Source organism: Halomonas heilongjiangensis, from assembly GCF_002879645.1.
Taxonomy (GTDB): Bacteria; Pseudomonadota; Gammaproteobacteria; order Pseudomonadales; family Halomonadaceae; genus Halomonas; species Halomonas heilongjiangensis.
Genome location: NZ_PNRE01000014.1, coordinates 1 through 56064 on the forward strand (window position 1 = coordinate 1; position 56064 = coordinate 56064).

Annotated in this window: 55 protein-coding genes (1 of these 55 only partly in view); 39 read left to right on the forward strand and 16 right to left on the reverse strand. The window is 67.1% G+C overall.

Annotated elements, in window-relative coordinates; genetic code table 11:
• From C1H66_RS01975 to sixA, 4 genes are all read left to right on the forward strand, one after another.
• On the forward strand, positions 1 to 387 hold a 387-nt coding region (locus C1H66_RS01975), incomplete at its 5' end, for a proton-translocating transhydrogenase family protein (protein WP_181423403.1).
• Positions 388 to 403: 16 nt separating this feature from the next.
• Positions 404 to 1846, forward strand: a complete 1443-nt coding sequence (locus C1H66_RS01980; protein ID WP_102626239.1) for an NAD(P)(+) transhydrogenase (Re/Si-specific) subunit beta — start codon at positions 404 to 406, stop codon at positions 1844 to 1846.
• Between the two features lie 114 nt (positions 1847 to 1960).
• Entirely contained in the window at positions 1961 to 3028 is a 1068-nt protein-coding gene (locus C1H66_RS01985; RefSeq protein WP_102626240.1) for an NAD(P)H-dependent glycerol-3-phosphate dehydrogenase, read from the forward strand.
• The gene (sixA, locus tag C1H66_RS01990) at positions 3021 to 3503 is read left to right on the forward strand and encodes a phosphohistidine phosphatase SixA (protein ID WP_102626241.1); all 483 of its coding nucleotides are present in this window, start codon (positions 3021 to 3023) and stop codon (positions 3501 to 3503) included. The genes C1H66_RS01985 and sixA overlap by 8 nt, the downstream gene beginning before the upstream one ends.
• On the opposite strand, the gene C1H66_RS01995 is transcribed toward sixA, so the two are convergent.
• On the reverse strand, positions 3500 to 4447 hold the full coding sequence (locus C1H66_RS01995; protein ID WP_102626242.1) for an AEC family transporter: 948 nt from the start codon (positions 4445 to 4447) through the stop codon (positions 3500 to 3502). The two genes, sixA and C1H66_RS01995, sit on opposite strands and share 4 nt — an antisense overlap.
• Before the next feature lie 390 nt (positions 4448 to 4837).
• Between C1H66_RS01995 and C1H66_RS02005 the strand changes: the two genes are divergently transcribed.
• From C1H66_RS02005 to C1H66_RS02085, 17 genes are all read left to right on the forward strand, one after another.
• A complete protein-coding gene (locus C1H66_RS02005) occupies positions 4838 to 5848 on the forward strand; it encodes a type 2 periplasmic-binding domain-containing protein (RefSeq protein WP_240618184.1) in 1011 nt (336 codons plus the stop codon).
• Between the two features lie 105 nt (positions 5849 to 5953).
• Positions 5954 to 6397, forward strand: a complete 444-nt coding sequence (locus C1H66_RS02010) for a tripartite tricarboxylate transporter (RefSeq protein WP_102626244.1) — start codon at positions 5954 to 5956, stop codon at positions 6395 to 6397.
• Positions 6295 to 7929, forward strand: coding sequence for a tripartite tricarboxylate transporter permease (locus C1H66_RS02015; RefSeq protein ID WP_240618185.1), 1635 nt, complete (start codon positions 6295 to 6297; stop codon positions 7927 to 7929). Before C1H66_RS02010 ends, C1H66_RS02015 begins: the two co-directional genes overlap by 103 nt.
• 32 nt (positions 7930 to 7961) lie before the next feature.
• On the forward strand, positions 7962 to 9524 hold the full coding sequence (gene garD, locus C1H66_RS02020) for a galactarate dehydratase (RefSeq protein ID WP_102626246.1): 1563 nt from the start codon (positions 7962 to 7964) through the stop codon (positions 9522 to 9524).
• A gap of 53 nt (positions 9525 to 9577) precedes the next feature.
• The gene (locus C1H66_RS02025) at positions 9578 to 10906 is read left to right on the forward strand and encodes an enolase C-terminal domain-like protein (protein WP_102626247.1); all 1329 of its coding nucleotides are present in this window, start codon (positions 9578 to 9580) and stop codon (positions 10904 to 10906) included.
• Positions 10907 to 11120: 214 nt separating this feature from the next.
• Positions 11121 to 12038, forward strand: a complete 918-nt coding sequence (gene kdgD, locus C1H66_RS02030) for a 5-dehydro-4-deoxyglucarate dehydratase (RefSeq protein WP_102626248.1) — start codon at positions 11121 to 11123, stop codon at positions 12036 to 12038.
• Positions 12039 to 12070: 32 nt separating this feature from the next.
• A complete protein-coding gene (locus C1H66_RS02035; protein WP_102626249.1) occupies positions 12071 to 13066 on the forward strand; it encodes a TRAP transporter substrate-binding protein in 996 nt (331 codons plus the stop codon).
• A 60-nt stretch (positions 13067 to 13126) separates the two neighbouring features.
• Positions 13127 to 13669, forward strand: coding sequence for a TRAP transporter small permease (locus C1H66_RS02040; protein ID WP_240618187.1), 543 nt, complete (start codon positions 13127 to 13129; stop codon positions 13667 to 13669).
• 2 nt (positions 13670 to 13671) lie between these two features.
• Positions 13672 to 14952 (forward strand): TRAP transporter large permease, encoded by a 1281-nt coding sequence (locus tag C1H66_RS02045; protein ID WP_102626251.1) that lies wholly within the window; start codon positions 13672 to 13674, stop codon positions 14950 to 14952.
• Between the two features lie 28 nt (positions 14953 to 14980).
• Positions 14981 to 16117 carry a mandelate racemase/muconate lactonizing enzyme family protein gene (locus tag C1H66_RS02050; RefSeq protein ID WP_102626252.1) on the forward strand — a complete coding sequence of 379 codons (1137 nt, stop codon included), beginning with the start codon at positions 14981 to 14983 and terminating at the stop codon, positions 16115 to 16117.
• Positions 16118 to 16121: 4 nt separating this feature from the next.
• On the forward strand, positions 16122 to 16997 hold the full coding sequence (locus C1H66_RS02055) for an amidohydrolase family protein (protein WP_102626253.1): 876 nt from the start codon (positions 16122 to 16124) through the stop codon (positions 16995 to 16997).
• 55 nt (positions 16998 to 17052) lie between these two features.
• A complete protein-coding gene (locus C1H66_RS02060) occupies positions 17053 to 17853 on the forward strand; it encodes an NAD-dependent epimerase/dehydratase family protein (protein WP_102626254.1) in 801 nt (266 codons plus the stop codon).
• Positions 17854 to 17962: 109 nt separating this feature from the next.
• The gene (locus C1H66_RS02065) at positions 17963 to 18700 is read left to right on the forward strand and encodes a FadR/GntR family transcriptional regulator (RefSeq protein WP_240618188.1); all 738 of its coding nucleotides are present in this window, start codon (positions 17963 to 17965) and stop codon (positions 18698 to 18700) included.
• Positions 18701 to 18724: 24 nt separating this feature from the next.
• Positions 18725 to 20293, forward strand: coding sequence for an aldehyde dehydrogenase (NADP(+)) (locus C1H66_RS02070; protein WP_102626256.1), 1569 nt, complete (start codon positions 18725 to 18727; stop codon positions 20291 to 20293).
• A 314-nt stretch (positions 20294 to 20607) separates the two neighbouring features.
• The gene (locus C1H66_RS02075; RefSeq protein WP_102626257.1) at positions 20608 to 21414 is read left to right on the forward strand and encodes an alpha/beta fold hydrolase; all 807 of its coding nucleotides are present in this window, start codon (positions 20608 to 20610) and stop codon (positions 21412 to 21414) included.
• 2 nt (positions 21415 to 21416) lie between these two features.
• Positions 21417 to 22304 (forward strand): alpha/beta fold hydrolase, encoded by an 888-nt coding sequence (locus C1H66_RS02080; RefSeq protein ID WP_102626258.1) that lies wholly within the window; start codon positions 21417 to 21419, stop codon positions 22302 to 22304.
• 4 nt (positions 22305 to 22308) lie between these two features.
• On the forward strand, positions 22309 to 23382 hold the full coding sequence (locus C1H66_RS02085; RefSeq protein WP_102626259.1) for a patatin-like phospholipase family protein: 1074 nt from the start codon (positions 22309 to 22311) through the stop codon (positions 23380 to 23382).
• An 11-nt stretch (positions 23383 to 23393) separates the two neighbouring features.
• Here C1H66_RS02085 and C1H66_RS02090 read toward each other — a convergent pair whose 3' ends face one another.
• The gene (locus C1H66_RS02090) at positions 23394 to 23969 is read right to left on the reverse strand and encodes a Smr/MutS family protein (RefSeq protein ID WP_102626260.1); all 576 of its coding nucleotides are present in this window, start codon (positions 23967 to 23969) and stop codon (positions 23394 to 23396) included.
• A 118-nt stretch (positions 23970 to 24087) separates the two neighbouring features.
• On the opposite strand from C1H66_RS02090, the gene prmB reads away from it, so the two are divergent.
• From prmB to phaC, 5 genes are all read left to right on the forward strand, one after another.
• Complete coding sequence (gene prmB / locus C1H66_RS02095) at positions 24088 to 25041, forward strand: 50S ribosomal protein L3 N(5)-glutamine methyltransferase (RefSeq protein WP_102626261.1); 954 nt, start codon at positions 24088 to 24090, stop codon at positions 25039 to 25041.
• A gap of 39 nt (positions 25042 to 25080) precedes the next feature.
• Positions 25081 to 26166, forward strand: a complete 1086-nt coding sequence (gene aroC, locus C1H66_RS02100; protein WP_102626262.1) for a chorismate synthase — start codon at positions 25081 to 25083, stop codon at positions 26164 to 26166.
• Between the two features lie 56 nt (positions 26167 to 26222).
• The gene (locus C1H66_RS02105; protein ID WP_102626263.1) at positions 26223 to 26627 is read left to right on the forward strand and encodes a DUF6489 family protein; all 405 of its coding nucleotides are present in this window, start codon (positions 26223 to 26225) and stop codon (positions 26625 to 26627) included.
• A 121-nt stretch (positions 26628 to 26748) separates the two neighbouring features.
• Positions 26749 to 27171: a phasin family protein gene (locus C1H66_RS02110; protein ID WP_102626264.1), complete on the forward strand. Its 423-nt coding sequence runs from the start codon at positions 26749 to 26751 to the stop codon at positions 27169 to 27171.
• A gap of 133 nt (positions 27172 to 27304) precedes the next feature.
• Positions 27305 to 29146: a class I poly(R)-hydroxyalkanoic acid synthase gene (gene phaC / locus C1H66_RS02115; protein WP_102626265.1), complete on the forward strand. Its 1842-nt coding sequence runs from the start codon at positions 27305 to 27307 to the stop codon at positions 29144 to 29146.
• A 126-nt stretch (positions 29147 to 29272) separates the two neighbouring features.
• Here the strand turns inward: phaC and lnt are convergent, their stop codons facing one another.
• The 5 genes from lnt to miaB form a co-directional block, all read right to left on the reverse strand.
• Positions 29273 to 30733, reverse strand: a complete 1461-nt coding sequence (gene lnt, locus C1H66_RS02120; protein WP_102626266.1) for an apolipoprotein N-acyltransferase — start codon at positions 30731 to 30733, stop codon at positions 29273 to 29275.
• Between the two features lie 31 nt (positions 30734 to 30764).
• A complete protein-coding gene (locus tag C1H66_RS02125) occupies positions 30765 to 31634 on the reverse strand; it encodes an HlyC/CorC family transporter (RefSeq protein WP_102626267.1) in 870 nt (289 codons plus the stop codon).
• Positions 31631 to 32143, reverse strand: coding sequence for an rRNA maturation RNase YbeY (gene ybeY / locus C1H66_RS02130; RefSeq protein ID WP_102626268.1), 513 nt, complete (start codon positions 32141 to 32143; stop codon positions 31631 to 31633). The genes C1H66_RS02125 and ybeY overlap by 4 nt, the downstream gene beginning before the upstream one ends.
• Positions 32140 to 33231, reverse strand: a complete 1092-nt coding sequence (locus tag C1H66_RS02135) for a PhoH family protein (protein WP_102626269.1) — start codon at positions 33229 to 33231, stop codon at positions 32140 to 32142. Before C1H66_RS02135 ends, ybeY begins: the two co-directional genes overlap by 4 nt.
• A gap of 87 nt (positions 33232 to 33318) precedes the next feature.
• Positions 33319 to 34662 (reverse strand): tRNA (N6-isopentenyl adenosine(37)-C2)-methylthiotransferase MiaB, encoded by a 1344-nt coding sequence (miaB, locus tag C1H66_RS02140; RefSeq protein WP_102626270.1) that lies wholly within the window; start codon positions 34660 to 34662, stop codon positions 33319 to 33321.
• A gap of 244 nt (positions 34663 to 34906) precedes the next feature.
• Here miaB and C1H66_RS02145 point away from each other — a divergent pair, with 244 nt between their 5' ends.
• From C1H66_RS02145 to C1H66_RS02155, 3 genes are all read left to right on the forward strand, one after another.
• Positions 34907 to 35236, forward strand: a complete 330-nt coding sequence (locus tag C1H66_RS02145) for a DUF1820 family protein (protein WP_102626271.1) — start codon at positions 34907 to 34909, stop codon at positions 35234 to 35236.
• A gap of 258 nt (positions 35237 to 35494) precedes the next feature.
• The gene (locus tag C1H66_RS02150; protein WP_102626272.1) at positions 35495 to 36118 is read left to right on the forward strand and encodes a TIGR04211 family SH3 domain-containing protein; all 624 of its coding nucleotides are present in this window, start codon (positions 35495 to 35497) and stop codon (positions 36116 to 36118) included.
• Between the two features lie 22 nt (positions 36119 to 36140).
• Positions 36141 to 36779 carry a class I SAM-dependent methyltransferase gene (locus C1H66_RS02155; protein ID WP_102626273.1) on the forward strand — a complete coding sequence of 213 codons (639 nt, stop codon included), beginning with the start codon at positions 36141 to 36143 and terminating at the stop codon, positions 36777 to 36779.
• 79 nt (positions 36780 to 36858) lie between these two features.
• On the opposite strand, the gene C1H66_RS02160 is transcribed toward C1H66_RS02155, so the two are convergent.
• Positions 36859 to 37449: a YajG family lipoprotein gene (locus tag C1H66_RS02160; protein ID WP_102626274.1), complete on the reverse strand. Its 591-nt coding sequence runs from the start codon at positions 37447 to 37449 to the stop codon at positions 36859 to 36861.
• 124 nt (positions 37450 to 37573) lie between these two features.
• On the opposite strand from C1H66_RS02160, the gene C1H66_RS02165 reads away from it, so the two are divergent.
• Positions 37574 to 38014 carry a GNAT family N-acetyltransferase gene (locus tag C1H66_RS02165; RefSeq protein ID WP_170064072.1) on the forward strand — a complete coding sequence of 147 codons (441 nt, stop codon included), beginning with the start codon at positions 37574 to 37576 and terminating at the stop codon, positions 38012 to 38014.
• Between the two features lie 62 nt (positions 38015 to 38076).
• Here the strand turns inward: C1H66_RS02165 and C1H66_RS02170 are convergent, their stop codons facing one another.
• The 4 genes from C1H66_RS02170 to cysP are packed head-to-tail and all read right to left on the reverse strand — an operon-like array spanning position 38077 to position 41898.
• Positions 38077 to 39192, reverse strand: a complete 1116-nt coding sequence (locus C1H66_RS02170) for a sulfate/molybdate ABC transporter ATP-binding protein (protein WP_102626276.1) — start codon at positions 39190 to 39192, stop codon at positions 38077 to 38079.
• Positions 39189 to 40034, reverse strand: a complete 846-nt coding sequence (gene cysW / locus C1H66_RS02175) for a sulfate ABC transporter permease subunit CysW (RefSeq protein ID WP_102626277.1) — start codon at positions 40032 to 40034, stop codon at positions 39189 to 39191. Before cysW ends, C1H66_RS02170 begins: the two co-directional genes overlap by 4 nt.
• The gene (gene cysT, locus C1H66_RS02180) at positions 40034 to 40891 is read right to left on the reverse strand and encodes a sulfate ABC transporter permease subunit CysT (protein ID WP_102626278.1); all 858 of its coding nucleotides are present in this window, start codon (positions 40889 to 40891) and stop codon (positions 40034 to 40036) included. The genes cysW and cysT overlap by 1 nt, the downstream gene beginning before the upstream one ends.
• The gene (cysP, locus tag C1H66_RS02185; RefSeq protein ID WP_102626279.1) at positions 40888 to 41898 is read right to left on the reverse strand and encodes a thiosulfate ABC transporter substrate-binding protein CysP; all 1011 of its coding nucleotides are present in this window, start codon (positions 41896 to 41898) and stop codon (positions 40888 to 40890) included. The genes cysT and cysP overlap by 4 nt, the downstream gene beginning before the upstream one ends.
• Positions 41899 to 42101: 203 nt before the next feature.
• Between cysP and rpe the strand changes: the two genes are divergently transcribed.
• Positions 42102 to 42803 (forward strand): ribulose-phosphate 3-epimerase, encoded by a 702-nt coding sequence (gene rpe, locus C1H66_RS02190; RefSeq protein ID WP_102626280.1) that lies wholly within the window; start codon positions 42102 to 42104, stop codon positions 42801 to 42803.
• Positions 42804 to 42811: 8 nt separating this feature from the next.
• Positions 42812 to 43105 (forward strand): GIY-YIG nuclease family protein, encoded by a 294-nt coding sequence (locus C1H66_RS02195; protein WP_240618189.1) that lies wholly within the window; start codon positions 42812 to 42814, stop codon positions 43103 to 43105.
• A gap of 81 nt (positions 43106 to 43186) precedes the next feature.
• On the opposite strand, the gene C1H66_RS02200 is transcribed toward C1H66_RS02195, so the two are convergent.
• Positions 43187 to 44485, reverse strand: a complete 1299-nt coding sequence (locus C1H66_RS02200) for an NAD(P)/FAD-dependent oxidoreductase (protein ID WP_102626281.1) — start codon at positions 44483 to 44485, stop codon at positions 43187 to 43189.
• A 105-nt stretch (positions 44486 to 44590) separates the two neighbouring features.
• Between C1H66_RS02200 and C1H66_RS02205 the strand changes: the two genes are divergently transcribed.
• The 5 genes from C1H66_RS02205 to trpC all read left to right on the forward strand — a co-directional run bounded on the left by C1H66_RS02205 (position 44591) and on the right by trpC (position 49563).
• Positions 44591 to 45256 carry a phosphoglycolate phosphatase gene (locus C1H66_RS02205; RefSeq protein ID WP_102626282.1) on the forward strand — a complete coding sequence of 222 codons (666 nt, stop codon included), beginning with the start codon at positions 44591 to 44593 and terminating at the stop codon, positions 45254 to 45256.
• A gap of 265 nt (positions 45257 to 45521) precedes the next feature.
• On the forward strand, positions 45522 to 47009 hold the full coding sequence (gene trpE, locus C1H66_RS02210) for an anthranilate synthase component I (protein WP_102626300.1): 1488 nt from the start codon (positions 45522 to 45524) through the stop codon (positions 47007 to 47009).
• 84 nt (positions 47010 to 47093) lie between these two features.
• Entirely contained in the window at positions 47094 to 47678 is a 585-nt protein-coding gene (locus C1H66_RS02215; protein ID WP_102626283.1) for an anthranilate synthase component II, read from the forward strand.
• A 28-nt stretch (positions 47679 to 47706) separates the two neighbouring features.
• Positions 47707 to 48726: an anthranilate phosphoribosyltransferase gene (gene trpD, locus C1H66_RS02220; RefSeq protein WP_102626284.1), complete on the forward strand. Its 1020-nt coding sequence runs from the start codon at positions 47707 to 47709 to the stop codon at positions 48724 to 48726.
• A gap of 36 nt (positions 48727 to 48762) precedes the next feature.
• Positions 48763 to 49563 (forward strand): indole-3-glycerol phosphate synthase TrpC, encoded by an 801-nt coding sequence (gene trpC / locus C1H66_RS02225; RefSeq protein WP_102626301.1) that lies wholly within the window; start codon positions 48763 to 48765, stop codon positions 49561 to 49563.
• Between the two features lie 69 nt (positions 49564 to 49632).
• Here trpC and C1H66_RS23495 read toward each other — a convergent pair whose 3' ends face one another.
• Both C1H66_RS23495 and C1H66_RS02235 read right to left on the reverse strand, forming a co-directional pair.
• Positions 49633 to 49686 (reverse strand): hypothetical protein, encoded by a 54-nt coding sequence (locus C1H66_RS23495; protein ID WP_370741192.1) that lies wholly within the window; start codon positions 49684 to 49686, stop codon positions 49633 to 49635.
• A 217-nt stretch (positions 49687 to 49903) separates the two neighbouring features.
• Positions 49904 to 53167 carry an FAD-binding and (Fe-S)-binding domain-containing protein gene (locus C1H66_RS02235; protein WP_102626285.1) on the reverse strand — a complete coding sequence of 1088 codons (3264 nt, stop codon included), beginning with the start codon at positions 53165 to 53167 and terminating at the stop codon, positions 49904 to 49906.
• Positions 53168 to 53525: 358 nt separating this feature from the next.
• Between C1H66_RS02235 and serS the strand changes: the two genes are divergently transcribed.
• The gene (serS, locus tag C1H66_RS02240; RefSeq protein ID WP_102626286.1) at positions 53526 to 54803 is read left to right on the forward strand and encodes a serine--tRNA ligase; all 1278 of its coding nucleotides are present in this window, start codon (positions 53526 to 53528) and stop codon (positions 54801 to 54803) included.
• Positions 54804 to 54903: 100 nt separating this feature from the next.
• Here serS and C1H66_RS02245 read toward each other — a convergent pair whose 3' ends face one another.
• The gene (locus C1H66_RS02245; protein ID WP_102626287.1) at positions 54904 to 55680 is read right to left on the reverse strand and encodes an SIMPL domain-containing protein; all 777 of its coding nucleotides are present in this window, start codon (positions 55678 to 55680) and stop codon (positions 54904 to 54906) included.
• A gap of 197 nt (positions 55681 to 55877) precedes the next feature.
• Between C1H66_RS02245 and C1H66_RS02250 the strand changes: the two genes are divergently transcribed.
• Positions 55878 to 56064, forward strand: partial view of an AI-2E family transporter gene (locus tag C1H66_RS02250; RefSeq protein WP_102626288.1) — the 5' end (the start) only. Its footprint extends 920 nt past the window's final position; 187 of the gene's 1107 nt are visible here — the first part of the coding sequence; its start codon is at positions 55878 to 55880; the stop codon falls past the right edge of the window.

Here is a 56064-nt window from a genome sequence, read left to right on the forward strand (position 1 = left end):
CCGGAGGAGAAGAAGGCCGCCGAGCACGCTGCCTTCCTGGCCCAGACCAAGCGGCAGGTGACCCTGCTGGGCGTGGGGGGAGCGCTGATGCTGGTGCTGGGCCAGGTGGCGCCGGCGTCCTTCCTGCAGCACTTCATCGTCTTCGCGCTGGCCTGCTTCGTCGGCTTCCAGGTGATCTGGGGCGTCAGTCACTCGTTGCACACACCGCTGATGGCGGTGACCAACGCGATCTCGGGCATCATCATCCTCGGCGCCATCCTGCAGATCGGCTCGGGTAGCTGGATCGTGGGGGTACTGGCGGCGATCTCGGTGCTGATCGCGACCATCAATATCGTGGGTGGCTTCCTGGTGACACGCCGGATGCTGGCCATGTTCCAGAAATCCTGAGCGGCGGAGACAAGATATGTTGGGGCAAGGATTCGTTTCTGCCGCGTCGATCGCGGCGAGTGTACTGTTCATCCTCTCGCTGGGGGGGTTGAGCAATCAGGAGAAGGCCAAGCGCGCGGTCTGGTACGGCATCGTCGGCATGGCCGTGGCGGTGTTCTTCACCGCCTTCGGGCCGGGGATCGGCGGCTACTGGTGGATGATCCCGATGATGATCATCGGTGCGGTGGCCGGCTGGCACGTGGCCAAGCGCGTCGCCATGACCGAGATGCCGCAGCTGGTCGCGGCGCTGCACTCCTTCGTCGGTCTGGCCGCGGTCTTCGTGGCCTGGAACGCCGACCTCGAGCGGCGGCGGGTGCTGGCCGCCCAGGCGCTGGAGGCCGGACAGCAGGAGTTTTCGGCCTTTGCCGCCCTGGTGGCCACCAAGGCTCCCGATGAACTGATGTTCCTCCAGCTCGAGGTGGTGTTCGCCATCTTCATCGGCGCGGTGACCTTCACTGGTTCGGTGATCGCCTTCGGCAAGCTGGCCGGCAAGGTCGACGGGAAGTCCCGCCAACTGCCCGGCGGGCACATGCTCAATGCCGGGGCGGCCGTGCTCTGTCTGGTGCTGGCCATCGCCTATGTCTCGGGGGCCGGTTTCTGGACCCTGCTGGTGCTGGCGGCACTGTCGTTCTTCATCGGCTGGCACCTGATCATGGGCATCGGCGGGGCCGACATGCCGGTGGTGGTGTCGATGCTCAACAGCTATTCGGGCTGGGCGGCGGCGGCCATCGGTTTCACCCTGTCCAACGACCTGCTGATCGTCACCGGTGCCCTGGTGGGCTCCTCGGGCGCGATTCTCTCCTACATCATGTGCAAGGCGATGAACCGCAACTTCGTCAGCGTCATCCTGGGGGGCTTCGGGGCCGTTCAGGGGGTCTCTGCCGAGATCGAGGGCGAGCAGGTGGCGATCGACGCCGGTGGCGTGGCCGCGGCGCTCAACGATGCCGACAGCGTGATCATCGTGCCGGGCTATGGCATGGCGGTGGCCCAGGCGCAGAATGCGGTGAGCGAGCTGGTCCGCAAGCTGCGTAGTGCCGGCAAGGAGGTGCGCTTCGGCATCCATCCGGTGGCCGGTCGCCTGCCCGGACACATGAACGTGCTGCTGGCCGAAGCCAGGGTGCCCTACGATATCGTGCTGGAGATGGACGAGATCAACGACGACTTTCCCGAGACCGACGTGGTGATCGTCATCGGCTCCAACGATATCGTCAATCCCGCCGCCGAAGAGGATCCTGGCAGCCCCATCGCCGGCATGCCGGTGTTGAAGGTGTGGGAGGCCAAGCAGGTGTTCGTCAGCAAGCGCGGTCAGGGCACCGGCTACTCCGGCATCGAGAATCCGCTGTTCTTCAAGGAGAACACCCGGATGTTCTATGGCGATGCCAGGGCGAGCGTCGACTCCCTGCTGCACCTGATCGACTGAGGCGTTCCGCCCGGGCCGCAGCGCCGGCCCGGGTACGGCTTCACCACGACACGCCCCTCGACGGGGCGTTTTTCGTTACAATTCATCCTCCAACCTCCACCTTCAGGGGCGACCATGTCAGACGAACCCATGCAAGTGGCGGTGCTCGGCGGCGGCAGCTTCGGCACCGCCCTGGCCAGCATCGCCGCCGACAACGGGGCCAGGGTGCGGCAGTGGCTGCGCGACCCGGCGCTGGCGGCTCAGATCAATCGTGAGCACTGCAACGGCCGTTACCTGCCCGATTACGCCATGAATCCCGGCGTAGTGGCCTCCACCGAGATGGCCGAGGTGCTCGAGGGTGCCCAACTGGTGCTGGTGGCGATTCCCTCCAAGGCCTTCCGCGAAGTGGTGCGCCAGGCGCGGCCCTGGCTGCATGCCGCCCAGATCCTGGTCAGCACCACCAAGGGGATCCAGGAGGAGGGGTTCAAGCTGATGAGCCAGATCCTCGAGGAGGAAACCGGCTTTCCGCACATCGGGGTGATCTCGGGGCCCAACCTGGCCTCGGAGATCGCCCAGAAGCAGCTCACCGCCACGGTGATCGCCAGCGATGACCCGGATACCCGCACCTGGGTGCAGACGGCGCTGGGTTGCGACTACTTCCGGGTCTACGCCAGCAACGACCGCTACGGCGTGGAGCTGGGCGGGGCGCTCAAGAACATCTATGCCATCGCTGCCGGCATGGCGGCGGCGCTGGGCATGGGCGAGAACACCCGCAGCATGCTGATGACCCGGGCGCTGGCCGAGATGAGCCGTTTCGCCGTGGATCAGGGCGCCAACCCGATGACCTTCCTCGGGCTCGCCGGGGTCGGCGACCTGATCGTCACCTGTTCGTCGAGCCTGTCGCGCAACTATCGGGTGGGCCAGGCCCTGGGCGAGGGCAGGACCCTGGACGAGGCCGTCGAGGCGCTGGGTCAGGTGGCGGAAGGGGTCAACACCGTGCGCCTGGTACGCGACAAGGCCCGCCAGGATGGCGTCTACATGCCGCTCGCCGAGGGGCTCTACCAGGTGCTGTTCGAGGGCGTGCCGGCCCGCGAGATGGCCCGCATGCTGATGCTCGGCGAGCAGAGCAGCGACGTCGAGTTCATCCTCTCCCGCGAGGACGTGCAACAGGCCCATCGGGACTCCGGGGGGCAGGATGGCTGAGCGACTGCTGATCATGCGCCACGGCGAGGCGGCACCGGGCCATCCGGATCCGGAGCGCGTCCTCACCGAGCGGGGGCGGTGCGAGGCCGCCCGCATGGGGGACTGGTTGGCCGGCCGCGGGGATCTTGCGGTCGCACGCCTGCGCCTGCTGGCGAGCCCCTATGCGCGGGCCCGGCAGACCGCGGAGCGGGTCGCCGCATCGCTGGGGTGCGAGGTCGAGATCCTGCCGATCCTCACCCCCGACGACTCTCCTGCGGCGGTGGTCGACTGGCTGCTCGAACACGAGGGTGACGGCCCGATGCTGCTGGTCGGTCATATGCCGTTGGTGGGCGCCCTCACGGGGCTGCTGGTGGAAGGGCGGGCCGATCGAGGGCGCGGCTTTCCCACCGCTGGCCTGGCCGAGCTCACGGCCGAGGTCTGGGCGGCGGGTTGCGCCAGGCTCGAGCGCTTCACCGCGCCGGCCGACCTCGCCTAGATCAACCCGGCGGCCTTCAGGCCGAAGGCCCCCAGGGTGATGGTCACGCTGGCCATCAGGGTGCTCAGGGCAATGATGTTGGCGGTGAGGGTCGCATTGCCGCCCATGGCCTTGGCCATCACGAAGGCGGCCGCCGCCGTGGGGCTGGCGAAGAACAGGAAGAGCACCCCGAGTTCGCGCCCCTCGAAGCCGACCAGCCAGGCCGCGCCAGTGGCCAGCGCCGGCAGGGCGACCATCTTCATCAGGCTGGTCTCGAAGGCCAGCCCTCCCGACACCTTCACCGAGCGCAGCGACAGGGTGGCGCCCACGCAGATCAGCGCCAGCGGCAGCGTGAGGGAGGCGAAGTAGCCGGCGGACGTCACCAGCCAGATCGGCAGCTCCACCTCCAGGGCGGCGACCGGCACGGCCGCCACCACCGCCAGGATCAGCGGGTTGCGCACGATATGCGTAAAGATGCTGCGCCAGTTCGCGCTGCGTCCCGGCTGATGGCTGGCCAGCGCCACCACCGAGAAGGCGTTGTAGGTGAGGATCACCACCCCCAGCAGCAATCCTCCTGTCGAGAGCCCCGCCTCGCCATACATGCCGGCCGCCAGCGCCAGGCCGACGATGCCGCAGTTGCCGCGGAAGGCGCCCTGGATGCAACTGCCCCGATCGGCGTAGGGCACTCTCAGGACGGCCCAGCCCCAGCTCGCCAGGAAGCTGCACAGGGTGGCCAGGGCGAAGAAGGCCAGCAGGGCCGGGTTGAGGGTGGCATCCAGATCGGCGCGGATGATGCTGAGGAAGATCAGCACCGGCATGGTGCCCCGGAACACCAGTTGCGAGGCGGTCGTCACGAAGGCGTAATCGATCCAGGCCAGGCGCCTGAGCAGGTAGCCGATGAACACCATGACGAAGACCGGCAGGGTGACATTCAGGCTGGCGAGCAGCAGGGCGCCGAGGCTCATGGGGGGCTCCATGTCGAGGTGAGCAGGCGCCATGATACCCCTTAGCCGGCGAAGCGTCTCCGCACTGGCGGCCTGTCGTGCAACTTTGGTCGTAATTGATGATTCGCCCCTTGCCCGGGGTCTCGGAGATGACTAGGTTGTTAGTTGTATGATGTATGACAAATAAAGGCTGTCGAGATTCCATGTGATGGCCGGGGCGATTCGACGCCGAGGTCATCTGCCGCCCGGCGGGCAACGTACGTGCGCCCCTGACCATGCCCACTTCCGAGGAGCGCCAGCAACTCGAAAAGTTGGTAGGTATCGCCAGGCAACGATAAACCCACAATGACGCTGATGAGGTGATGTATGACGATATCCAAGAAGACATTCATAGGTCTGGGGTCGGTGGCCATGATGGCATCGCTGACCTTCGGCGCTGGCATTGCCCAGGCGCAGGATGGTCAGCTGCGTGGCAACATCCGGGTCGTCATCGGCTCCACGTCCACCGGCGGTGACACTTACCAGAACTCCAGCATCGTGGTGGACAAGCTGGCCGAGCACCTCGACCTCAACATGAAGGTCGATGCCGTCGGTGCGAGTTCCGCCTTCCGTACCCTGGATCGAGACTCCCGCGGCAACACCCTGATGATCTTCCATGACCAGTCCTATCTGGGCCACCTGTATGGTGTTCAGGGCTATAGCGACATCTTCGAGGAGTATACCGTCGGGCCGACAGTGGCCATCAATCCTGGCAATGCCTATCTGGTGCCCAAGAACTCGCCGTACGAGACCCTCGACGACATCATCGCGGCGGCAGGCAACGGTGAGACCGTGCGGGTGGCGATCCAGCCGGGCGGCGTCTCCGAGATCGGCTTCAGTGCCCTGAAGAACGCCATTGCCATCGAGCACCCGGGCATGGAAGACAATCTGGTTGCCGTCAATACCGGATCCCAGGCGGACAAGAACCAGCAGCTCTTCGATGGCCAGGCCGACGTGATCAATGGCACCGTGCAGGCCAACGAGCAGTTCACCCGGCTACCCGAGGACGACCAGAAGGCCATGCGCTTCGTCTGGTTGACCGCGCGCCAGGATACCATCGAGCAGGCTCCGGAAGAGGGCCTGGGCCAGACCAGCCGCGAGCAGCTGTTGGAGTACGTCGAGCCCAATGTGCACGTCACCATGGGGGACGACGAGACCTTTACCTTCGATAAGGAGTTCTTCTTCCTCTACAACAAGGATATGGACCCCGGCATTGTCGCGCAGATCGACGAGGCACTGGCGGAGATCTATGCCGAGGGCGAGATCCAGGAGGTCCAGAAGAACGCCTTCTTCATTCCCAACTTCAAGCCGTCCGGGGAAGCCTCGGAATACCTCTACGAAAAGATGTCTCGCTATGAAGAGATCATCGAAAGCATCAAATAGGCAATTCGGACACCGGTGGCTCAATGCCGCCGGTGTATTCGCCGGTAATGATCCGCTGCTTGGGAAACGATGGGCAAGGCATCCTTTTCTTATTTCGGAGTCGCCATGGAATCAAGTCTGTCTAATCTGTTAAGTATTTCGATTGATTTCGGGACCTCCCACCTATTCTTCCCGACGATCATCCACTGGATCATGGCGGTGCTATTCGCCATCATCCTGGCGACGAAATTGGTCCCTTTCATGGCTGCCGTCAAACGGGGGGAGCGTGCCTTACCCATCGTGGGCGAGCCCATGGATGGCCTGCGTTTCTTCGGTACCCTCGCCCTGCTCGTGGTGTATTTCTACCTGATGGCCGTGGTGGGAGATATGTTCCCGTATACGGGCTATGGCTTTCTGTTCGTCTCGATACCCTTTGTCTTTCTGATGTCGATGATGTACCTGCATGAGTGGACGAAGAAGGCCGTGGTCATCGTGTTGATCAATGCCATTACTGCACCCAGCCTGGCCTGGTTCATCCTGGCCAAGCTGTTCAATATCACCTTGCCGTGACCGAAGTGAGTGCCACCATGGAATTCCTGTCACTTCTCGATATCACCTTCTTTCTTCTCGCCGGTTTTGGCGCCCTGATCGGCATCATCTTCGGCGCGATTCCGGGCATGACCGCCACCATGGCAGTGGCGGTCTGCCTGCCATTGACCTACGCCCTTGGGCTCAACCATGGTCTGGCTCTACTGCTGGGCCTCTATGTGGGCGGTATCTCGGGCGGTATGGTACCGGCAGTCCTGCTCAACATCCCCGGCACGCCATCCTCCATCACCACCACCTTCGATGGCTATCCCATGGCGCAGAAGGGAGAGGGGGAGAAGGCCCTGCGGGTCTGCGTCATCGCTTCGCTGGTCGGGGGCTTGATCAGTGCCGCCGTGCTCTTCCTGTTTGCTCCCCTGTTGGCGGACTTCTCGATCAAGTTCTCCTACGTGGAGAAGTTCCTGATCATTCTGCTGGCCTTGACCGTGATCGCCTCTCTGTCCAGCAACATGCTGATCGGCATCTTCAGTGGAGTGATAGGCATCTGGCTGAGCCTGATTGGCGACTACAGTATCTCCGATGGCGGCAACGGCAAGACGCGATTGATGTTCGACTTCATGGAGCCCTTCCTGTTCGAAGGCTTCTCGCTGCTCCCGGTTTTGATCGGCATTTTCGGTATCTCGACCATCCTGCTCGAGGCGGAAAAGGGCGTGAAGAGCGGTTTGACGAACGAGCGCGTCAGGATCGGCAAAGGTGTGAGTGCGAACTTTTCTCTGTCGATTTTCAAGGGCCGTCTGACCAACCTGGTGCGATCTTCCTTTATCGGTACCTTCGTTGGCATGCTGCCCGGTGTTGGAGGCAGTGCCGCCTCCGTACTGGCCTATACCCAGGAGAAGAACCTGGCGAAGGACTCCTCGCAGATGGGCAAGGGTGCCCCCCAGGGCCTCATCGCCTCTGAGTCGGCCAACAATGCCCTGACCGGCGGTGCCCTGATTCCACTGCTCTCCCTGGGAATCCCGGGCGACTCCACCACCGCCGTGCTGATCGGTGCCTTCACTCTCCAGGGTATTCAGGTTGGACCGCTGTTCATTCCCGAGAACACCGAGACCTGGTACGTCATGATGACGGCGCTGGTGTTTGCCAACTTCGTGATGTTCTTCCTGATGTTCTATGCCATCAAGTACATCGCCAAGGTGGTGCTGGTGCCTAAGCATATCCTCTTCCCGATCATCGTGATGATGTGCGTGGTGGGTGCCTACGCCATCAACTACGGCATCATGTTCGATGTCTGGACGCTGCTGATCTTTGGCATCCTGGGCTACCTGATCCAGAAGGTGGGCCTGGAGGTCGCACCCCTGATCATCGGCTTCATCCTGGGAAGCCAGGCAGAAATCTACTTCGTCAAGAGCCTCGAGTCGGCTGGAACCCTGTCGATTTTCTTTACCAAGAGCCCCATCGCGGGGGTGCTGTGGTTGCTGATCCTGGCCTCGGTGATGTTCTCACTCATGATGAGCCTCAAGAGTCGCGCCAAGCGTCGCCAGGAACTGCTCGGCTGAGCATCGCTGCAGGCATAACGAAGAGGAAGCCAATGAGCCCTTTCGAAGGCAAGATCATCCAGGTCCATCCCGACGACAACGTTGCTATCGTGGTCGGTGCGGCGGGCCTCGCCGAGGGCCAGGCACTGGGCGATGGCCTGGTCGCGACTGGCCGGATACCCCAGGGGCACAAGCTGGCCCTCACGGCTATCGCCGTCGATGACCCCATCATCCGCTACGGCGAGGTCATCGGCACTGCCGTGGCTGCCATTGCCCGGGGCGAGCACGTCGACGAAGCCAAGGTGCGGCTGCCCCAGGCGCCGACCCTGGGCGACCTACCGCTTGCCACTCGGCCGGCCCCGGTTCTCGAACCGCTCGAGGGCTATACCTTCGAGGGGTTCCGCAATCCGGATGGCAGCGTGGGCACCAGGAACGTGTTGGGCATCACTACCAGCGTGCAGTGCGTAGCCGGTACGGTGGATTACGTGGTGGGGCGTATCAAGCGTGAGCTGCTGCCTCGTTATCCCAACGTCGACGACGTGGTGGGGCTCAACCACAGCTATGGTTGCGGGGTCGCCATCAATGCGCCTGCCGCCATCGTGCCGATTCGTACGCTCAAGAACATCGCCTTGAACCCCAACTTCGGCAATGAGGTGATGGTCATCGGCCTGGGCTGCGAGAAGCTGCAACCCTCTACCCTGCTCGACGACCGCCCCGTCAGGATCTACGAGAACACCGAGGCGGCGGACCCCGAGGCCAATGTGCTGAGCCTGCAGGACGCTTCCTTCCAGGGCTTCGGCGAGATGGTCGAGGGCATCATGGCCATGGCCGAACGCCACCTCGAGCGCCTGAATCGCCGACGCCGCGAGACCTGCCCGGCGTCCGAGCTGAGGGTGGGCATGCAGTGTGGCGGCAGTGACGCCTTCTCTGGGGTCACCGCTAACCCTGCCGTGGGCTTTGCCACCGATCTGATCGTACGCGCCGGTGGCAGCGTGATGTTCTCCGAGGTCACCGAGGTGCGCGATGCCATCCACCTGCTGACGCCTCGTGCCATCGATGAGGAAGTGGGGAGGGCGCTCATCGAACAGATGGCGTGGTACGACGACTATCTCTCTCAGGGGCAGGCCGATCGCAGCGCGAACCCTTCCCCCGGCAACAAGAAAGGGGGCCTCTCCAACGTCGTCGAGAAGGCGCTGGGATCGGTCGTCAAGTCCGGCAGCTCACCCATCGTGGACGTCATCGGCCCCGGTGAACGACTGCGCCGCAAGGGACTGACCTTCGCCGCCACGCCGGCGAGTGATTTCATCTGCGGCACCCTGCAACTGGCGGCCGGCATGAATCTGCAGGTGTTCACCACCGGCCGTGGCACCCCCTATGGCCTGTCGATGGTGCCGGTGCTCAAGGTCTCCACCAATTCGCAGCTGGGGCGGCGCTGGCACGACATCATCGACCTGGATGCGGGGCGCATCGCCACCGGTGACGCCAGCATCGAGGAGGTGGGCTGGGAGCTGTTCCAGCTGATCCTCGACGTGGCGAGCGGGCGTCAGCAGGCTGCGGCCGACCGGCTCGGCATTCACAACGATCTGGTGCTGTTCAATCCGGCACCCGTGACCTGAGGCCAACCATGACCTCTCCCGATTGGCCCGATTATCCAAGAGGCAAGAGACAGATGTTTCCGAAGATCAAGAGCATGCGTGTGGTTCCCGTGGCCGGCTACGATGGCTTCCTGCTCAACCTCAGCGGTGGCCACGCGCCCTGGTTCGTTCGCTGCGTGGTCATTCTGGAAGACGATGCCGGCAATCAGGGGGTTGGGGAGATTCCCTCCAGTGGCGGTATCCTCAAGGGGCTGGAGCAGTGTCGCGCGCTGGTGGAAGGCTCGCGGATCAACGATATCAAGCAAACGCTGAATCAAGTCCGTCTGTTGCTGGCACAGAACGGCCGCGAGGAGCGTGGCCGCCAGACCTTCGACCTGCGTGTGGCGGTGCACGTCATCACCGGCATCGAATCGGCGCTGTACGACCTCTATGGCCAGGCCCTGCAGATGCCGGTGGCCGACCTGCTCGGCCAGTACGGTCGCCAGCGTGACGAGGTCGAGGCCCTGGGTTACCTGTTCCTGCTCGGTGATCCGGCCAAGACCGATCTGCCCTATCACCAGGCGGACGATCCGCAGGACGCCTGGGACGAGGTGCGCTACCGGGAGGCGCTGACCCCTGAGGCCGTGGCCAACCTGGCCAAGGCGGCCTATGAACGCTATGGCTTCAGGGACTTCAAGCTCAAGGGCGGCGTGCTGCGTGGCGAAGAGGAAGCGGACTGCATCCGGGCGCTGCACGATGCCTTCCCGCAGGCGCGCCTGACGCTCGACCCCAACGGCGCCTGGAAACTCGACGAGGCGGTGCGAGTACTGGAGCCGATCAAGCACTTGCTCAGCTATGCCGAAGATCCCTGCGGCCAGGAGGAGAGCTACTCGGGCCGCGAAACCATGGCCGAGTTCAAGAAGCGCACCGGCCTGCCCACCGCGACCAACATGATCGCCACGGACTTCAAGCAGCTGCAGTACGCCGTGCAGCTCAATGCCGTGGACATTCCGCTGGCGGACTGCCACTTCTGGACCATGCAGGGTGCGGTGATGGTGGGCGAGCTGTGCAACGAGTGGGGCATGACCTGGGGCTCCCACAGCAACAACCACTTCGATATCTCGCTGGCGATGATGACCCACGTGGCCGCGGCCTGCCCGGGCGAGATCACCGCCATCGACACCCACTGGATCTGGCAGGACGGCCAGCGCATCACCAAGAACCCGTTCCCGATTCGCGACGGCAAGCTCAAGGTACCTACGACACCGGGCCTGGGCGTCGCGCTGGACGAGGAGAAGCTGATGGAGGCCCATCGCCTCTATAAAAGCCTCGACGTGACCCAGCGCAATGACGCCATGGCCATGCAGTACCTCATTCCCGGCTGGGAATTCGATCCCAAGCGGCCGGCGCTGGTGCGTTCGTGATGCACTCGTCGCAGGGCCGGCGGGGGGCCCGTCCCTGGCCGAGCTGTCCCTCGAGCGAGGCTGAAGGGAACCGTCCGACTTTGGTCTGAAGTGCGGCATTCCTGCTTGCTCGCCAGTCAGTGGGTGACTAGTTTGTGTGTTGTATGATGTATGACTTTAAGGTCGTCCTGGCACTGCCAGAAGGACCGTCCCGACAAGGCATGAGGATGAGAGAGTGAAGTTTTCCAGAGAAGCCGTGGTTAACGCCCTGAGTGATGGCCTGCTGTCATTCCCCATCACCGATTTCGACACCGAGGGGCGTTTCGACGCCGAGAGCTATCGCCGGCGGCTGGAGTGGTTCATCGGCCATGAGATCTCCGCCGTCTTCGTGGCCGGCGGGACCGGCGAGTTCTTCAGCCTGACCCTCGACGAGTACCGAGAGATCGTGCGCATCGCCGTGGAGACGGTGGACGGCAGACTACCGGTGATCGCCAGCGCCGGATTGAGCGTAGAGGATGGCAAGGCCTTCGCTCGTGCCGCGGAGGAGGCGGGTGCCGATGGCATCCTGCTGATGCCGCCCTACCTGACCGAGTGCCCCCAGGACGGCCTGGTCGAGTATGCCCGGCAGATCTGTGATTCGACCGCGCTCGGCGTTATCTACTACAACCGCGCCAACGGAATCCTCGATGCCGGGTCGGTCCAGGAGCTGGCGGACCAGTGCCCGAACCTGATCGGGCTGAAGGATGGCAAGGGCGACATCCAGGCGCTGAACAAGATCGTCAAGACGGTCGGCGATCGCCTGGTCTATGTCGGTGGCGTGCCCACCGCGGAGATCTTCGCCGAGGCCTATCTCTCCATCGGGGTCAACACTTACTCCTCGGCGGTGTTCAACTTCGTTCCCGACATGGCCGTCAAGTTCTACCAGGAACTGCGCAAGGGCAACCGCGAGGTCGTCAAGCAGATCACCCACGACTTCTTCATTCCCTTCGTGGATCTCAGGGACCGGAAGGCGGGCTATGCCGTCAGCCTGATCAAGGCGGGGGCCGAGATCATCGGCCGTCCGGCGGGCAGCGTTCGCGCGCCCCTGACCATGCCCACTTCCGAGGAGCGCCAGCGGCTCGAGACGCTGGTGGGTATCGCCAAGCAACAATGAGTCAGCCTCACCAACCCGAAAAGGAAACTATCATGAAAACAACAATGTTCCTGAAGAAGACGGCCTGTACCGTGACCGTATCCGCTGCGCTGGTCGTCATGTCGCTGCCCGCCCAGGCGAACAACTGGCGGGGCTGGAACATCCATCCTCCCGGCTATCCCAATACCGTGGCGCTGGAGGCCTTTGCCGAGGGGGTCGCCGACAGGACCGAAGGGCGTGTGAAGCCGCAGGTCTATAACAATGCCGTGCTGGGGGATCAGCCCGATGCCATCGAGCAGACGCGAAACGGGGCCCTCGATTTCGCCAACTTCAACATGGGCCCCATGGGCCCGATCGTCAACGAGACCAATGTGCTCTCCCTGCCGTTCATCTTCAGCAGTATCGAGCACATGCATGACGTCATGGACGGCGAGATCGGTCAGCGGTTTGCCGATGCGCTGGCCGAGAAGGATCTGATTGCCCTCTCCTGGTTCGACTCCGGCGCTCGCAGCCTCTACAACACCAAGCGCCCCATTCAAACGCCTGCAGACGTTCAGGGGTTGAAGGTCCGGGTCATGAACAACGACCTCTACGTCGACATGATCGAGGCCCTGGGCGGCAATGCCACGCCGATGGCCTACGGGGAGGTCTATCAGTCGCTCCGCACGGGGGTCCTCGATGGGGCCGAGAACAACTATCCCTCCTTCGAGTCCAGCAATCATTACGAGGCCGCCGAGTACTACTCCCTGACCGAGCATCTCATCATTCCGGAGTGTCTCTGCATCGCCAGGGCCAGCTGGGAAGCGCTATCTCCCGAGGATCAGGAGATCGTGCGCGAAGAGGCGATCCGGGCATCACAGATGCAGCGCGACCTCTGGGTGGAAGGCTCCCGGAAGAGCCGTGAGATCGTGCTGGAAGCCGGCGTGGAGATCAATGAGGTCGAGGACAAGGCCGCCTTCCAGGAGTTGATGGCCCCGGTTTATGCCGGGTTCGTCGAACGCAATCCCGACCTGGAAGAGCTCGTCGACGCTATCCGTAACTCGAACTGACCGCCGAGGTCGGACACCCTCCGGTGACTCGGGTCACCGGAGGGCAAGGAGGAGTGCGCCGTGAGAGCTCAACTGGATTCATCCGAGGCTACCGTGATCTCGCCCCGACTGCACAGGATGCTGAGTCGATTGCTGGATGGCATCGCCAGTCTCTGTCTGCTGGTCGCCGGAGTCCTGCTCGTCTTCCTGATCGCCAGTTTCGGGTGGCTGGTATTCGGTCGCTATGTATTGAACGACACCCCCACCTGGGTCGAGCAGTCCTCGCTGTTGATCGTGGTCTACATCACCTGCCTGGGGGCGGCGGCCGGCGTGAGGGGGAATGCCCATCTCAGCATCGACTTCATCCGCGAGAGTCTGCCCGGGCCCTTGAAGACGACGGCGCGCTACGTGGCCGATCTCTTCGTGCTCATCTTCGGTGGCTTCATGGCCCATGAGGGCTGGGGGCTGGTGATGTCGAACCTGCAGCGCGCCATTCCCATGATCGGATTGACGGAAAGCTGGCGCGCCGTACCGCTCGTGATCTGTGGTGTCCTGATCGCCCTGTTCGCCTTCGCCAACATCCTGGCGAGGATCCTGGATCTCCATCATCAAGAGGACGCCTGAGCATGGGCCTCGTCATTCTATTCGGGCTATTCTTCCTCGGCCTGCTGGCCGGGGCGCCGGTGGCCTTCGCCGTCGGCCTGGCCGCGGTAGTCACCTTTCTCTACGAGGGCCTGCCGCTGTTCGTCGCCTTTCAGCGCATGCTGTCCGGGATCTCGGTGTTCTCCCTGCTGGCGATTCCCTTCTTCATCTTCGCCGGCGAACTGATGCTGCATGGCGGGATCTCCACCCGTCTGGTGCGCTTGGCCTCGGCGGCGGTGGGCAGGCTGCGAGGTGGCCTGGGCATCGTCAATGTCACCTCCTCGATGCTCTTCGGTGGCATCTCTGGCTCGGCGGTCGCCGATACCTCGGCGCTCGGCTCGATTCTCGTGCCGGTCATGAAGGAGAAGGGCTACGATGCCGACTATGCGGTGAATGTCACCGTGACCTCCTCCGTGGCCGGCGTGGTCATCCCGCCCAGCCACAACATGATCCTCTATGCGGTCGCCGCCGGAGGCGGGATCTCGGTCACCCAGCTGTTCATGGCGGGGATCGTGCCGGGCATCCTGATGTGCCTGACGCTGGCCGTGGCGGCCTACGTGGTGGCCGTGCGCCGCGGCTATCAGGGCGAGCCCTTCCCGGGCTGGGGCGTGCTGGTGATCAGCCTGGCCGCCGCGCTGCCCGGCCTGTTCACGGCGGTGATCATCGTCGGCGGCGTGCTGTCCGGGATCCTCACCGTCACCGAGTCCGGGGCCTTCGGGGCCATCTATGCCATCGTCGTCACGGCCCTGGTCTATCGTGAGCTGCGCTGGGCGTCCTTCAAGGCGGCCGTGCTCCAGTCGGTGAAGACGACGGCGATGGTGATGATCCTGGTGGGCTGCGCCTCGGCCTTCTCGTATCTGCTGGCGCTCTACAACGTGCCGGCGATGCTCACGGAGATGCTCCTGGCGCTGTCCGACAACCCCATCGTCATCTTCCTGCTGCTCAACCTGCTGCTGCTGGGGCTCGGCATGATCATGGACATGGCCGCGCTCATCCTGATCTGCACGCCCATCTTCCTGCCGGTGGCGATGCAGTTCGGCATGGATCCGGTCCACTTCGGCATCATCATGATGATGAACCTGGGGCTGGGACTCTGTACGCCGCCCGTGGGCGCCTGCCTGTTCGTCGGCTGCGTGGTGGGGAAGATCAAGATCGAACAGGCGGTACGCACCATCTGGCCCTTCTATCTTGCCCTCTTCGTGGCGCTGATGCTGGTGACCTATGTGCCCGCCGTGTCGATGACGCTACCCAACCTCTTCCGATAATGACGGCTGCCAACAGGACCGAAATGCGATGAAGATTGCTGAGGTACACACCCATATCCTCGACCACCCCCTGGATACCGCCTTCGAGAGTGCCTCGATGCACTTCTCCCGGCGCCAGCACTGCCTGGTGGAGATCGTCTGCGACGACGGCACCACCGGCTGGGGCGAATGCCTGGGCCCCGCCAGGCCCAATGCCGCCGTCGTCGAGGCCTATGCGGCGGCGCTGGTGGGGCAGGATCCCCTGGAGACCGAGAAGCTCTGGCTGGCGCTCTACAACCGCCTGCGGGACCAGGGGCAGCGAGGCCTGACCGTGACCGCCCTGAGTGGCATCGACATCGCCCTGTGGGACATCAAGGGCAAGCATTTCGGGGTGCCGGTCTCGACCCTGCTGGGGGGGCGCTTCCGGGAGAGCGTGCGGGCCTACGCCACCGGTTCCTTCCGCCGGGAAGGCGTCGACCGGGTCGAGGACATCGCCCGGGAAGTGGCGAGGTATCGCCGCGAGGGCTTCCATGCCGTCAAGATCAAGATCGGCTTCGATGTCGCGGAGGACCTGCGCGTCATCGAGGCGGTGCGCGAGTCGATCGGCCCCGACCTGCGCCTGATGATCGATGCCAACCACGGCTACGACACTCTGGAGGCGGTGGAGGTGGGCCGGCGTGCGGCGCAATTCGGCGTCGACTGGTTCGAGGAGCCGGTGCTGCCCGAGAATGTCTCGGCCTATCGCGCGGTGCGCGCCGACCAGCCCATCCCGGTGGCCGGCGGGGAGACATGGCACGGGCGTTATGCCATGCAGGAGCCGCTGGCGACCCGGGCGGTGGACATCCTGCAGCCGGACATCTGTGGCGTCGGTGGCTTCACCGAGATCCGCCGGGTGGCCGACATGGCGGCCCTGCACGGCGTGCGCCTGGTGCCGCATGTGTGGGGCACGGCCGTCTGCATCGCCGCCAGCCTGCAGTTCATGGCGGCGCTGCCGCCCAATCCGCCGCGTCGAGATCCCATCGAACCGATCCTCGAGTTCGACCGCACCGAGAACCCCTTCCGCCAGGCGGTGGTGCGCACGCCGATCGAGCATGTCGGTGGCGTCGTGGCGATTCCCGACGGGCCGGGGCTCGGCATCGAGATCGACCGAGAGGCCCTGCAACGCTATGCGCTCGAGGAGGCATGACGCCGTGACAGCGATACCTGCCAATACCCGGCCGCTGGACGGCCCGGCGTCACGACTCGAGACACCGCCGGGGGCCACCGATTGCCATATCCACCTGTATCTGCCCGGGCATGAGGCCCAGCCCGGCGGGCCAGCGATCGCCGAGCTGGCCACGGTGGAGGATTACCGTCGTGTGCAGGCGCGCCTGGGGCTGGAGCGCGTCGTGGTGACCCAGCCGAATGCCTACCAGCGGGATAACCGGGCGCTGCTCGAATCCCTGGCGCAACTGGGTACCGAGACGGCGCGGGGGGTAGCGGCCGTGGCGGCCGATACCCCCGTCGAGCATCTGCGTGAGTGGCATGACAAGGGGGTGCGCGGGGCACGCATCATGAATCTGCCGAAGGGCGCCGTGACGCATCGGGAGATGCCCGAGGTGGAACGCCTGATTCGCCCTTTCGGCTGGCACCTGATGGTGCAGTTCAACGGTCGGCATCTCGACGACTACCTCGAGGGGCTGCGCCGGGTCGAGACCGACTACATCATCGATCATGTCGGCAAGTTCATGCCGCCGGTGTCGGCAGACGACCGCCGTGTCGACGCGATCCTGCGGCTGCTGGATCGCGGCAATGCCTGGTTCAAGCTCTGCGCGGCCTATGAGGCCAGCGTGACCGGCGGGCCGGCGTGGAACGATGTGGGGGCCATTGCCCGGCGTGTCATCGCCCATGCCCCCGAGCGGATCCTCTGGGGCAGCAACTGGCCCCATGTCGGGGTGCCTCGCGAGCAGTATCCCGACGATGCCGAACAGCTCGACGTGCTGCTCGACTGGGCGAGCCCCGAGACGCAGCGACGGATCCTGGTGGACAACCCGGCAACCCTGTACGGGTTCCCGACGGCATCATGACCGAATCGAGGGCTATCCATGGCCCATGCAAGGCAAGTAGCGAGGAGTGCATCACATGTTGAATCGAATCCTGGTGACGGGCGCCGCCGGCGGACTGGGCAGCGCCATTCGTCCGCATCTGCAGCGCCTGGCTCACGAGGTGAGGCTGTCGGACCTGGCCGACCTGGGCGAGGCCGCGACCCACGAGGAACTGGTCCGCTGTGACCTGGCCGATGCCGAGGCCGTGCAGGCCCTGGTGGCCGATTGCGAGGGTATCGTCCATCTCGGGGGTGTCTCCGTCGAGAGGCCCTGGCGTCTCATCCTCCAGTCAAACATCATCGGTACCTACAACCTCTACGAGGCGGCGCGGCACCATGGCAAGCCGCGGATCGTCTTCGCCAGCTCCAACCACGCCATCGGCTACTACCCGCGCACCGCCCGGCTCGATGCCGGGGTGCCCCATCGTCCCGACTCGCTCTACGGCGTCTCGAAATGCTTCGGCGAGGATCTGGCCAGCCTGTATCACGACAAGTTCGGGGTCGAGACGCTCAGCGTGCGCATCGGTTCCTGCTTTCCCAAGCCCGCCGATACCCGGATGATGGCCACCTGGCTGAGCGTCGAGGACTTCGTTGGCCTGCTCAGGCGTGCCTTCGTGACGCCCAGGCTGGGACATACCCTGGTATACGGGGCATCGGACAACAGCGAGAAGTGGTGGGACAATCACCAGGCCGCCTTCCTGGGGTGGGTGCCCGGGGACAGCTCCGAAGCCTGGCGAGAGGAGATAGAGAGCCAGGACCGCGACCTGGATCCCGATGACCCGGCGGTCATCTACCAGGGGGGGAAGTTCGTCACCCGGGGGCATCCGGACGATGGCTAGGACCGGCCACATCGCGGCCCACCCGGGCAGAATGACGGCCATGGCTGCTACAATAGTATGACATCATACATTTATGGCGTTGGGTTGCATCATGACCAAGGGGGGTGACGTGACGACAGAACCCGTGCGTTTCGAGATCCACAAGGTAGCGCAGCGGGGCAGCCTCTCTGCCCATGTGGCCGACCAGCTGGAGGCGCTGATCACCCGGGGGAAGATCGCCGTGGGAGAGAAACTACCCACGGAAAACAGCCTGTGCGAGTCCTTCGGGGTCAGCCGCACGGTGATCCGAGAGGCGATCACTCACCTCAAGTCGCTCGGCCTGGTGGAGACCCGGCGCGGAGTGGGGACCACCGTGCTGCGTTCGACCACCATCGAGGCACGCCCCGCGGAGCGCATCAACCCGACCACGGTGGAGGACATCCTGCATGTGCTGGAGCTGCGTCTGACCCTGGAGCCGGCGGCGGCCGAGCTGGCCGCCCTGCGGCACGGTGACGAGGATCGCCGGCGCCTGGAGGAGAAGCATGCGGCCTTTATCAAGGCGTGTGCCGAGAAGTCCCAGGCCAGGGTCGAGGACTACGAGTTTCATCTGACCATCGCCAGGGCGACCCACAATCCCTTCTTCCACCAGTTCTACGAGCAGCTCAGCCCCAGCGGCATCCCCCGGGCCAAGCTGCTCAGCATCGATATCAACCCGGCCGCCGCGGAGCGCTATCTCGCGCGCGTCCAGGAGGAGCACGCCTATATCCTCGAGGCGATCCTGGCCCGCGACGGCGAGGCGGCCAGAGAGACCATGTTCCAGCACCTCAATCGGGCCCGGAACATGTATGCGCAGTATCAGGAAAACTGAACCCCGCAAACCAAGGGAGACAGCATGACCCTACAAGGCACTTCCCTGATCGGCCAGCAGGCCGTCACCGGCGACCAGGCCATCATCCGCGCCATTGACCCGTCCACCGGCGAGGCCCTGGCCCCGGACTACCCGGGCCTGGACCGTGACGCCGTGGCCCGGGCCTGTGAGCTCGCCGGGGCGGCCTTCGAAGCCTACCGCGAGACCTCGCTGGAGGCGCGTGCGGCCTTCCTCGAGGCCATCGCCGCCGAGATCGAGGCGCTCGGCGAACCCCTGATCGAGCGCGCCATGGCCGAGACCGGCCTGCCCCGGGCGCGCCTGGAGGGCGAGCGCGGCCGCACCTGCGGACAGCTGCGCCTGTTCGCCGCGGTCGTGCGCGCCGGCGAGTGGCTCGACGTGCGCATCGACCCGGCGTTGCCCGAGCGCCAACCGATGCCACGGGTCGACCTGCGCCAGCGCCACGTGGCCCTGGGCCCTGTCGCCGTGTTCGGCGCCTCGAACTTCCCGCTGGCCTTCAGCGTCGCCGGCGGCGATACCGCATCAAGCCTGGCCGCCGGCTGCCCGGTGGTGGTCAAGGCCCACTCCGCCCACCCCGGCACCTCCGAACTGGTGGGCCGCGCCGTGCAGAAGGCCGTGGCCGGCTGTGGCCTGCCCGAGGGGGTCTTCTCGCTGCTGTTCGGCGCCGGCCGCGAGGTGGGCCAGGCGCTGGTCGCCGATCCGCGCATCCAGGCGGTGGGCTTCACCGGCTCGCGGGCCGGTGGCCTGGCGCTGCAGCAGACGGCCCAGAATCGTCCCCAGCCGATCCCGGTCTACGCCGAGATGAGCTCGATCAACCCGGTCTTCCTGCTGCCCGAGGCGCTCGAGGCGCGCGCCACCGAACTCGCCGAGGGCTTCGTCGGCTCGCTCAACATGGGCGCCGGGCAGTTCTGCACTAACCCGGGCCTGGTGATCGGCGTCAAGGGTGAAGCGCTGGACGCTTTCGTCGCCGCCGCCGGCGAGGCGGTCAAGGGCAGCGCCGCCCAGACCATGCTCACTCCGGGCATCCACGCCGCCTACGCCGACGGCGTCGGGGCGCTGGCCGGCGAGGCCCGCGAGATCGCCCGCGGCCCGGTGGGAGAGGGGCCCCACCAGTGCCAGACCGCGCTGTTCGCCACCCGCGGTGCCGACTTCCTGCGGGATGAGGCGCTGCAGGCCGAGGTGTTCGGCGCCAGTGCCCTGGTGGTCGAATGCGCCGACCTCGACGAGATGCACCGCGTTGCCCACCACCTCGAGGGCCAGCTCACCGCCACCCTGCAGCTCGACGATGGCGATCTCGACGCCGCCCGAGCGTTGCTGCCGGTGCTCGAGCGCAAGGCCGGCCGGGTGCTGGCCAACGGCTGGCCCACCGGCGTCGAGGTGTGCCATGCCATGGTCCATGGCGGGCCCTTCCCGGCGACCTCGGACGCGCGCAGCACCTCGGTGGGCAGCGCCGCCATCCAGCGCTTCCTGCGCCCGGTGTGCTACCAGAACCTGCCCGCGGGCCTGCTGCCCGAGGCGCTTCAGGACGACAATCCGCTCAAGGTGAGCCGACTGGTGGACGGCAAGCGCGAGTGATCCCCAGAAATTCGCAAGCAGTTGGAACCCTTGGCGGCCTGCGGGCCGCCTTTTTCATGGCGATGTCAGATCGAGCGGAACTGTGCCACCATGGCGCCGTCCCGTCAGCGCGCCAGCCACAGGCCGACGGCGAGGGCGGCGAACACGGTGGCGAAGAACAGGCGGTTGCGAAGGCGAGTGTCGCGGGGCTTGGTCACGGTCTCTCCAGGCGATGCGTCAGGGGTTGAGGCTGAAACAAGTGTTTGCTTTCTGCGCTATCCTGTCGTTTCGATGGTAATCCCGTTAGTCTGCTACCGCTAGTCAGGACACGCCCCATGCCCATGCATTCCCCCGATCGCGATACCCTGGTCTTCGCCCATGCCAACGGCTTTCCGGGCCTCTGTTATCGCAGCTTCCTGGCGCCGCTGGCCGAGCGCTTCGAGCTGCACCCGTTGGATCGCCTCGGCCATCACCCGGACTTCCCGGTCGGACACAACTGGCTGGCGCTGCGTGACGAGTTGCTCGAGCACCTGGCCACCCTCGAGGGGCCGGTGATCGGGGTGGGGCACTCCATGGGCGGCGTGCTGATGGCGATGGCCGCCGAAACGGCCCCCGAGCGCTTTCGCTGTGTGGTGATGCTCGACCCGCCGCTGATGCTCGGCTTCGACGCCTGGGCAATGAAGGCGGCCAAGCGCTTCGGTTTCGTCGACCGGATCACCCCGGCCGGCAAGTCGCTGGGTCGTCGCGCGGTGTGGCCCGATCGCGAGTCCATGGGCAAGTACCTGCGCCGCCGCGGGCTGTTCCGCCGCTTCACCGAGCAGGCGCTGCGCGACTACATCGAGGGGGGGACCCGGCTGCTGGACGATGGCCGGGCGGCACTGGTCTATGACCCGGAGATCGAGGTGGAGATCTTCCGCCACCTGCCCGATCACCTGGACAGCCTGCCGCGGCGGCTGTCGGTGCCGGTGGGCCTGCTGGCCGGCGCCGACTCCGACCTGATCACGCCACGCCGTCGTCGGCGCCTGGTTCGCCGCGGCGTGCCGCTGTCCCTGGTGCCGGGGACCCATATGTTTCCCATGGAGCATCCCGATGAGACCCGCCAGGCGCTGCTGGTAACCCTCCACACTCTTCTGGACGACTGACCATGCACGATGTCCGACCCCTGCGCCTCGCCGAAGGGCGGCTGGCCGCCCTGAGCTGGGGCGATGACGGCACCCCGACCTGGCTGGCACTGCACGGCTGGCTCGACAATGCGGCGAGCTTCTCGCGGCTGGCGCCACGCCTGGTCGAGCGGCTCGGCATTCGCATCGTGGCCATCGACTTCTCCGGGCACGGGCTATCGCACCACCTGCCGGGGAATGGCGACTACGCCCTCTGGGACTACTGCCATGACCTGCTCGATGCCTGTGACGACCTGGGGCTCGAGCAGGCGACCCTGCTGGCTCACTCGCTGGGCGCCGGCGTTGCCTGCCTGACCGCGGCGGCCCTGCCGGAGCGCGTCCGCCGCCTGGTGCTGCTCGACGGGCTCGGCGCGGTGACCACCGACGCCGCCGAGGCACCGCGACAGCTGCGCAAGGGGCTGCTGGGCCATCGCCGCCCCGTATCGCCGGCGCCGCGCTATCCTGATATCAGGACGGCGGTGGCGGCCCGGGTGGCCGGGGGGGCCACCCCCATCGACGCCGAGACGGCCGAACCCCTGGTAGCGCGCAATCTCGAACCCTCGGCGGATGGCCGCCTGCAGTTGCGTACCGATGGCCGGCTGTTGCGACCCTCGCCGGTGAGGCTCAGCCCCGCTCAGGCGCTCGCCACGCTGGCCGCCATCGAGTGTCCGGTGCTGCTGGTGGAGGGCGAGGCCGGGATCCTCGGCAGTCGCGCGCTGGCGTCGAAGGCGCGAGCCGCGGTGGCGTTGCTCGAACGCCGGGTGCTGCCGGGCGGCCACCACCTGCACCTGGAGCCGGCGGCCGCGGAGGGCGTGGCCCGGGCCATCGTCGACTGGTACGGGGTGAGACGGGATGACCCGCAGGGAGGGTAGTCCGATGAGTGGGCGGCGAGTGGACCAGCGGGACGAGGGCAAGCGGGTGGCGCTGGTGCTGGGGAGCGGCGGTGCGCGTGGCTATGCCCATATCGGCGTCATCGAAGTGCTCGAGGCCCGTGGCTACGAGATCGTGGCGATCTCCGGCTGTTCCATGGGGGCCCTGGTGGGGGGCATCTACGCGGCGGGGGAGTTGCCGGCCTACCGCGACTGGGTCTGCCGGCTCGATTATTTCGACGTCCTCCGGCTGGTCGACGTCACCTGGAGCCCCATGGGCGCCATGCGCGCCAGCAAGGTCATGAGCAAGCTCGAGTCGCTGATCGGCGCCACCCGCATCGAGGAACTGCCGATCCCGCTGACCACCGTGGCCACCGACCTGGTACGCCAGCGCGAGGTCTGGTTCCAGAGCGGGTCGCTGCTGGAGGCGATTCGCGCCTCCATCGCCGTGCCGGGGGTGATCACGCCGGTGCACCGTGGCGCCCAGGTGCTGGTGGACGGCGGCCTGCTCAATCCATTGCCGATCATTCCCCTCGTCTCGGCCCATGCCGACCTGGTGCTGGCGGTGAACACCACCGCCCATAGCCCGCGGCCGGTGACGCTGGACGAGTTGCTGGCAGACGATGAACGGCTCGACGACGAGCCGCCTGGTGACCCCCAGCGCGAGCCCGCGAGCCAGCAGTTCAGCGGCTGGATGGACGATGTGCGCGAAGTCACCCGCCGGCTGCTCGACGGGCTGAGCCCCGGCAGCGCGGCCGAGGAGGAGGACGACCAGGCCGTCGGCCGCCGAGCCTGGGGCCGGTTGGACATGATCCTGGCCTCGTTCGATATCACCCAGGCGGCGCTGGCCAAGTACAAGGTGGCCGGCTATCCCCCCGATGTGCTGATCGAGGTGCCCAAGACGGTATGCGGCGCCTATGAGTTCCATCGCGCCGAGGCGCTGATCCGCCTGGGGCAGCGGCTGGCCATGGAGGCGATCGATAGCTACGAGGGCCGCAGGCACCGAGCCTGGGGCAGTAGCCAGGCACAGGTGGGGGCGTCGCCGAAATTGCCCGTCGAGCAGGCGCCGGATGGCTCCTGAGGGCATGGGGCTCAGCCGTCCCGGCCGCGCCGTCGCAGCAGCACGTAGACCGCCCCGGTGCCACCCTCGCTCTCGGTGGCCGAGCAGAAGGCGAGCACGGCGGGCCATTCCCTGAGCCAGGCGTTCACGTGGCTCTTGATCACCGGGTAGTCGCCGGTGGTGCCCCACGCCTTGCCGTGCACCACCAGCACGCAGCGCCGACCCTCGGCGGCGGCGTCGCGCAGGAAGGCTTCCAGTTCGCGGCGTGCCTCCTCCAGGGTGTAGCCGTGCAGGTCGAGTCCGACTTCCCAGGCGATCCTGCCTCGCTTGAGCTGGCTGCGGGTGCGCCAGGGCAGGTCGGGCAGGGCGAAGTCGAGCGGCTCCGAGGGACTCACCGGCTCCACCCGGCCGTCGGACGTCCGGCCCGTGGCGTGCTCATCGCTCGCGGCGCTGGCCGCGGCCCGGCGCGCGGCGGCGGAAGCATCGGAGTGGCGGCGACGGCCCGGATCGGCGCGATTGGTCTCGAGCGGACGCACGCCGGCTTCGCGCAGGGCCTGGCGAAAGGCGTCGATGTCGTCGTCGTCCGGATGGTGGCGGTGTCGACTCATGGGGCACTCGACTGGATCAGGGAGCGCCAGTATAGCGAGTCGAGCGTGGCTGTGAACCGCCCGGCCGGGTACAATCGGGCCCTCTAGCCGTCCGCAACCGTCAACCACAGGATGCCACGTGGCCGCTTTCAACGACGCCTCCACCTCCACGCTCCAGCTCGCCGACAGCGAGCTTCGCGATGGCTTCGTCACCCTGCGTGACTGCCTGCGCTGGGCCGCCAGCGAGTTCCATCTGGCGGGGCTCTTCTATGGGCATGGCACCGATTCCGCCTGGGACGAGGCGGTGGCGCTGACCCTGGGTGCCCTGCACCTGCCCTGGAACATCGATCCCGGGGTGCTCGATGCCCGGCTGCTGCCCATGGAGCGTGCGCGCATCGTGGCGCTGGTGCGGGCCCGCGTCGAGACGCGTCGCCCGCTGCCCTACCTGCTGGGCGAGGCCTTCTTCGCCGGCTTTCCGTTCAGCGTCGACGAGCGGGTGCTGATCCCGCGGTCGCCCATCGCCGAACTGATCGAGCACGGCTTCGCCGCCTGGTTCCCGGAAGAGCCACCGGCGCGGGTGCTCGACCTCTGCACCGGGTCGGGCTGCATCGGCGTCGCCACGGCGTTGCACCTGCCCGCCTGCGAGGTCGACCTGGCCGACATCAGTCCCGAGGCGCTGGAGGTGGCGCGGATCAATATCACCCGCCACGACGTCGGCGCGCGGGTGAGGGCGGTCGAGTCCGACCTCTTCGACGGCCTCGTCGGCCGGCGCTACGACCTGATCGTCTCCAACCCGCCCTATGTGGACGCCCGCGACCTGGTCACCATGCCCGCCGAGTACCGTCACGAACCGGCGCTGGCCCTCGGGGCGGGCAAGGACGGGCTGGACATCGTGCGGCGTCTCCTGCGCCAGGCCCGGGAGCATCTCGCCGACGACGGCGTGCTGATCGTCGAGGTGGGCAACTCCGATCGCCACCTGGAGGCCGCCTTCCCCGAGGTGCCCTTCCTGTGGCTGGAATTCGAGCGTGGTGGCCAGGGCGTGTTCGCCCTGACCGCCGCGGAACTCGACGCCCATGGGGCGTCCTTCGCCTGATCGGCCGTCCCCGATCTTCTGATACCAGGAGGAGCTCCCATGTCCGGCAATACCTTCGGCAAGCTGTTCACCCTCACCACCTTCGGCGAGAGCCACGGCCCGGCGCTGGGGGCCATCGTCGACGGCTGCCCGCCGGGGCTGCCGCTCACCGAAGAGGACCTGCAGCGTGACCTGGACCGCCGCCGCCCGGGCACCTCGCGCCATACCACCCAACGCCGTGAGCCCGACCAGGTGCGGATCCTCTCCGGCGTCTTCGAGGGCGTGACCACCGGCACCCCCATCGGCCTGGTGATCGAGAACACCGACCAGCGCTCCAAGGACTACTCGAAGATCAAGGACCAGTTCCGTCCGGCCCACGCCGACTACAGTTACCATCACAAGTACGGCATCCGCGACTACCGCGGGGGTGGCCGCTCCAGCGCCCGGGAGACCGCCATGCGGGTGGCGGCCGGTGCCATCGCCAAGAAGTACCTGGCGACCCATGGCATCGAGGTGCGCGGCTACATGAGCCAGCTCGGCCCCATCGCCATCGACTTCAGGGACTGGGCGGCGGTCGACGACAACCCCTTCTTCTGCCCCGACCCGGAGCGGGTGCCCGAGCTCGAGGCCTACATGGACCGGCTGCGCCGCGACCAGGACTCGGTGGGGGCCAGGATCACCGTGGTGGCCGAGGGCGTGCCGCCGGGGCTCGGCGAGCCGGTCTTCGATCGCCTGGACGCCGAGCTGGCCCATGGGCTGATGAGCATCAACGCGGTCAAGGGCGTGGAGATCGGCGACGGCTTCGCCGCGGTGGCCCAGCGCGGCAGCGAGCACCGCGACGAGATGACTCCCGAGGGCTTTCTCTCCAACCACGCCGGCGGCGTGCTGGGGGGCATCTCCAGCGGCCAGGCGATCGTCGCCCACCTGGCGCTCAAGCCCACCTCGAGCATCACCACCCCGGGGCGCAGCATCGACGTCCACGGCAATGCCGTCGAGGTAGTCACCCGGGGGCGCCATGACCCCTGTGTGGGGATTCGTGCCACGCCCATCGCCGAGGCGATGATGGCGCTGACCCTGATGGACCACCTGCTGCGTCACCGCGGCCAGAACGCCGAGGTCCGGGTCGAGACGCCGCGGCTGCGTTGAGCCGCGGCCCCGGTGATGGCTGCTACACTGGAATCACGACGACCAAGAGTGCCGCCATGAAGATCAATGTCGAGTTCGACCTGACCCCCGAGGAGTTCCGCCAGGCGCTGGGCCTGCCGGACGTCGAGGCCTTCCAGAAGGACCTGCTGAGCCGCATCCAGAAGCAGATGGAATCCGGGGTGGAGGGCTACGATCCCATGAGCCTGATGCAACCCTTCCTCCAGCAGCCAGGGTTGCCGCAGGGGCTCTCCCAGGGGCTCTCCCAGGGGCTGGCGAGCTTCGGCACCTACCAGCAGATGATGCTCGACATGCTGCGCCAGGCCGGTACCGGATCGGCCCAGCAGGGCGGAAAGGGGGAGCAGGGCGACGGCGAGGCCGGCGCGGCGAAGCCGGCTGCTGCTTCCCGGGGCGGGCGCAAGTCCACGGCCAGCGCGCGCTCTCGCACCCAGCGGGACGACTGATCGTCTGCCGGATTCGCCCAGGGTCGTATTGCAACCCGGCCCCCGGAAGACTACTCTTTGGTGCAGTGCAACATGACGGGTGGCGCTACCACCCATGTAGACCCCGCAAGGAGTATCTGCCATGTCAGACAAGATGACCGACGCCTTCAACGAGCAGACCCGCCAGTTCTTCGAGCCGATGCGCAGGATCAACTCCCTGATGCTCGACAACATGGAGAAGATGACCCAGTACCAGTTGGAGTCGATGAAGCGCTACAGCCAGATGGGTACCGAGCGCATGCGCAGTGCCAGTGAGGTCGGCGATGCCGAGAGCATGCGCGACTTCGGCACTCGCCAGGCCGAGATGATGAACGAACTCTCCCGGCAGATGCTGGAGGATGCCCGGGCCATGAGCGAGATGAGCCTCGAGTTCAAGAACCAGCTCGAACAACTCTTCGCCGAAGCCGGCCAGCAGATGACCGAACAGGCGGAGAAGGCCGGCGGCAGCGCCAAGCCGGCTCCGGCCAAGGCCAGCAGCCAGTCCTCGCGTGGCAGCAAGAGCTGAGCGGAACGGGCACTGATGGGGTGTGACCGAGCCCGGCCACACCGACGGCGGCTTCCCGGTACCCGCGTGGCGGGTGGTGGGAGGCGGCTTTCTTATTGATGGCAATCAGCCGGCAGGAAGTCAGGAGGGGTCAATGCAGCCAGGGGTGCACGCACCGACGCAGGCCGAGCTTGAGGCATGGAACGTCCAGCTCAAGGAGATCGGCGGGGAATATCGGGCCTTGATGGAGGACATGATGGAGCGGATGGTGCCCAGCGATGCCGCCGACTCCGTCTATGAGGACATGCGCGAGAGCTTCCGAGCGGGAGCCGAGTCGCTGATGCGCAACCCCCCGCTGCTGTGGCAGACCCAGTCACGGCTGCTCCAGGACCAGTTCCAGCTCTGGCAGCAGGGCATGCGGGCACTGGCCGGCGAGACGCTGGAGCCGCTGGTCACCCCGGCGAAGGGCGACCGGCGCTTCAACGACGAGGCCTGGACCAGCGACCCTCACTACCTGGCGATCATGCAGCAGTACCTGCTGTTCTCGCGGATGGTCGAGGATCTGGTGGAGAGCCTCGACGGTCTCGACCCCGGGCAGCAGCGCAACCTGGCCTTCTATGCCCGCCAGGTGGTCAATGCCATGGCGCCGACCAATTTCGTCACCACCAACCCCGAGGTGATGCGCAAGACCCTGGAGACCCGCGGTCAGAACCTGATCGACGGCCTGACCCGGCTGCGCGAGGACCTGGCCAATTCCGCCGAGGGGCTCAACGTCACCATGACCGACCGCAGCGCCTTCGCGGTCGGCGACAACATCGCCGTGACCCCGGGCTCGGTGGTCTACGAGAACGAGCTGATCCAGCTGATCCAGTACGCACCGACCACCGAGCAGGCCTTCAAGACGCCGCTGTTGATGGTGCCGCCCTGGATCAACAAGTACTACATCCTCGACCTTCGCCAGGACAACTCCCTGGTCAAGTGGCTGGTGGACCAGGGGCATACGGTGTTCCTGATCTCCTGGCGCAACCCCGGTCCCGAGCAGCGCGACCTGACCTGGGCCGACTACATGCAGCTGGGGCCGATCGCGGCGATGGGGGCCATCGAGCAGGCCACCGGCGAGAAATCGGTCAACCTGCTCAGTTACTGCATCGGCGGTACCCTGACCGCCTCCACCGTCGCCTACCTCACCAGCACCCGCCGCGGCCGCAAGGTGAAGTCGGTGACCTACATGGCGACCCTGCAGGACTTCCGCGATCCCGGCGACATCGGCGTCTTCCTCTCCGAGCCGGTGCTGGCCGGCATCGAGGCCAAGCTCGAGCGTGACGGCTACCTGGACGGGCGGGTGATGGCATTCTCGTTCAACCTGCTGCGCGAGAACGATCTCTTCTGGTCCTTCTATATCAGCAACTACCTCAAGGGGGACATGCCGGCCCCGTTCGACCTGCTCTACTGGAACACCGACGGCACCAACCTGCCGGCCGGCACCCACGCCTGGTACCTGCGCCACATGTACCTGGAGAACCGCCTGGTAGAGCCCGGTGGCATCGAGCTCGACGGGGTCAAGATCGACCTGCGCAAGATATCCACGCCGAGCTACTTCGTCTCCACCAGCGAGGACCATATCGCCAAGTGGAACAGCACCTACTACGGGGCGCTGCTGCCCAAGGGGCCGGTGACCTTCGTGCTGGGCGGCTCGGGCCATATCGCCGGTATCGTCAACCCGCCGAGCCGGAACAAGTACGGCTACTGGACCAACGACGCGCTGCCGGAGACGGCGGATGAGTGGCTGGCCGGTGCCGAGCAGCACGAGGGCTCCTGGTGGCCCCACTGGCAGCAGTGGATGACCGGCAACGGCTATGTCGACGCGGAGAAGATGGTGCCGGCGCGCCAGCCCGGCGAGGGCGAGCTCGACATCCTCGAGCCGGCTCCGGGGCGCTACGTCAAGATGACGATTCCCGAGGTGCTGGGCGAGACCCCGGCTTCGCCGGAAGCCTGAAGCCCTAAGCTTGAAGCTGTAAGAGCGGCGCTTCGCACCTGGAAGCCTGAAGATAAACCCCTGCTGCCTCGCAGCAGGGGTTGTCGTTTGTTGCCTCGGGGAAAACGCTGATTTCCAGCTTTCAGCTCAGCGCCGCAGGCGCAGCCCCGCGATGACCATCAGCCCGGCGAGCAGCCAGACCGGCCAGCTGCCAGTGCGGGTGAAGGGCGTCAGGCCCTGCATGGCGGTGACCTCGCCGGTGAGGGTGGCGATCTCGAACTGGGGGGCCCGGGCGGTGACGTTGCCCCGGGGATCGATGATCGCGGTGACCCCGTTGCTGGTGGCGCGGATCACGGGGCGGCCATTCTCCAGGGCGCGCAGCCGGGCCATCTGCAGATGCTGCAGGGGGCCGATGGAGGCGCCGAACCAGGTGTCGTTGGAGACCGTGAGCAGGAGGTCGGCAGCCCGGGCCCGGTCGGCGACCAGGTCGGCGTAGATGATCTCGTAGCAGATGGCGTTGCCGATGGTCAGGCCGGCGGCACGGATCGGCGCCTGGCCGGCGGGACCCGGCGTCATCGCCGGCATCGGCAGGTCGAAGAAGGCGATGGCACCGCGCAGCAGGTCTTCCAGCGGCAGGTACTCGCCGAAGGGCACCAGGTGCTCCTTGCGGTACTCGCCCTCGACGCCACCGACCCCGATCACGCTGTTGTAGTAGAGCCCGCGAGCCGTACGCTGCAGGATGCCGGTGAGCAGGGCGGTGTCGGGGGCGAGGTTGGACTGTACCCGTTCCAGCAGCGGGGCGGCCTCGTCCTCGAACATCGGCAGGGCGGCCTCGGGCCAGATGACCAGGCCGATGGAGTCGTCGAGCTCGCGGGTCAGGTCGCTGTAGGTGTTGGCGGCGACGCGCCGTCCTTCGGGGGTCCACTTGATCAACTGCGGCAGGTTGCCCTGCAGCAGGGCGACACGCACCGGTTCGCCGCTGGGGGTGGTCCATTGGCTGGGCAGGGCCAGCGGAATCAGCCAGAGGGCGGTGATGGGGGCCAATGCCCACCAGCGTCGGCGCAGGAGCTCTACGCCCAGGCTACCGGTGAGGGCGGTGATCAGCGACAGGCCGTAGACCCCGACCACCGGTGCCCAGGAGGCGAGTGGCGAGTCGACGTGGCCGCTGCCCAGCAGCAACCAGGGAAACCCGGTGAACAGCCAGGTGCGTAGCCACTCGCCCAGTACCCAGGCGCCGGCGAAGGTGAGGAACGCCAGACGGGGGCCACACAGCAGACGATAGAGCCACAGCGTGACGGCAAAGAACAGCGCCAGGCCGACCACGAACAGGCCGGTGAGGAACAGCGCCAGGGGGACGCCGGTATAGCCATAGTCATGGATCGACACGTAGACCCAGGACGCCCCCGAGCCGAACAGGCCGACACCGTAGCACCAGCCGCGCAGGGCGGCCTGGGCGGGCGTCAGGGCCGGCAGGCCGGCATAGACCAGCCCGGCGGCCACCGGGGCCAGCCACCAGAGTTCGAAGGGGGAGGCGGTCAGGGTGGTGAGGCCCCCCGCGGCGAGGGCCAGCAGATAGCCCAGGAGCGGGGGGAAACGCAGTTCAGGCATCTTGGCCATCCTTGGGGAGAAGCGTCTCGGGTCAGTCGTTGCCCGGTTCGTCGTGGGGCTGGGCTTCCAGCAGACGGATGCGACGGTTGTCGGCGTTGAGCACCGTGAAGCGCCAGCCGCCGATCTCGGTATGCTCGCCCCGGCCGGGCAGGTGGCCGAAGCGCTGCATCACCAGCCCTCCCAGGGTGTCGAACTCCTCATCGGAGAAGCGCGTCTGGAAGCGTGCGTTGAAATCCTCGATGGGAGTCAGGGCGCGAATGGCGTAGCGGTCATCGCCGAGCTCACGGATATCCTCCTCCTCGTCGATGTCGTGCTCGTCCTCGATGTCGCCGACGATCTGCTCGAGGATGTCCTCGATGGTGACGATCCCGGCGGTGCCGCCGTACTCGTCGACCACCACCGCCATGTGGTTGTGGGTGTCGCGGAACTCCTTGAGCAGGCTGTTGAGTCGCTTCGATTCGGGCACGAACATCGCCGGGCGGATCACCTCCTCGAGGCGGAACGGCAGGCCGTTCTCCTGGCCGCGACGCAGCAGTGGCAGCAGGTCCTTGGCCAGCAGGATGCCCTTGACCTCGTCGAGGTTCTCGCCGATCACCGGGTAGCGCGAGTGGCCTGTCTCCAGGATCACCGGCAGGTACTCCTCCAGGGGCTGGTCGAGGGCGATGGCGGTGACCTGGGAGCGGGGGATCAGCACCTCGCGGACCTGCTGGTCGCTGATCTGCAGGGCGCCCTCGATGATCATCATGGCGTCCTGCTCGAGCTTGAGTCGGCTGGCCGCCTGACGCAGGAACTCCAGTAGCTCGTCCCGGGAGCTGGGTTCGTCGCTGTCGCTGGAAAGGGCGCTGAACAACTTCTCGAACCAGGACTTGCCGCCCTGGTTGGTCGATCGGTCTTCGCTCATGCGTCGGCTCTCTTGTCCTCGGTATCGGGGCCCGTGGCGTCGCGGGTGTCCGCACGATAGGGGTCGTTGATGCCCAGGCCGGCGAGGATCTCGCGCTCGAGCGCCTCCATGGCCTCGGCCTCGTCATCCTCGAGATGGTCGTATCCGAGCAGGTGCAGGGTGCCATGCACCACCATATGAGCGTAGTGAGCCGCCGGGGACTTGTCCTGCTCCCGTGCTTCCCGGACCACCACGGGATGGCAGATCACCAGGTCACCGAGCAGCGCAAGCTCGACGCCGGGCGGGCTCTCGAAGGGAAAGGAGAGCACGTTGGTGGGTCTGTCGCGGCCGCGGTAGTCGCGGTTCAGGGTCCGGCTCTCCGCCTCGTCGACCAGGCGCACCGTCAGCTCCGAGGCGGGATCGACGTCGTGGCGGGCCAGCACGGCGGCGACCCAGGCCTCGAGCTCGGCCTGGCTCGGCAGGTCCACGGCCTCGATGGCGACCTGACGATCGACGAGCGGGGCATTCATGGGTCTCTGCGCTCTCCGTTGGCTCGGTCGTGGTCGAGGCGTTCCTGGCGGAGCGTCTCGCGCTTCTGCTCCCGGGCCTCCTTGCGGGAGCGCTCGGCGGCCTCCTGCTCGGCCTCGAAGTGGTCGTAGGCCTCGATGATGCGCTGCACCAGCGGATGGCGCACCACGTCCTTGGCGGCGAAGTGGGTCACGCCGATGCCGGGGGTGCCCTTGAGCACGTCGAGTACCTGGATCAGCCCCGAGCTCTGGCCGCGGGGCAGGTCGACCTGGGTGACGTCGCCGGTGATCACCGCGGTGGAGCCGAAGCCGATACGCGTCAGGAACATCTTCATCTGCTCGCGGGTGGTGTTCTGGCTCTCGTCGAGGATGATGAAGGCGTTGTTCAGGGTGCGCCCGCGCATGTAGGCCAGCGGGGCGATCTCGATCACCTGGCGCTCGATCAGCTTGGCGACCTGCTCGAAGCCGATCATCTCGTAGAGCGCGTCGTAGAGCGGCCGCAGGTAGGGGTCGATCTTCTGGGCCAGGTCGCCGGGCAGGAAGCCGAGCTTCTCGCCGGCCTCCACCGCCGGGCGCACCAGCAGGATGCGGCGTACCTCCTGCTGGTTGAGGGCTTCCACTGCCGCGGCCACCGCCAGGTAGGTCTTGCCGGTACCGGCCGGGCCGATGCCGAAGTTGATGTCGTGGGCGCGGATGCTCTGGACATAGCCCTGCTGGTTGAGGCCGCGAGGCTTGATCAGCGTGCGTGGGGTGCGCAGCAGCACCTCGCCCTCCGGTTCGGCGCCTTCCTCCTCGTCCAGCGCCTCGAGGCCGGACTCCTGCAGGAAGAGATGCACGGTATCGGGGGTCAGGTCGCTGGCCTCGGCCTCGCGGTAGAGATGCTCGAGCACGTTGGCGGCGGCCTTGACGCGATGGCTGGGGCCGGCGAGCTGGAAGATGTTGCCGCGGTTGCGCAGGGTGATGCCGAGCCGGGACTCGACCAGCTTGAGGTGCTCGTCGCGCTGGCCGCAGAGGTTGGCCAGGCGCCGGGGATCGTTGGGCTCGAGGTTCAGGGTGATGATGCGATTGGCCTGGGTGGCTGGCTGGCTCAAGGCAGGGAGGTCCGTGCGTGGTGTATGTGGGCTCAGCTTACTGCCCCGGCGGTCGCCGGGGCAATGGATGACGGCGGATGCGAAGACTCAGAAGCGCTCCGGGGACGCCAGCTCGCCGCGCAGGGAGTTGGGCAGCGCCTCGCTGATCTCCACGTCGACGAAGTAGCCGATCAGGTCGAAGGGGTTGGCCGCGCGGAAGTTGACCACCCGGTTGTTCTCGGTACGCCCGGAGAGCTGCCCCGGGTCCCTGGGCGAGAAGCCGGTGACCAGGATGCGCTGGGTCGACCCGACCATGCGCCGGCTGATCTGCATCGCCTGCTGGTTGATGCGCTCCTGGAGGATCGCCAGGCGCTGCTTCTTGAGGCCCTCGGGGGTGTCGTCGTCGAGGGCCGCCGCCGGGGTGCCGGGGCGCGCCGAGTAGACGAAGCTGAACGAGTGGTCGAAGCCGATGCGATGGATCAGGTCCATGGTCGCCTCGAAGTCCTCCGCGGTCTCGCCGGGGAAGCCGACGATGAAGTCGGAGGAGAAGCTGATATCCGGGCGCAGGGCGCGGATGCGCTCCAGCTTCGCGACGTACTCCTCGACGCTGTGGCCGCGCTTCATGGCCGCCAGGATGCGGTCGGAACCGGCCTGCACCGGCAGGTGCAGGTGGCTGACCAGCTCGGGGATCTCGCCATAGGCCTCGATCAGGCTGTCGGAGAACTCCACCGGGTGCGAGGTGGTGAAGCGGATGCGGTCGATGCCCTCCACCGCGGCGACGCAGGCGATCAGTTCGGCCAGGTCGATCTCGTCGCCGAGCCGGTTCTCGCCGCGATAGGCGTTGACGTTCTGGCCCAGCAGGTTGATCTCGCGCACCCCCTGGTCGGCCAGGTGAATCACCTCGTCCATCACCGCCTCGAAGGGCCGCGAGACCTCCTCGCCGCGGGTGTAGGGCACCACGCAGAAGGTGCAGTACTTGGAGCAGCCCTCCATCACCGAGACGAAGGCGGTGGCGCCGTCCGAGCTCGGCTTGGGCAGGTGGTCGAACTTCTCGATCTCGGGGAAGGTGACGTCGACCACCGAGATCTGGTCGTTGCGCCGCGCGTCGAGCATCGCCGGCACCCGATGCAGGGTCTGGGGGCCGAACACCATGTCGACGTGGGGCGCGCGCTTGCGCAGCGCCTCGCCCTCCTGGCTGGCGACGCAGCCGCCCACCCCGATCACCAGCTCGGGGTTGGCGTCCTTGAGCTTCTTCCAGCGACCGAGCTGGTGGAACACCTTCTCCTGGGCCTTCTCGCGGATCGAGCAGGTGTTGAGCAGGATGACGTCGGCTTCGCGCTCGTCGTCGGTGAGCTCCAACTGGTGGGATTCGCCGAGCAGATCCGCCATGCGCGCGGAGTCGTACTCGTTCATCTGGCAGCCGTGCGTCTTGATGAAGAGTTTCTTCGCCATAAGAATAGGGTCGTGGCGGCTGGCGCCCGACGTCTGTTACCGATGAAGATGAATGGGGGTCGCGAGGTCGTCGCGCGGGTCGGCCGGGTGCGGCCGCTCGAATGCGCCCATTATACGCAGGCACCCCGCGGGGGGCCAGCCGCCCGGGTGCACAATGGCCGTCTGTGGTACCCTTGGCGCCTTGCGATATGTCGCGGCGCACGAGCGTCATATTCAGGGTGACAGGCAAGGAACAGGCACTATCATGGCGGCCAAACCGATCTATCGAGTGGTATTCCACCAGCAGGGTGAGGTCTGGGAGCTGTATGTCCGCGAGATCTTCCAGAGCGACCTCTGGGGCTTCATCGAAATCGAGGAGTTCGTCTTCGAGGACGTCTCGAAGCTGGTGGTGGATCCCTCTGCCGACAAGCTGCGGCGTACCTTCGACGGGGTCGGGCGCAGTTATCTGCCGCTCAACGCCATCGTGCGTATCGATGAGGTGGAGCGTGAGGGGCCACCGAGAGCGGTGAAGAGCGAGGGCCGGGTGGCGGAGTTTCCGCGATCCTTCGCCCCTCCCCCGAAGGGTGAGCGCTGAACCCTGGTCATACAATGACCAGGAGGCGGGCAGGCCGGACAGCGTGGCCCTCGGCGGAGGCTTTCCAGCGGTTTTCCCGGCACTTGTCCACAGAAGCTGTGGAAAACGGCGCCGGACACCAGGCGGTTGCCTGACAGGCGGGTGGCATCGGCAGTTTTCAGAGAGTTCAGGTCTCATCGTGCCGTTGCCGGAGGGATGCCGGTGGCGGTGACAGGTCGCGGAGGAGCGGATCCCGCTAGTTACAGCCAGGACGACGGCATGACGAAACACGATTTCAAGTTCTTGACCCTGGGGCTGGGGCTGCTGGCCCTGCCGCTGCACGCCCAGGAGGCCGAAGACGGCACCCAGTGGGTCTCCGACTCACTGACCACCTATGTACGCAGTGGCCCCACCGACGGCTACCGCATCGTCGGCACCCTGACCGCCGGCGAGCCGGTCACGGTGCTGGAGTCCAGTGGCAATTACTCCCGGGTGCAGAACGGCGACGGCGACACCGTCTGGGTGCTGAGCAATGAACTCCAGCAGACCCCCAGTTCCCAGGTGCGCCTGCCCGAGCTGGAAACCCGGGTGGCCCAGCTGACCGACGAACTCGACGGCATCAACGCCGAGTGGGAGAACCGTGTCTCCTCGATGACCGAGGCCCTGGCCGCCGGCGAGGAGCGGATCGAGGAGCTCGAGGCCCATAACCGCGAGCTCGACGCCGAGGCCGAGCAGTCGCGCGGGACCATCCGCCGGTTGCAGGCGCGTCTCGATACCCAGGAGGAGGACCTGCTGCTGCGCTACTTCATGTACGGGGGCGGGGTGGCCGGGGGCGGGCTACTGGTCGGCCTGATCATTCCTCACCTGCCGCGTCGCCGCAAGAAGCGCGACCGCTGGTTCTGAGCCGGGCCCGGCAGGAGCGAAGATGGTCAACGAATGGCGCGACCGCTGGCGGGAGGGCCGCATCGGCTTCCACCGCGAGCAGATCCACTCCTCGCTGGTGCGCTATTGGCCCCTGCTGGGTGTGACGCCCGGCACCAAGGTGCTGGTGCCATTGTGCGGCAAGAGCCTGGACATGCGCTGGCTGGGACAGCACGATCACCCGGTGCTGGGCATCGAGCTCGCCCCCGAGGCGATCGAACAGTTCGTCGCCGCGGGGGCGGGAGAGATCTCGCGGTATCGGCAGGGCGGCTTCGACGTCTGTCGCCAGGGGAACGTCGAGCTGTGGTGCGGCGACTTCTTCCACTTCCATATCGAGCAGGCGGCGGAGATCGGGGCCTTCTACGATCGCGCCGCCCTGATCGCCTTGCCGCCGGCCACCCGGCAGCGTTACGCCTTCCATCTCGCCCAACTGATTCCCCCCGGGGCCCGTGGCCTGCTGATCAGCCTGATCCGGGCGCCTGGTGACGAGGGAGGGCCGCCCTTCGGCGTGGCCGCCGAGGAGGTGCGCGAGCTGTTCGAGCCCAACTTCCAGGTCACCCACCTGGAGGACGGCGAGCCGGAGCCGGGCAGGGGTTTCCGTGAGAGCGTCTGGGCCCTGGTGAGGCGAGGCCCTTCGGTCTAGCGGCGCGGCGTCTCGAGCCTGGCGTCCGCCAACGACGAGGGCGCCCCGCGGGGCGCCCTCGTCGTGCCGGCGGAGGCGATCAGCGTGTCAGCAGGCGACCCAGCTCGGGATCGCGAAAGGCGCGGTCGAGGCCGTCCGAGAGCAGGTCGTTGAGCATGCGGGTATTGGTGTCGCGGTCGGGACGCACGGCAAAGCTCTGGGTACGCCGGGAGGTGTAGGTGCCGGTATAGGTGTTGCCGCCGTTGACCGCCTCGGCGATGAACACCGCCTCCAGGCGCGCCTCGTCGATCACCGGGCGGCTCTGGCCGCGTTCGTAGCCCAGGTGGTCGAGTGTCAGGGTCAGGCTGGGGCGCCCCTGGGCACTCTCGGTGGTGGGATTGAAGCCCATCTCGCGCACGGCCCGCTCGGCCTCGGCCTGGAGCCGGGGCACCAGCTCGTGGGCGCTGACCGTGATGGTGGACGTGGACATGGCGCTGCCGCTGCGGGTACCGATCACCTCGCTGTCGCGGCCGTCGACGGCCACCACGGTGATCTGCTGGCCGCTGCCGGTCTGCGGCGCGGCGACACTGCGCTTGGGGCTCAGTTGCAGGTGGTGGGGGCTGGCACAGCCGGCCAGCCAGAGGCCGGCGAGCAGCACCGCGGAGAGGCGAAGGAAAGAGCGTCGACGCATCCGGTGTCTCCGTGAGGGTAGATGGGAGGATGTCCCGCGAGTATATCCCCTCGCGACGAGGGCAGGAATTCCCGGCGTGTCGGCGGAGGGTTACACTGTCGCGATAGACCAACGGATGGCCATCATGATCCGATCCGCGATGCCCGAGGACATACCGCTCCTCGTCGACATCTGGCTGCGAGCCTCGCGCCAGGCCCACGATTTCATTCCCGCCGAGTTCTGGGAGGCGCGGGCCGAGGCGATGGCGCGTGACTACCTGCCCGCCGCCGAGGTCCATGTGCTGGACATCGGTAGCCGGGTGATCGGCTTCGCCGCCCTCAACGACGACCACCTCGAGGCGCTGTTCGTCGACCCGGACGTGCAGGGCTATGGTCACGGTTCCCGGCTGATGGCCCATGCCATGGAACGCCATCGCCGCATCACCCTGTGTGTCTACTCGCGTAACGTGCGAGCGGTCTCCCTCTACCGGCGGCTGGGCTTCCAGGTCTGCGGCGAGGGCGAGGACTCGCTGACGGGCGAGCGGGAGACCCGGATGCAATGGACCCGCCAGCCAGCCTGCGAGTGAGCGCGATGCTCGCGACCCCGCCCATCGGCCGCTCGTCGGGGAGCGAGAACCCGGTTCCGGGGTCACGATACCGCTTCGCGGGCTCTCGTGGGGCGGGTGTCTGGCTCCGCGGGGAAGCGATGCCAGCGCCGGGGCAGGGCGTAGAGGCGCTGGCCGCGCCGCAGGTCGAGGCGCTCGTAGTCGGCGTGGCGCAGCGTGGCGAGCCAGGGCGAGGCCATCCAGTCCGCGGCGAGTTCCACCCTCACTTCGGCGCCCACCGGCGAGATGGCGGTGACGGTGGCCGGCAGCCTGGCGTCGGCGGTCGGCGCTTCTGCCAGTTTCACCTCGTGGGGGCGCAGCAGCAGCTCCTCCGGGCCGTCGGGGAGCTCGACCGCCAGCCGTGCATCGCCACAGGTGAGGGTGCCGTCGCGCACTTCGCCCTCCAGGTGATTCACGTCGCCCAGGAACTCGAACACGAAGCGGTTGGCCGGTGCGCGATAGAGGCTGTCCGGCGTGTCGATCTGCTCGATGCGGCCGTTGCTCATCACCACCACCCGGTCGGAGAGCTCCAGTGCCTCCTCCTGGTCGTGGGTGACGAAGACGCTGGTGAAGTTCAGCTCGTCATGCAGGTGGCGCAGCCAGCGGCGCAGCTCCTGGCGCACCTTGGCATCCAGCGCGCCGAAGGGTTCGTCGAGCAGCAGCACGTCGGGGCGCAGGGCGAGCGCCCGGGCCAGCGAGACGCGCTGCTGCTGTCCGCCGGAGAGCTGGGCCGGGTAGCGGTTGGCCAGCGGTTCGAGCTGGACCATCTCCAGCAGGCGGTGCACCCGGGCGCGGATCTCGCCGCCGGTCGGCCGCTGCCGACGGGGCATCACGGTGAGGCCGAAGGCCACGTTGTCGTAGACCGTCATGTGCCGGAACAGCGCATAGTGCTGGAAGACGAAGCCGATGCGTCGGTCGCGCACGTGCACGTGGGTCACGTCGCGGTCGCCGAAGAGGATGCGCCCGGGCGCCGGCGTGTGGTCGGCGGCCTCGAGCCCGGCGATGATGCGCAGCAGGGTGGTCTTGCCGGAGCCCGAGGGGCCGAGCAGGCCGATCAGCTCGCCCTCGCGGATCTCCAGGTCGAGGGGGTCCAGGGCCCTGGCGGCCCCCCGGCCCGGCGGGCCATAGGTCTTGGCGATATTCTGAAGGCGGATGCTCATGTCGAAGCCTCCTGGCGCGCGGCGCGCCATTCCAGGCCGGCCTTGGCGGCCAGCGTCAACAGGGCGATCAGGGCCAGCAGTGCGGCGCTGGCGAAGGCGCCCACGGTGTTGTAGTCCTGATAGAGCTGCTCCAGGTGCAGCGGCAGGGTGTTGGTCTGGCCGCGGATGGCGCCGGAGACCACCGACACCGCGCCGAACTCGCCCACCGCCCGGGCGTTGGTGAGGATCACCCCGTAGAGCAGTGCCCAGCGGATGTTGGGCAGGGTCACGCGGCGAAACAGCGTCCAGCCCGAGGCGCCCAGCGTCACGGCGGCCTCCTCGTCACGCGAGCCCTGGGCCTGCATCAGCGGGATCAGCTCCCGGGCCACGAAGGGGCAGGTGACGAAGATGGTCACCATCAGGATGCCCGGCCAGGCGAACATCAACTGGATGTCATGGGTGTCAAGCCAGCCACCGATCCAGCCGTTGCGCCCGTAGAGCAGCAGGTAGACCAGGCCCGCCACCACCGGCGACACCGCGAAGGGGATGTCGATCAGGGTCTGCAGGATGCGCCGTCCGGGAAAGCGGAAGCGCGTCACCAGCCAGGCCAGCATGACGCCGAACACCAGGTTGACCGGGATGGTCAGCACGGTGATGAACAGTGTCAGGCCAATGGCCGAGCGCGTGTAGCTGTTGGTGACGTTGGTCCAGAACACCCCGGCGCCCTGGGCGAAGGCCTGGGCGAAGATCGCCACCAGCGGCAGCAGTAGGAACAGCGCCGACAGGGCCACCGCCGCGATCACGAGCAGGCGCCGCACCCGCGGGGCGTCACCGATGCGCTGGGTACCCTCGAGTCGCGACATCAGCCCATCCCTCCATGCAACCGCTTGATGAAGCGTCCCTGCCACAGGTTGATGGCCAGCAGCAGGGCCAGCGAGACGAACAGCACCACCGAGGCGATGGCCGAGGCGCCGGCATAGTCGTACTCCTGCAGCTTGACGAAGATCATCAGCGCGGTGATCTCGGTCTCATAGGGCATGTTGCCGGCGATGAAGATGATGGCGCCGAACTCGCCCAGCGAGCGCACGAAGGCGAGGCCGGTGCCGGTGACCAGGGCCGGCCAGAGGTGAGGCAGGATCACCCGCCGGAAGGCGGTGCCGTCGCTGGCGCCGAGGGTAAGGGCCGCCTCGTCCACCTCAACGGGCAGGTCCTCGAGGACCGGTTGCACGGTGCGCACCACGAAGGGGATGCTGGTGAAGGCCATGGCCAGGGCGATGCCCACCCAGGTGTAGGCGACCTGCAGGCCCAGCGGCTCGAGCAGGCGACCCATCCAGCCGTTGCTCGAGTAGAGGGTGGCGAGCGTGATGCCGGCCACCGCCGTGGGCAGGGCGAAGGGCAGGTCCATCAGGGCATCGAGCAGTCGCCTGCCGGGAAACTCGTAGCGTACCAGCACCCAGGCCAGCAGCAGGCCGAAGGCCGCATTGACGATCGCCGCCACCGCCGCCGCCCCCATGGTGACGGTGTAGCTGGCCACTACCCGGCCATCGGTGATGATCGCCCAGTACTGGGCCAGGCTGAGATCGGCCAACTGACCGAACAGCCCGGTCATCGGCAGCAGCAGTACCAGCGAGACGAACAGCAGGCTGACGCCGAGCGAGAGACCGAAGCCCGGCAGCACACGCCTGGGGGAGCTGCCGGCGCGGAGGGCGAGCGTGATCATCGACGCTGCAACTGATCCAGCAAGGCGCCGCCGGCGAAGTGCGCTTCCATGGCCTCCTCCCAGCTACCGACGATGTTCTCGACCTGCAGCAGCTCGGTCTGCGGGAAGCGTTCGGCGAACTCCTCGACCACCGCTTCGTGGTGCACGCGATAGTTGAAGCCGGCGAGCTGGCGCTGGGCCTCTTCGCTGTAGAGGTACTCCACGTAGGCGCGGGCCAGGTCGAGGTTACCGTTACGCTCGGCGTTGGGCTCGACCACCGCCACCGGGAACTCGGCCAGGATGCTCACCGGCGGCACGATGACCTCGTAGTCCTCCTCGCCGTATTCGCCGCGGATGTTGTTGACCTCGGACTCGAAGCTGATCAGCACGTCGCCGATACCGCGCTCGATGAAGCTGGTGGTGGCACCGCGACCTCCGGTGTCGAAGACCGCCACGTTGCGCAGGAAGGTGCGCATGAAGTCGTGAATCCGCTCCTCGTCGCCGTCGAAGGCGTCGTCGGCATACCCCCAGGCGGCCAGGTAGGTGTAGCGGCCGTTGCCGGAGGTCTTGGGGTTGGGGAAGACCATCTCCACGTCCTCGCGCACCAGGTCGTCCCAGTTCTCGATGCCCTTGGGGTTGCCCTTGCGGACCAGGAAGGCGGTGGTGGAGTAGTAGGGCGAGGCGTTGTTGGGCAGCTGTGCCTGCCAGTCCTCGGCCACCAGGCCGCCATCGGCGAGCGCCTGGACATCGGTGACCTGGTTGTAGGTCACCACGTCGGCGCGCAGTCCCTGGAGGATGGCGCGGGCCTGGGCGGACGAACCGCCGTGGGACTGGCTGATCTCGACCTCTTCGTCGTGTTCGGCCTGCCACCAGGCCGTGAACTCGGGATTGATGGCGGCGAACAGCTCGCGAGCGATGTCGTAGGAGGAGTTGAGCAGTTCGCGCTCGGCGGCCAGGGCCGGGCCGGCCAGGCCGGTGCCCAGGGCGATGGCGAGCAGGCTCTGCTTGAGGAGGCGCGATGCGGTCATGGGGGGCTCCGAAGATGGTTTGGACGCTAACAACAAGGTTAATTCTCGATTTGAGGAATTACAATCGTGTTCTTTATTTGTTTTTGGAATAAATCCCGATGGTCGCTCTTCATGACCGGGGCGTCGAAAAGCGTGTCGCCTGCTGCCAGACGGGTGCCTCTGCTAGAATGCACTCTTTCTGGAGCAACCGCCTGGACACTTCCATGACCGACGCGACCCGTGACTTCCTCATCGCCCCCTCGATCCTCTCCGCCGACTTCGCGCGCCTGGGCGAGGAGGTGGACAACGTGCTGGCCGCCGGGGCCGACATCGTCCACTTCGATGTGATGGACAATCACTACGTGCCCAACCTGACCATCGGGCCCATGGTCTGCGAGGCGCTGAGGAAGCACGGCGTGACGGCGCCCATCGACGCGCACCTGATGGTGCGGCCGGTGGACCGGCTGATCGATGACTTCATCGAGGCCGGCGCGAGCTACATCACCTTTCACCCGGAGGCGTCCGACCACATCGACCGCTCCCTGCAGCTGATTCGCGACGGCGGCTGCAAGGCGGGGCTGGTGTTCAATCCGGCCACTCCGCTCAGCTACCTCGACCACGTCATGGACAAGGTCGACATGATCCTGCTGATGAGTGTCAATCCCGGGTTCGGTGGCCAGGCCTTCATTCCCGGCACCCTGGACAAGCTGCGCGAGGCGCGTCGACGCATCGACGCCTCGGGGCTCGACATCCGCCTGGAGATCGACGGCGGCGTCAAGGTCGACAACATCGCCGAGATCGCCCGGGCCGGGGCCGATACCTTCGTCGCCGGCTCGGCGATCTTCAAGGCCGGCAGCGAGGTCGACCCGCATCGCTACGACAGCGTGATCCGCGAGTTCCGCGAGCAGCTGGCCGGGGTGAGGTGAGCAGGGCAGTGAGTGACGGCGCGTCGTCCCCGCGCTGGCATCTCTACCTGATAGAGACCGCCAGCGGTGCCCTCTATACCGGCATCACCACCGACGTGGCGCGGCGGCTGGCCGAGCACGCTGCCGGGCGGGGCGCCAAGGCGCTGCGTGGCCGTGGGCCCCTGCGGCTGGTTCACCACGAGGCGGTGGGTAGCCGCGGCGAGGCGCTGCGGCTCGAGGCCTGGCTCAAGCGCCTCCCGGCGACGAAGAAGCGAGCCTGGCTGGCGGATCGCCCGAAAGCGGGCCATCCGCGACACCGTTAGCCGGGAGGCCGCCCTCGAACGCCGAGTTGCCGGGCCCGCGGCCGCCGATTCGTGGCGGCCCCGGGCGCTGGCGGCGGTGGTTCAGTGCAGCTTCATGCGTGGCTTGAGGAAGCGGTTGAGCCCATCCACCACCACCATCAGGGCGGTCTTCAGGCTGCCGTGAATGGCGCGCTGGTGCATGCGGTAGAGTGAGGAGTAGAAGAACTTGGCGAGGTGCCCCTCGATGAACAGGCTGCGTGCCGAGGCGCCGCGCATCAGGCTGCCGATGGCATCGAAGTGAGCCAGCGAGATCAGCGAGCCGCGGTCCCGGAACACGAACGGCTTGAGCGGCTTGCCGTCGAGCCGTGCCAACAGGTTGCGATACAGCCGGTTGGCCTGCTGGTGGGCGGCCTGGGCGCGGGGCGGGACCGTCGCATCGCCCGCCTGGGGGCAGCTGGCACAGTCGCCGAAGGCGAAGATATGCGGGTCGTCGACGCTCTGCAGGGTGGCGTCGACCTTGAGGCGATGGTTGTGTTCCGTCGCCAGGCCCAGCTCCGAGAGAAAGGCCGGTGCCTTGATGCCGGCGGCCCAGACGCTCAGGTCGGTCTCGATCCGTTCACCGCTGGCGGTGACGATGGCGGAGGGGTCGACCTCGGTGACCCGTGTCGCCACGTGCACCCGGACGCCGAGGCGCTCCAGCTCGGCATGCACCGCCCGACTGATGCGGTCGGGCAGGGCCGGCAGGATGTCCGGGGCCGCCTCGATCAGGTGCACCTCGAGTTGCTCGCTCTCGAGGGGGGTGAACCCATAGCTGTTGAGCATCTGGGAGGCGTCGTAGAGCTCGGCGGCGAGCTCCACGCCGGTGGCGCCGGCGCCGACGATCCCCACTGCCATCCGCGGGTTCCGATGCTGCTGCGGAGCGTTGTAACGCAGGAAGACATTGAGCATGTCGCGGCGAAAGGCCTCGGCCTGGTGAGGGCTGTCCAGGAAGTGGCAGTGTTCGGCGACGCCCGGGGTGCCGAAGTCGTTACTGACGCTGCCGATTGCGATCACCAGCTCGTCGTAGGGCAGGGTCCGCGAGGGCAGCACCTCGACGCCGTCGTCGTCGAGGATCGGCGCCAGGGTCAGGGTACGTGCCTCCCGGTCCAGGCCGCACAGGGTACCGCGCTGGAACTGGTAGCCATGGGCCCGGGCGTGCCCCTGATAGGCGATCTCGTCCAGCCCGGAATCCAGGGCGCCGGTGGCGACTTCGTGCAGTAGCGGCTTCCAGATATGGGTCGAGTTGCGGTCCACCAGCACGATCTCGGCCTTGCCCCGCCTGCCGAGCCTGCGGCCGAGCCGGGTGACCAGCTCCAGGCCCCCGGCGCCACCGCCGACGACCACGATTCTTGGTACGCTCATGAGTGAGTTCCTGGGAATAAAGGGGATACCAGCATAAGCCGGTCCGCATTCCCTGCCCATGGGTAATCCGGCACAATGGGGACTTTCCTTCCGCGGAGGATTCCCATGCACCCACTCCTCGACGGCATCCGGGTGGTGGCCTTCGATCTCGACGGTACCCTGATCGACTCCGTGCCCGACCTGGCCGTGGCGGTGGATGCCGCCCTGGTCGACCTCGGCCTCGCGCCGGCCGGTGAGGTCAGGGTGCGGGCCTGGGTCGGCAACGGCTCGCTCAAGCTGATGGAACGCGCCCTGGCCGATGCCCTGGGCAGCACGCCGACGTCAGATTGGCTGGAACGTGGCCACCAGGGCTTTCTCGGGCACTACGGCCGTGATCCCGCCTCGCGTACCCGGCTCTATCCCGGGGCGCGCGAGGCGCTGGATGGCCTGCGGGCACGCGGATTGCCGCTGGCTCTGGTGACCAACAAGCCCTTCGCCTTCATTGCCCCGATCCTCGAGGGCTTCGGCCTGGAGAAACACTTCGGGCTGTGTCTCGGCGGTGACAGCCTGCCGGAGAAGAAGCCCTCCCCGGTCCCCTTGCTGCACGTGGCGAGCCACTTCCAGGTGGTGCCGGAGGCCTGCCTGATGGTGGGGGATTCGCGCCACGACATCGCGGCGGGCCGGCGCGCGGGCTTTCGTGTCCTGGCGGTGCCCTACGGCTACAATCACGGCGAGCCGGTGCGCGACTGCGGCCCGGATGCGGTGGTTGAATCGCTGGCGGAACTCGTTTAGGGTAACTTTGGCTGTCGCTATGAGCGCTGCCTGGTCAATATGTTTTCGCTATCATAACTTCCCACGCGGGAAACGCTTCGATGGACGGCCGCATGACGCTGGATGACCTCGCCTCTCGTGGTGGTGACCCCCTGGTCGCCGCCTGCCCGACTGCGCCGCACGCCGTGCCCGGCGGCTGGCGATGGTGACGCTCCACAGCTGAGCGGGCTTCCGCTCGCCTCCGTCACCACCATCGCCAACTTCCATCATCGAGGATCCGGGCATGATGACCCCCGAACGTTTCCGTGAGCTGGCGACCGCCGGCTACAACCGCATTCCGGTCACCCGCGAGGTGCTGGCCGATCTCGACACGCCCCTGTCCACCTACCTGAAGCTCGCCGACGAGCCCTGGACCTTCCTGCTGGAGTCCGTGCAGGGCGGCGAGAAGTGGGGGCGCTACTCGATCATCGGGCTGCCGTGCCGCGAGCGCATCGAGGTGCGCGGTTTCTCCGTCAGTCACGTCGTCGACGGCGAGCGGCAGGGCGCCACCGAGGTCGAGGATCCGCTGGCCTGGATCGAGCAGTTCCAGTCGCGCTTCAAGGTGCCGCGACTCGACGATCAGCCGCGTTTCGACGGTGGCCTGGTGGGCTACTTCGGCTACGACACCATCCGCTATATCGAACCGCGCCTGCGCGGCGTGCAGAAACCCGACCCCATCGGCGTGCCGGACATCCTGCTGATGGTCTGCAACGACCTGGTGGTGTTCGACAACCTGTCGGGCCGGCTGACCCTCTGGACCCACGCCGACCCGGCCGACCCGGACGCCTACGAGCGCGCTCGCGCCCACCTCGAGCAGCTCGAGGTGCGCCTGCGCAGTGCCACCCTCAATACCATCAGCCCCGGCACCGGGGGCGCCGCGGTGGAAGAAGGCCACTTCACCTCTGGCTTCACCGAGGCGGGCTTCAAGGCCGCGGTGGAGAAGATCAAGGAGTACGTGCTGGCCGGCGACGTGATGCAGTGCGTGCCCTCCCAGCGCATGTCGATCCCCTACCGGGCCTCGCCGCTGGACCTCTACCGGGCGCTGCGCAGCCTCAATCCATCGCCCTACATGTTCTTCCTCAACCTCGACGACCACCAGGTGGTGGGGTCCTCGCCGGAGATCCTCACCCGCCTGGAGGATGGCGAAGTCACCGTGCGGCCGATCGCCGGCACCCGGGTGAGGGGCAGGACGGAAGACGAGGACCGGGCCCTGGAGGCCGACCTGCTGGGCGATCCCAAGGAGCGCGCCGAACACCTGATGCTGATCGACCTGGGCCGCAACGATGTGGGGCGCATCAGCGAGACGGGGTCGGTGGAGGTCACCGACCGGATGGTGGTGGAGCGCTACTCCCACGTCATGCACATCGTCTCCAATGTCACCGGCCGGTTGAGGCCGGGGCTGACCGCGATGGACGTGCTGCGGGCGACCTTCCCGGCGGGCACGCTCTCCGGTGCGCCCAAGATCCGCGCGATGGAGATCATCGACGAACTGGAGCCGGTCAAACGCGGTATCTACTCCGGTGCCGTGGGCTATCTCTCCTGGCACGGCAACATGGATACCGCCATCGCCATCCGCACCGCGGTGATCAAGGATGGCGAGCTACACGTCCAGGCCGGCGCCGGGATCGTGGCCGATTCACAGCCCGAGCTGGAGTGGCAGGAGACCCTCAACAAGGGACGTGCCCTGTTCCGCGCCGTGGCCATGGCCGAGCGTGGCCTCGACAACCTCGAGTAGCGATGGTCCCGATACCCCTCGTGCTCGAGTGATCCCCTGATTTCCATCGCCTGGCGTTGCCGGGCGAGCGCCGGAGAGCGATCCATGTCCGTGCTGATGATCGACAATTACGACAGTTTCACCTTCAATGTGGTGCAGTACCTGGGCGAACTGGGGGCCGACGTGGTCACCCACCGCAACGATGCCATCACCCTCGAGGAGATCGAGGCGCTCGCGCCCAGCCACCTGGTGATCTCGCCGGGGCCCTGTACCCCCAACGAGGCCGGCATCTCCATGGCGGCGATCCGCCACTTCGCCGGGAGGCTTCCCATCCTCGGCGTGTGCCTCGGCCATCAGGCGATCGGCCAGGTCTATGGCGGCAGGGTGGTGCGGGCCCCCCAGGTGATGCATGGCAAGACCTCGAGGATTCGCCATCGTGGCGAGGGCGTGTTCGCGGGGCTGGAGGACCCGCTCGAGGTGACCCGCTACCACTCCCTGGTGGTGGAGCGGCAGAGCCTGCCGGCCTGCCTCGAGGTCACCGCCTGGACCGACGACGACGACGTCACCCCGGGGCTGATCATGGGGTTGCGCCACCGTGAGCTGGATGTCGAGGGGGTGCAGTTCCACCCCGAGTCGATCCTGACCCGCCAGGGGCACGAGCTGCTGGCCAACTTCCTGAGACGCCGCTGAGCCGCGCAAGCGAGAGGAGAATCGTCCCATGCAGATGCGAGAGGCCATCGCCGCGGTGATGCGCCGCGAGAGCCTGAGTTTCGATGACACCCATGCGGTGATGCGCCAGATCATGACCGGCGAGGCCAGCGACGCCCAGATCGCCGCCTTTCTGATGGGCATGGCGATGAAGGGCGAGAGCGTCGAGGAGATCAGCGCCGCCGCCCAGGTGATGCGCGAATTGATGAACCCGGTCAGGGTCACGGCCGAGAACGTGGTCGACATCGTCGGCACCGGCGGCGACGGCGCCAACCTGTTCAATGTCTCCACCGCCTCGAGTTTCGTGGCCGCCGCCGGCGGCGCCCATGTGGCCAAGCATGGCAACCGGGGCGTGTCGTCGTCGTCCGGCAGCGCCGACCTGTTCGCGGTGGCCGGCATTCACCTGGACCTGGACGCCGAGCAGGTGGGGCGCTGCATCGAGCAGGTGGGCGTCGGCTTCATGTTCGCCCCCAACCACCACCCGGCGATGCGCTTCGCGGTGGCGCCGCGTCGCGAAATGGGGGTGCGCACCCTGTTCAACATCCTCGGTCCCTTGACCAATCCGGCGGGCGCGCCCAATCAGGTGCTCGGCGTCTATGCCGCCGAGCTGGTGCCGCTGATGGCCGAGGTGCTCAAGACCCTGGGCAGCCGCCATGTCATGGTGGTGCATGCCGAGGATGGCCTCGACGAGATCTCGTTGGCCGCCCCGACCCGGGTCGCCGAGCTGAAGGACGGCGCGATCCGCGAGTACACCATCGCGCCCGAAGACGTGGGCATCGCGCGTCAGCCACTGGATGCACTCAAGGTACTCAGCGCCGAGGACAGCCTGCGGCTGGTGCGTGAGGCCCTGGTGGGGGACGGGGCGGCGGCGGATATCGTCGCGCTCAACGCCGGGGCGGCGCTCTACTGTGCCGGCGTCGCCGACAACTTCAAGGAGGGCGTGGCGATGGCCCAGGATGCCCAGGCCTCGAAACTGCCGCTGGAGAAGATGAAGGAACTCGCCGACTTCACCCGCGTGCTCACTCCCTGAGTGCGCGCTCCGTTTCTCGATCACCAGGACACCGACATGAGTGCTGCCATCCCAACCATTCTCACCCGTATCCTGGCCCGCAAGGACGAGGAGGTCGCCGAGCGCCGTCGCGCGGTATCCGAGCAGGAACTGCTGGTCCTGGCCCGGAAGCAGGGTGCCCCGCGAGGTTTCATCTCGGCGCTGGATCGCTGTATCGCCGAGGGTGACCCGGCGGTGATCGCCGAGATCAAGAAGGCCTCGCCCTCCAAGGGGGTGATACGCGAGGATTTCCACCCGGCCGAGATCGCCGAGCGCTTCGCCGCCGGCGGTGCCGCCTGCCTTTCGGTGCTCACCGATGCCGACTTCTTCCAGGGCCACGAGGACTTCCTGGTCGAGGTGCGCGACGCCTGCTCGCTGCCGGTGATCCGCAAGGACTTCATCATCCACGGCTATCAGGTGAGCGAGGCGCGAGCCATCGGCGCCGACTGCATCCTGCTGATCGCCGCCGCTCTGGACGACGCCCGCATGCGGGACCTCCATCGCCAGGCCGTGGAGCTCGGCATGGACGTGCTGGTGGAGGTGCACGACGCCCTGGAGCTCGACCGGGCATTGAAGCTCGACCTCTCCCTGGTGGGCATCAACAATCGCGACCTGCACACCTTCGATACCCGGCTCGAGACCACCCTGGAGCTGCTGCCGCGCATCCCCGCCGGCGTCACCGTGGTCACCGAGTCGGGCATCCACACCCAGGCCGACGTGCTGCGCATGCGCGAACACGACGTCAACGCCTTCCTGGTGGGGGAGGCCTGCATGCGCGAGGACGACCCCGGCGAGGCGCTGCGGCGGCTGTTCTTCTAGGCGCTACGCCTGCGCTCGCGATATCGACGACGGCAGCCCAAGGGCTGCCCGCTGTCGTGTGGGCATCGTTCAGCGGTGGAAGAGCCAGAGGATGGCCGAGACCAGCAGGCTCAGCAGGATCATGGTGGTGATGGGGAAGTAGAAGAAGACGTTCTCGTGGGGATGACGATGTCGCCAGGGGGCTGACCGAGCGGCAGCCTGGAGAGCCAGGCCAGAGCAGGCCGATGGCGACGATCAGCAGGCCGATCAGGATCAGGGGGCGTTCCATGGGATCGCCTCCTGAGTTGGGGCAAGGCGCCCATCGGTGGTTTGCCACCGGTGGGCGCTTTGCTTTGTTGGCTCAGCCGCGGCGCTTGAGTTCCGTGAGCAGCGCCTGCAGCGGGTGGGGGAGCGCGGCGTCGGAGAGCCGCTTGACCTGGCTGCGGCAGGAGTAGCCGGTGGCCAGCAGGCGCCCGGCGTTGGTCTCGTCTTCCACCACCGTCTGCCAGGAGAGGCCATAGATGGCACGGGAGGTGGCGCGGTTGCGGGCCTCATGGCCGTAGGTGCCGGACATGCCGCAGCAGCCGGTAGCGACCAGCTCGAGGTCGAGGCCGAAGGCGGCGAACACCTGCTGCCAGGCCTTGGGGCTGCCCGGGGCGTTGGTGGCCTCGGTGCAGTGGGAGAGCAGCCGGTAGCCGGGGTCGGTCGCCTCGGCCCCGTCTCCAGGGACCAGGCGAGAGGCCAGGGTGTGTGACTGCGCGACCAGCCACTCCTGGAGCATCAGAACCTCGGGCACGGCGTCCTCGCCCAGTGCCTTCACATACTCCTGGCGGTAGGTCAGGGTCATGGCCGGGTCGATGCCCACCAGGGGCACGCCGAACTCGGCCAGCGTGCGCAGCCGCCGGGCCTGCTTCTCGGCGGTGCGCTCGAAGGCGCCGAGGAAGCCCTGGACGTTGAGCGGCTTGCCGTTGGGGGCGAAGGGCGCCACGAACACCCGCACGTCGAGGCGGCTGAGCAGCTCGACGATGTCCATCACCAGCCGGGCCTCGAAGTAGCTGGTGAAGGCGTCCTGGACGATCACCACGCTGCGGGCCTTCTGGGCCTCGGTGAGCAGGCCGAGCGAGGTGGGGGTCGCCTCGGCGACGCCCCAGGCACGCAGCTGTTTCGCCAGGCTCGCCCGGGACAGGCGCGGACTGTCGACCATGCCGATGGGGCCGGCCAGCAGGCGGTCCACCAGGCGATTGCCGAGCAGGCCATTGTAGAGCGGCGCGATGCGCGACAGCGTCGGCACCATGAACTCCAGGCCGCCGATCAGGTAGTCGCGCAGCGGGCGCAGGTAGCGGCCATGGTAGACCTCGAGGAACTGGGAGCGCGCCTCGGGGATATTGACCTTGACCGGGCACTGACCGGCGCAGGACTTGCAGGCCAGGCACCCGGCCATGGCGTCGTACACGTCATGGGAGAAGTCGGCCTCCTTGCGTCGCCTGAGGGTATTGAGGGTGCGCGCCGGCAAGTGCTTGATGAAGCCCCAGGCGCCCTCGGCCTGCTTCTTCCTCGACTCCTCGACCAGGTCGGTGCCGGCGGCGCCCTGCAGGCGCAGCCACTCGCGCACCAGGCTGGCGCGGCCCTTGGGCGAGTGCACGCGCTCGCGGGTGGCCTTCCAGGAGGGGCACATGGCGTCATCGGGGTCGTAGTTGTAGCAGGCGCCGTTGCCGTTGCAGTAGACGGCGGCGGCGTGGGCCTGCCAGACCCTCTCGTCGATCTGGCGGTCGAACTGGCCGCGGGTGGGCACGCCGTCGATGGTCAGCAGGCCCGGGTCGACCAGCCTTGCCGGCGCTTCCGTGGCGGCGGCACCGGTAGCGCCCGCGGCGTCGGGCGGGGTATCAAGCGCCTTTCCCGCGGCGTCGGGCGGGATAGAGAGCGGCGTGGCGATCTTGCCGGGGTTCAACTGGTTGTGGGGGTCGAAGGCGGCCTTGACCCGCTGCAGGCTGGGGTAGAGTTCGCCGAAGAAGCGGGGCGCGTACTCCGAGCGCACGCCCTTGCCGTGCTCGCCCCACAGCAGGCCGTGGTACTTGTGGGTGAGCGTGGCCACCTCGTCGGAGACCTCGCGGATCAGCCGCTCCTGCGCCGGGTCCTTCATGTCGATGGCCGGGCGCACGTGGAGCACCCCGGCGTCAACGTGGCCGAACATGCCGTAGGCGAGGCCGCGGGCATCCAGGGCGGCGCGGAACTCGCCGATGAAGTCTGCCAGGTGCTCCGGCGGCACCGCGGTGTCCTCGACGAAGGGAATGGGACGCTTCTCGCCCTGGACGTTGCCGAGCAGGCCCACGGCGCGCTTGCGCATGGCGTAGACGCGCTGGATGGCATCGCGTCCCTCGGCCAGGGTGTAGCCCAGGCGCTCGACGCTCGCGTCCGCCTCCAGGTGGCGGCAGAAGGCCGCGACCCGTTCGGCCAGCCGCGCGGGGTCGTCGTCGTTGAACTCGACCAGGTTGATGCCGCGGATCGCCGCCGCCTGGCGAGTGGCCGTGGCGGTGTCACCGCCCTGGCCGGATGGGGCGGGCTCGCTGGCTGGAAAAAACTCGGCGACGCTGTCCCAGACGAAGTCCTCCATGGCCAGCATCAGTACGGTGTCGTCCACCGTCTCGATGGAGGTGGGCCTGGCACCAGGCGCCTGCGGCTGGTCTGGTGAGGAGCCCATCAGCGCCTTGGCGTCGCGCAGGGCGTCCATGAAGCCGGCGTAGCGCACGTTGACCAGCGTCGAGTGCCTGGGGATCGGCAGCACGTTGAGCACCGCCTCGTTGAGCAGGCCCAGCGAGCCTTCGGAGCCGCACAGCAGGCTGTTCATATCGAGGCAACCTTCCGCGTCCCTCAAGTGCGCCAGGTCATAGCCGGTCAGGCAGCGGTTGAGCGGCGGGAACTTGGCGCGGATCAGCTCGCCCTGGGTGTCGATGAGCTCCCGGGCGGTACGATAGGCACGGCCGGTGACATCGTCGCGCGCGCAGAGCGTCGCGAGGTCGGCGTCCTCCACCGGGCGGCTGACCAGGCGCTCGCCGCCGAGCAGCACGCTGTCGAGCTCGAGCACGTGGTCGCGGGTTTTGCCGTATTCGCAACTGCCCTGGCCGCTGGCATCGGTGGAGATCATGCCGCCGATCGTCGCGCGGTTGGAGGTGGAGAGCTCCGGGGCGAAGAACAGCCCGTGCGGCTTCAAGGCGGCGTTGAGCTGGTCCTTGACCACCCCGGCCTGGACCCGCACCCGGCGGTTCTCGACGTCGATCTCGAGGATCCGGTTCATGTGTCGGGAGACGTCCACCACCAGGCCGTCGGTGAGCGACTGGCCGTTGGTGCCGGTACCGCCGCCGCGCGGGGTGAGTACCACCCGGCGGTGTTCCACCTGGCCGGCGAGGTGCGCGATGCGCTCGAGATCGGCGGCGTTCTTCGGGTAGAGCACCGCCTGGGGCAGGCGCTGGTAGATGGAGTTGTCGGTGGCGAGTACCGTGCGGTTGGCGTAGTCGGGAGCGATCTCCCCCTCGAAGCCGGCGGCCGAGAGGGCCGCGAGGAAGCGCCGATAGGGGGCCTCCTGGGTCGCGTGGATGGGCTCGCCGGTGGTGTCCAGTCTTGCGATCATGATGGTCGTATTCTGTTGTGATGCCGCCGCGGCGTGGCCGGACGGTGGGAGGGAATGGCCCTACTCTACCGCGAGAGGGCGGTGGCGCGCATCCCGCGGTCGGTGGCGCGTGGCGCAGCGAGGGCCTTTTGCCTACAATGGACGGCCTGATTTTTTGACTTCCCTTGGGCAATCACGGTTAGCCATGGTGGAAGCGCCGGGGACAGGCCGGAGAGGAGGTCATTTGCCATGGATGGCAAATGTAGCGCCCAGGGATGGGTTCACAGCGCCTCCTCGCAGGCCTGTCCGTGGCGCAACCTGAGCGACAAGGCCGGCTGCATTGCCCTGTGACTTCACCGACTGCAACGGACCGGATTCCATGCTCGATCCCAAACTGCTGCGCAGCGACCTCGACACGGTCGCCCAACGACTGGCCACGCGGGGCTTCACTCTCGATACCGAGCGGCTCGCGACGCTGGAGGCCCGGCGTCGCGAGCTGCAGGCCGAGACCGAGTCCCTGCAGAACGAGCGTAACACCCGTTCCAAGGCGATCGGCAAGGCCAAGGCCCAGGGCGAGGACATCCAGCCGCTGCTCGATGAGGTGTCCGATCTGGGCGAGCGCCTGGACACCGCCAAGGTGCGTCTGGTCGAGGTGCAGGAGGAGTGGGACGGCCTGGTCAGCGGCATCCCCAACCTGCCCCACGAGAGCGTGCCGGAGGGCGAGAGCGAGGAGGAGAACCTCGAGCTGCACCGCTGGGGCACGCCGAGCGCCTTCGACTTCGAGGTCCGCGACCATGTGGACCTGGGCGCCAAGTTGGGGCAGTTGGACTTCGACCTGGCGGCCAAGCTGACCGGGGCGCGCTTCGCGGTGATGCGCAGCCAGATCGCCCGGCTGCATCGGGCACTGACCCAGTTCATGCTCGACAAGCAGACCCTCGAGCACGGCTACGAGGAGTGCTATGTCCCCTACATGGTCAACAGCGACTCGCTCTTCGGGACCGGGCAGTTGCCCAAGTTCGGCGAGGACCTGTTCCGCCTGGACGACGAGCGCGGCTACCATCTGATCCCCACCGCCGAGGTACCGCTGACCAACTTCGCCCGGGACGAGATCCTCGACTTCAAGGCGCTACCGGTGAAGCTCACCGCCCATACGCCGTGCTTCCGCAGCGAGGCGGGCTCCCACGGCCGTGATACCCGCGGCATGATTCGCCAGCACCAGTTCGACAAGGTGGAGATGGTGCAGCTGGTCGAGCCCGAGCGCAGCTACGAGGCGCTGGAGGAGATGCGCGGCCACGCCGAGGCGATCCTCCAGGCGCTGGAGCTGCCGTACCGCGTCGTGACCCTGTGCACCGGCGACATGGGGTTCGGTGCCGCCAAGACCTACGACCTGGAGGTGTGGTTGCCGAGCCAGTCCACCTACCGCGAGATCTCCTCGGTGTCCAACTGCGAGGACTTCCAGGCGCGGCGCATGCAGGCGCGCTTCCGCCATCCCGAGCAGAAGAAGCCGCAACTGCTGCATACCCTCAACGGCTCCGGCCTGGCGGTGGGGCGCTGCCTGATCGCGGTGATGGAGAACCACCAGAACGCCGACGGTTCCATCACCGTGCCCGAGGCGCTGCGGCCTTATATGGGCGGGATCGATACCATTAACGCTTGAGGCGTTAATGGTCGCTGTAAGCTTGAAGATCAACAACCCCCATCCGGTATTGTCCGATGGGGGTTGTGCTTGTTTGGCTTGAGAATGCTGCGGTTCCAGCTTACGGCTGTGGTTCGATCTCCCAGCTGACGCCGACCCCTGCCTCGATGGTGATGGTGCCGGGACGGTACTCGGCCTGTGGCGCGCTCTCCCGGGCATCGGCGCTCATGGCCATCATGCGCGGGGCGTAGACCGGGGGGCGAGTCTCGGCGATGCCGGTCACCGCGCCCAGCGACACGCCGAGGGTCTCGGCCATCAGCTCGGCCTTGTGACGGGCCCTCTCGAGTGCCTTGACCAGCGCCTCGTCGGTGGCGGCGTCACGGTCGGCGAGGTCGTAGGTCACGCCATCCAGCGCATCGACGCCGGCCTCGGTCAGGGCATCGAGCAGCAACGGCAGGCGTTCCAGGTCCTCGACCTCGACCTGGAAGGGACGCTCGAGGCGGGTGCGCACCAGCATCTCGCGCTCGTCGTCGCCGCGCCTCTCGCCGGGCAGGTATTCGGGCTGCACGTTCAGGGAGCCGGCGCCGATCGCCTCGCGCTCCAGGCCGGCCTCTTCCAGGGTGCGGATCAGGGTGGCCGCGCGGGTCTCCAGGCGGTCGCGGGCCTCGCGCAGGGCATCGGGGTCGTTGGCGGTGTCGTCTCGCTGGGCGATGGCCGGCGTGCGTTCCCAGAGGCGCGCGCTGAGGGTGGCACGATCGGGTATCACGTCCAGCTGGGCCTCGGCCTGGACATCGAGCCGCGAGCGGGGCTCCTCGGCCAGCGTGGTGGTGGCGATCAGTGACGTGGCGACGAGCACGGCCCCCAGCAGCAGCTGCCGGGGTGACGGAGAGAGCGACATGGAAGCCTCCTTGCGACGGGTAGTGGAAGCGGCGGCATGATACCGCGCCCTGCTTCGAGCGCAGACCTCGGTCGTGGTTCCGCGGTCGGGGCAGCATCCATCGAATCTGCACCTTGTTCCATGGGGATTTCAAACGGTTTGTACCCGCGCCCGGCAGGCGGCATCATGGGTATTCACTGGCTGGTAGGGACCCCGGCATGCGCCTTCCCGACGACGAGTCCTTCCGGACCGTCCCCCTCAACCTCATCCTGGCCCTGGCCGCCCTGGTGATCATCATCGCCGGCATGAAGGCGGGGTCGGACCTGATCGTGCCGCTGTTGCTGGCGCTGTTCATCGCGGTGGTCTGCACGGCACCGGTGCAGTGGCTCCATCGTCTGGGGCTCA

Coding starts and splice junctions, on each gene's coding strand:
- trpC (WP_102626301.1), top strand. CDS start 48,763: ATGAGTGCTGCCATCCCAACCATTCTCACCCGTATCCTGGCCCGCAAG.
- C1H66_RS02105 (WP_102626263.1), top strand. CDS start 26,223: ATGAAGATCAATGTCGAGTTCGACCTGACCCCCGAGGAGTTCCGCCAG.
- C1H66_RS02085 (WP_102626259.1), top strand. CDS start 22,309: ATGAGTGGGCGGCGAGTGGACCAGCGGGACGAGGGCAAGCGGGTGGCG.
- phaC (WP_102626265.1), top strand. CDS start 27,305: ATGCAGCCAGGGGTGCACGCACCGACGCAGGCCGAGCTTGAGGCATGG.
- C1H66_RS02075 (WP_102626257.1), top strand. CDS start 20,608: ATGCCCATGCATTCCCCCGATCGCGATACCCTGGTCTTCGCCCATGCC.
- serS (WP_102626286.1), top strand. CDS start 53,526: ATGCTCGATCCCAAACTGCTGCGCAGCGACCTCGACACGGTCGCCCAA.
- C1H66_RS02005 (WP_240618184.1), top strand. CDS start 4,838: ATGATGGCATCGCTGACCTTCGGCGCTGGCATTGCCCAGGCGCAGGAT.
- C1H66_RS02090 (WP_102626260.1), bottom strand. CDS start 23,969: ATGAGTCGACACCGCCACCATCCGGACGACGACGACATCGACGCCTTT.
- C1H66_RS02215 (WP_102626283.1), top strand. CDS start 47,094: ATGTCCGTGCTGATGATCGACAATTACGACAGTTTCACCTTCAATGTG.
- aroC (WP_102626262.1), top strand. CDS start 25,081: ATGTCCGGCAATACCTTCGGCAAGCTGTTCACCCTCACCACCTTCGGC.
- C1H66_RS02110 (WP_102626264.1), top strand. CDS start 26,749: ATGTCAGACAAGATGACCGACGCCTTCAACGAGCAGACCCGCCAGTTC.
- trpE (WP_102626300.1), top strand. CDS start 45,522: ATGACCCCCGAACGTTTCCGTGAGCTGGCGACCGCCGGCTACAACCGC.
- lnt (WP_102626266.1), bottom strand. CDS start 30,733: ATGCCTGAACTGCGTTTCCCCCCGCTCCTGGGCTATCTGCTGGCCCTC.
- C1H66_RS02070 (WP_102626256.1), top strand. CDS start 18,725: ATGACCCTACAAGGCACTTCCCTGATCGGCCAGCAGGCCGTCACCGGC.
- cysW (WP_102626277.1), bottom strand. CDS start 40,034: ATGTCGCGACTCGAGGGTACCCAGCGCATCGGTGACGCCCCGCGGGTG.
- C1H66_RS02150 (WP_102626272.1), top strand. CDS start 35,495: ATGACGAAACACGATTTCAAGTTCTTGACCCTGGGGCTGGGGCTGCTG.
- C1H66_RS02205 (WP_102626282.1), top strand. CDS start 44,591: ATGCACCCACTCCTCGACGGCATCCGGGTGGTGGCCTTCGATCTCGAC.
- C1H66_RS02235 (WP_102626285.1), bottom strand. CDS start 53,167: ATGATCGCAAGACTGGACACCACCGGCGAGCCCATCCACGCGACCCAG.
- C1H66_RS02050 (WP_102626252.1), top strand. CDS start 14,981: ATGAAGATTGCTGAGGTACACACCCATATCCTCGACCACCCCCTGGAT.
- C1H66_RS02060 (WP_102626254.1), top strand. CDS start 17,053: ATGTTGAATCGAATCCTGGTGACGGGCGCCGCCGGCGGACTGGGCAGC.
- garD (WP_102626246.1), top strand. CDS start 7,962: ATGAGCCCTTTCGAAGGCAAGATCATCCAGGTCCATCCCGACGACAAC.
- C1H66_RS02035 (WP_102626249.1), top strand. CDS start 12,071: ATGAAAACAACAATGTTCCTGAAGAAGACGGCCTGTACCGTGACCGTA.
- cysP (WP_102626279.1), bottom strand. CDS start 41,898: ATGACCGCATCGCGCCTCCTCAAGCAGAGCCTGCTCGCCATCGCCCTG.
- sixA (WP_102626241.1), top strand. CDS start 3,021: ATGGCTGAGCGACTGCTGATCATGCGCCACGGCGAGGCGGCACCGGGC.
- C1H66_RS02045 (WP_102626251.1), top strand. CDS start 13,672: ATGGGCCTCGTCATTCTATTCGGGCTATTCTTCCTCGGCCTGCTGGCC.
- C1H66_RS02170 (WP_102626276.1), bottom strand. CDS start 39,192: ATGAGCATCCGCCTTCAGAATATCGCCAAGACCTATGGCCCGCCGGGC.
- cysT (WP_102626278.1), bottom strand. CDS start 40,891: ATGATCACGCTCGCCCTCCGCGCCGGCAGCTCCCCCAGGCGTGTGCTG.
- C1H66_RS02125 (WP_102626267.1), bottom strand. CDS start 31,634: ATGAGCGAAGACCGATCGACCAACCAGGGCGGCAAGTCCTGGTTCGAG.
- C1H66_RS02145 (WP_102626271.1), top strand. CDS start 34,907: ATGGCGGCCAAACCGATCTATCGAGTGGTATTCCACCAGCAGGGTGAG.
- C1H66_RS02160 (WP_102626274.1), bottom strand. CDS start 37,449: ATGCGTCGACGCTCTTTCCTTCGCCTCTCCGCGGTGCTGCTCGCCGGC.
- C1H66_RS02025 (WP_102626247.1), top strand. CDS start 9,578: ATGTTTCCGAAGATCAAGAGCATGCGTGTGGTTCCCGTGGCCGGCTAC.
- C1H66_RS02155 (WP_102626273.1), top strand. CDS start 36,141: ATGGTCAACGAATGGCGCGACCGCTGGCGGGAGGGCCGCATCGGCTTC.
- C1H66_RS02165 (WP_170064072.1), top strand. CDS start 37,574: ATGATCCGATCCGCGATGCCCGAGGACATACCGCTCCTCGTCGACATC.
- C1H66_RS02200 (WP_102626281.1), bottom strand. CDS start 44,485: ATGAGCGTACCAAGAATCGTGGTCGTCGGCGGTGGCGCCGGGGGCCTG.
- C1H66_RS01980 (WP_102626239.1), top strand. CDS start 404: ATGTTGGGGCAAGGATTCGTTTCTGCCGCGTCGATCGCGGCGAGTGTA.
- C1H66_RS02010 (WP_102626244.1), top strand. CDS start 5,954: ATGGAATCAAGTCTGTCTAATCTGTTAAGTATTTCGATTGATTTCGGG.
- C1H66_RS02080 (WP_102626258.1), top strand. CDS start 21,417: ATGCACGATGTCCGACCCCTGCGCCTCGCCGAAGGGCGGCTGGCCGCC.
- miaB (WP_102626270.1), bottom strand. CDS start 34,662: ATGGCGAAGAAACTCTTCATCAAGACGCACGGCTGCCAGATGAACGAG.
- rpe (WP_102626280.1), top strand. CDS start 42,102: ATGACCGACGCGACCCGTGACTTCCTCATCGCCCCCTCGATCCTCTCC.
- ybeY (WP_102626268.1), bottom strand. CDS start 32,143: ATGAATGCCCCGCTCGTCGATCGTCAGGTCGCCATCGAGGCCGTGGAC.
- trpD (WP_102626284.1), top strand. CDS start 47,707: ATGCAGATGCGAGAGGCCATCGCCGCGGTGATGCGCCGCGAGAGCCTG.
- C1H66_RS01985 (WP_102626240.1), top strand. CDS start 1,961: ATGTCAGACGAACCCATGCAAGTGGCGGTGCTCGGCGGCGGCAGCTTC.
- C1H66_RS01995 (WP_102626242.1), bottom strand. CDS start 4,447: ATGAGCCTCGGCGCCCTGCTGCTCGCCAGCCTGAATGTCACCCTGCCG.
- C1H66_RS02245 (WP_102626287.1), bottom strand. CDS start 55,680: ATGTCGCTCTCTCCGTCACCCCGGCAGCTGCTGCTGGGGGCCGTGCTC.